This window comes from Pseudomonas sp. 31 R 17, assembly GCF_900004915.1.
GTDB classification, from domain to species: domain Bacteria; phylum Pseudomonadota; class Gammaproteobacteria; order Pseudomonadales; family Pseudomonadaceae; genus Aquipseudomonas; species Aquipseudomonas orientalis_A.
Genome location: NZ_CVTN01000075.1, coordinates 113,520 through 160,094, shown reverse-complemented (window position 1 = coordinate 160,094; position 46,575 = coordinate 113,520). Strand labels below are relative to the sequence as shown.

Here is a 46,575-nt window from a genome sequence, read left to right as displayed (position 1 = left end):
GGGGCAAGAGCGTTTTGCTTACTTTTGCGCTTTTCAAAAGTGAGCCGCTGTAAAAGCGGAACCATTAGCAGCCGTTACCGCAGAAACGGATATGCACTCGGTCTGACCCAACATCCTGGTCGGCCCTGAGGCCGCCATCGGGGGCAAGCCCCCTCCCACATTTAGATCTGTGAATACATTCAAAGTGTGGGAGGGGGCTTGTCCCCGATAGCGGCCTGAAGCAATCATAATTTTGCGATCGACACCTCAGTCGATTTCACAAAGGCAATCACCTCGCTGCCAATCACCAGCTCCAGCTCTTTCACCGAGCGCGTGGTGATTACAGACGTGACAATGCCCGAGGCCGTCTGCACGTCGATCTCCGACAACACGTCGCCGACCACGATTTCCTTGATGGTGCCTTTGAATTGGTTACGCACGTTGATGGCTTTAATAGTCATGGTGGTTTTCCTGTACAGGTTATTGAGCCCAACGCAATTGCGTCGGCAGCGGTGAAACAGGTTCGGGTTCCGGCGGTGAGCCGGGCAGCGACAGCACGCGGTTGAGCACTTCGGCCTCCAGCGCGGCCAGGCGATGTGAGCCACGGGCGCGCGGGCGTGGCAGGTCGATGCTCAGGTCGAGGCCGATTTCGCCGTCTTCGATCAGGATCACCCGGTCGGCAATCGCCACGGCTTCGCTGACGTCATGGGTGACCAGCAGCACGGTAAAGCCGTGCTTTTGCCAGAGGTTTTCGATCAGTTGCTGCATCTCGATCCGGGTCAGGGCATCCAGCGCGCCCAGCGGTTCGTCGAGCAGCAACAGGCGCGGCTGGTGAATCAAGGCGCGCGCCAGGGCGACACGCTGCTTCTGCCCACCGGACAAAGCCGCCGGCCACTCATCGGCACGCTCGGCCAGGCCCACCGCCTCCAGCGCTTGCAACGCCCTGGGGCGCCAGTTGCCCTTGAGGCCCAGGCCGACGTTGTCGATGATCTTTTTCCACGGCAGCAGGCGCGCTTCCTGGAACATCAGCCGCGTGTCTTCGATCGCCTCGTGCAGCGGCGCGGAGCCCGCCAGCAGTTCGCCGCCACTGGCGTTGTCCAGGCCCGCCAGCAGGCGCAGCAAGGTGCTCTTGCCGCAACCGCTGCGGCCGACCACGGCCACGAACTGGCCGGCAGGAATATGCAGGTCGATGTCCTTGAGCACTTCGCGAGCGCCAAAAGACTTGCGCAACTTGCGCACCGCCAGGGGGATACCCTTAAGCAGGCGCGGGGGTTGTTGAGCCGTCATGCCGCACCTCCCTTGCTCACTTGATACGCCGGGTGCCAGCGCAGCCATACCCGTTCCAGGCCACGCGCCGCCAGGTCGGCCAGCTTGCCGAGGATCGCGTACATCACGATCGCCAGCACCACCACGTCGGTTTGCAGGAATTCGCGGGCATTCATCGCCAGGTAACCGATGCCGGAACTGGCCGAGATGGTTTCCGCCACGATCAACGTCAACCACATGAAGCCCAGGGCAAAGCGCACGCCCACCAGGATCGACGGCAACGCGCCCGGCAGGATCACTTGCCAGAACAGGCTGAAGCCGGACAAACCGTAGCTGCGCGACATTTCCACCAGCGCCGGGTCGACGTTGCGGATGCCGTGGTAGGTGTTCAGGTAGATCGGAAACAACGTGCCCAGGGCCACCAGGAAAATCTTCGCGGTCTCGTCAATCCCGAACCACAGGATCACCAATGGAATCAGCGCCAGGTGCGGCACGTTGCGGATCATCTGCACCGAGCTGTCGAGCAGACGTTCGCCCCACTTCGACAGGCCGGTGATAAAGCCCAGGGCCAGGCCGATGCTGCCACCGATCACAAAGCCCAGGCCCGCGCGCCAGCCGCTGATAGCCAGGTGCGTCCAGATTTCGCCGCTGCGGACCAGGTTGACGCCTGCCTCGATAACGGCACTGGGCGCCGGCAGAATACGCGTGGACAACCAACCTGCCGTCACCGACAACTGCCACACCGCCAGCAATAGAATCGGCAGCACCCAGGGCGCCACGCGATGGCTGAGTTTCTCAAGGTTCATGGCGCCCCTCAGCTCTGTGATGCAGCTTTGGGAAGGATGTCGTTGGCCACCATCTCGCCGAACGGGCTGACATAGCCGGCGCCTTTCGGCAGTTCGGGACGTTCGATATCCAGGTGCGGGAACAGTAACTCGGCGACCCGATACGACTCTTCCAGGTGCGGATAACCGGAGAAGATAAAGGTGTCGATGCCCAAGTCCGCGTATTCCTTGACCCGCGCCGCAACCGTTGGGCCATCGCCCACCAGCGCCGTGCCCGCGCCGCCGCGCACCAGGCCGACCCCGGCCCACAGGTTGGGGCTGACTTCCAGGTTGTCGCGACTGCCGCCGTGCAAGGCCGCCATGCGCTGCTGGCCCACCGAGTCGAAGCGCGCCAGGGACGCCTGGGCGCGGGCGATGGTGTCGTCGTCCAAGTGGGAGATCAGTTTATCGGCGGCTTTCCAGGCCTCCTCGTTGGTTTCACGCACGATCACATGCAAGCGAATGCCGAAGCGCAGGGTGCGCCCGAGCTTGTCGGCCTTGGCCCGCACCTGCGCGATCTTTTCCGCCACCGCTGCCGGTGGTTCGCCCCAGGTCAGCACCATTTCCACTTGTTCGGCCGCCAGGTCCTGGGCCGCCTCGGACGATCCGCCAAAATACAGCGGCGGGCGTGGCTGCTGGACCGGCGGGTAGAGCAATTTGGCGCCCTTGACGCTGATGTGCTCGCCGTCGTAATCCACGGTTTCGCCTTCAAGCACGCGGCGCCAGATGCGGGTGAATTCCACCGAGGCCTGGTAGCGCTCTTCGTGACTGAGGAACAAGCCGTCGCCGGCCAGCTCCTCCGGGTCACCGCCGGTGACCAGGTTGAACAGTGCGCGGCCGCCGGACAGGCGATCCAGGGTCGCGGCCTGACGCGCGGCTACCGTCGGGGAAATGATCCCGGGGCGCAGCGCGACAAGAAATTTCAGACGCTGGGTCACGGGGATCAGCGAGGCCGCCACCAGCCAGGAGTCTTCGCAGGAGCGCCCGGTCGGGATCAGCACCCCGCCGAAGCCCAGGCGGTCGGCGGCCTGTGCCACTTGTTGCAGGTAACCGTGATCGACGGCGCGAGCGCCTTCGGCGGTGCCGAGGTAATGACCGTCGCCATGGGTAGGCAGGAACCAGAAAATATTGAGGCTCATGGAGTTGTCTCCTGAAGAAATCGGATTACGGCGCTTTGGCAACAGCGGCGGGTGGGGTCCAGATCACGTCCTTGATACTCAAGGGCTTGGGAATCAATTTGAGCTGGTAGAAGGTGTCGGCGATTTTCTGCTGGGCCGCGACCACTTCCGGCGTCAGGAACAGTGCGCCGTAGCCCTGGCGTTTCACCGAGGTCAGGGTGATATCAGCCGGCAGGCCGAGCAGCGGCGCGACCTGGTCAGTCACTTGCTGCGGGTTGGCCTTGGACCATTCGCCCACGGCGCGCACTTCTTCCACCAGCGCCTTGATCACCTCGGGATGCTGTTCGGCGTAAGGCTTGGTGGCCAGGTAGAACTGGTGGTTGTCGGCAATGCCGGTGCCGTCGCGCAGGGTGCGCGCTTGCAGCTGTTTCTCGGCGGCGGCCTGGTACGGGTCCCAGATCACCCAGGCGTCCACGCTGCCGCGCTCGAAGGCGGCGCGGGCATCGGCGGGCGGCAGGAATACGGTTTTCACGTCGGTGTAGTTGAGGCCGGCGTCTTGCAGGGCACGCACCAGCAGGTAATGCACGTTCGAGCCTTTGTTCAGGACAACGGTTTTGCCCTTGAGCTCAGCCACCGACTTGATCGTAGAGTCTTTCGGTACCAGGATCGCTTCACTGGTCGGCGCCGGTGGTTCATAGGCCACGTAAAGCAGATCCGCACCGGCGGCCTGGGCGAACACCGGTGGGGTTTCGCCGGTGACGCCAAAGTCGATGGAGCCGACATTCAGGCCCTCAAGCAGTTGCGGGCCACCGGGGAACTCGGTCCATTGCACCTGCACGCCCTGCGCAGCCAGGCGCTTTTCCAGCGAGCCCTTGGCCTTGAGCAGCACCAGCGTGCCGTACTTCTGATAACCGATCCGCAGGGTGTCTGCGGCGTGGGCTTGAACGATGGCGCCGAAGGACACAGCCGCAGCAAACAGTGCGACCAGACCGCGACGCAAAATGACAGTGCGCATGGCGCTCTCTCCAAATATGCGAGTGGGGTATTGGCTGCACCTGCTTGGCCGTTGGCGGCTGAGTAAGGTGAGTGTTTCCAGATGTCGGGGTAAGGCTCAAATGCTCCAGCGAGCACTCAACAAGCGTTCATTCAGTACATGCGGGTCCAGCGGTTTCGGGCGGCGGGCCATGGCGCTGTAAAACTGCTCCAGGGCTTCCTGCAGACGCTGTTCAAGCACCGGCACCAACTGCGCCTGGGCACTGCCTTCGCCGTAGGCGATCTGGCTGTCTTCGGCAAAAATCCCGTGGAGCAATTCCTGCGCCTTCAGCGCCGACAACACCGGCTTGAGGGCGTAATCCACCGCCAGCATGTGCGCGATGCTGCCGCCGGTGGCCATCGGCAACACCACCTTGTGGGCCAGGGCACGCTCGGGCAGCAAGTCGAGTACCGTCTTCAGCGCACCGGAGAACGAGGCCTTGTACACCGGCGTGGCGATCACCAGGCCATCGGCATTCGCTACCTGCTGCAACAGGTCGATGACCTTGGGGCTGTCGAACCGCGCATGCAGCAGGTCTTCGGCCGGGAAGTCACGAATCTGGTAACTCACCACTTCCACGCCCTGGTCCTGCAGCCATTGGCGGGTTTTCTCCAGCAAAACCCCGGATCGGGAACGCTGACTGGGACTGCCTCCAAGTGTTACGACCAGCATGTAGGGAATTCCTTACGCAAGTGTCGGCGGTTCGCTGTGCAGCGATGACGCCAAGGTGGAACAGACCTTAGCAGCAGATTCATATATCTTTAAATCTTATTTATTCATTTGTTTATTCCATAAAAACATATACGGAAAACAGATCGCCGCGCGAAAAAAAAGGCCATCGAAATGGCCTGAAAACCCCTGCTTGAAATGCGCTCAACATGTGGGAGGGGGCTTGCCCCCGATTACGGTGTGTCAGTTACCAAATTTTTACCTGATCCACCGCTATCGGGGGCGAGCCCCCTCCCACATGGGTCCCTGTTTCCAGGTTTGAGCTGTGTTAACGGTTGGGCTGAGGGGTGAGGCGCAGGTATGGCTTCACTGCACGGTAGCCCTTGGGAAAGCGTTGCTTGATCTCTTCCTCGTCCTTGAGCGACGGTACGATCACCACGTCATCGCCGTCCTGCCAGTTGGCCGGTGTGGCGACCTTATGGTTGTCGGTCAACTGCAGCGAGTCGATCACCCGCAGGATTTCGTGGAAGTTACGGCCGGTGCTCGCCGGGTAGGTGATGGTCAGGCGGATCTTCTTGTTCGGGTCGATCACGAACAGTGAGCGCACGGTGAGGGTGTCGCTGGCGTTGGGGTGGATCAGGTCGTAGAGGTCGGATACCTTGCGGTCGGCATCGGCCAGGATCGGGAAATTGACGACGGTGTCCTGGGTTTCGTTGATGTCTTCGATCCACTTGTGGTGCGAGTCCACCGGGTCGACCGACAGCGCGATGGCCTTGACGCCGCGCTGGGCGAATTCATCCTTGAGCTTGGCGGTGAAGCCCAATTCCGTGGTGCACACCGGCGTAAAGTCCGCCGGGTGGGAAAACAGCACACCCCAGCTATCGCCCAGCCATTCGTGGAAACGAATCTTGCCGGCGCTGGAATCCTGTTCGAAGTCGGGGGCGATATCGCCCAGTCTTAGGCTCATGGTGTGGCTCCTGATGAGTGCTTATGGAGCCCACTGTGCATGCATAGGGGAAATTTTAAAAAGAATAAATATCGATTTATCTAGATGATAAAGGAATATTAAAAATCTGTTCATTGGACGTGATCAGCGCTGAAGAGCACCATCTTCTTCAAGGTTCGAGAAGGCCTTGAGACGCTGTACAAAGAGGGTTCAGGAAGGGCTTGCGGGGGTTGAGCCCGACTTGAAAAGCAAGACACCTTGCCCGGCATTGCGCCGGGCAAGGTTTTACAGTCTTACAACAGCGGGATCGAGTAGCTGACGATCAAGCGGTTTTCGTCCTGGTTACGCGCGTTGGCGATATCGCTGCGCCACATAGCATTCTTCCATGCCACGCCGACGTTTTTCAGCGGACCTTCCGGTACGACGTAGGCAACAGTGATGTCACGTTCCCACTCGGACTGGCCGGTGAACTCGGTACGGTTGCTGGCAACGGTGTCGATATGGTCGCCTTTGAGGTAAACCACACCCGCGGTCAGGCCAGGTACGCCGACTTTGGCAAAGTCATAGGAGTAGCGTGCTTGCCAGGTACGCTCGCCGGCACGCGCGAACTTCTGGATCTGCATGTCAGTGGTGATGTAGGCCGACGAACCGTCGCCCTGGTTCAGCCAAGGGAAGTCGCTGCTGCCATTGCTGACCTGGTAACCGCCACCGAAGGTGTGACCGGCAACCGAGTACAGGAACAGGCCGCTGTACAGGTTGTTGTCGACTTTGCCGCGACCGGAGTTGACGCCACCGTAGTTGCCTGTGGAGAAGTAGGCGGACTGGTTGCCGTTGTTACCGTCGTCGGAGCTGTTGAAATAACGCAGGTCAGACTTCAACACGCCCGGACCGATGGCCCAGTTGTGGGTCAGGCCCAGGAAGTGCTGCTTGTAGAAATCTTCCAGGTTGCCGTAGTAGTACTGGGCGGTCAGATCCTTGGTGATCTTGTAGTCGCCACCGGCGTAGTAGAACTTGTTGCTCGAACGCCAGTTCACGCCACGGCTGTTGGCGCCGGAGATGGACAGGCTTTCGTTGTTGCTGGAGTTACGGCCCTTGGCTTTTTCGATCTGGCCGGCAACCAGGGTCAGGTCCTTGATGTCGCTGGAGGTGATCTGGCCACCCTGGAAGGTCTGCGGCAGCAGACGACCATCATTGGTCACGATAACCGGCAGCTTGGGCTGCAAGGTACCCAGCTTCAATTCAGTCTGGGAAATCTTGGCTTTGGCAGTCAGGCCCAGGCTCGAGTAGTTATCAACGGCTTCGCCATTGGACTTGCTCGGGAAGATGGTGCCGCCGTAGGACGTAGCGGTCGCGCCGTTGGTGCCGCCGCCGGAATCCAGGCGAACACCCAACAGGCCGATAGCGTCAAGACCGAAGCCAACGGTGCCTTGGGTATAACCGGAGATGAAACGCAGATCGAAGCCTTGGCCCCATTCTTCGTTCTTGCTCGGGTTAGCCGTGCCTTCGCGGTTATCGGTGTTGATATAGAAGTTACGCAGACCCAGTGTGGCCTTGCTGTCTTCGATGAAACCGGCAGCGCCTGCTTGCTGGGCGATTGCGCCCAACGCTACAGCCACAGCCAAGGTGGACTTCTTCATGTACCGCTCCTCTCATTTCTAATTTTTGTATTTCTTTGGTCTCGGGTCTGACGCCCTTGATCCAACAGATGCGCGATTAGCGCCGGATAGTGACCACCAAGTCAATCGTAACCTTGTGTGTCTACTACCTTCGTCTAATAGCAGTTGATTTGGTCCCTGCAGGGTAATGAGTTTTTCATACACCCAAAAAGAATTGTTTCATTCTTTTTCATACGATCCAGGAATAAGCGAATTCGTGAAACAGGCTGGTCAGGATAGACGACCCGTCCACAAGCTAATTCCTAAAGGGTATTTTTTTATGCTTTTTTAGATCGATTAGTCTTGACGTTCCATTGCATACGTCACTGATCATCAAAAAGGCGACGCCATCATGGCCAAAGGCACATCATTCCGTCAATTTGTTACAGTTTTTGTATCGGTATTAGTTTCTTTTGATGTCAACGGCTGACGGCCTCTACGAACACGCTATCGGCACACATCAACGCTTCTGAAGGGGCATCAAGCGTTGCATAAACGCGGTCCAATGTGGGAGGGGCAAGCCCCCTCCCACATTTGGATAGGTATTGGTTTACAAAGCCTTCTCGAAGATCTTCGAGTTGCGCTGATAGTTGTACAGCGATGCCCGCGCCGACGGCAGGCGGTCTACGCTGCTCGTCACAAAGCCGCGTTCACGGAACCAATGGGCGGTGCGGGTGGTGAGGACGAACAAGGTCTTCAGGCCCTGGGCCCGGGCACGGGTCTGGATGCGCTCAAGCAACACATCGCCGCGCGCGCCATGGCGGTATTCCGGATTCACCGCCAGGCACGCCAATTCACCCGCATCCGAATCCGCGATCTGATACAACGCCGCGCAAGCGATGATCATCCCTTCGCGCTCGACCACGCTGAACTGCTCGATCTCGCGCTCCAGCACTTCGCGCGAGCGACGCACCAGGATGCCCTGCTCTTCCAGCGGGCTGATCAGGTCGAGCAAACCGCCGACGTCCTCGATCGCCGCTTCGCGCACCAGTTCGAATTGCTCCTGGGCGACCAGCGTACCGCCGCCATCGCGGGTGAACAGTTCGGTGAGCAAGGCGCCGTCTTCGACATAGCTGACAATATGGCTGCGCCCTACTCCGCCACGGCAGGCCTCGGCGGCGGCATCGAGCAGCTCGGCCTGGTAGTTGCTGCCCAGGCGTTGCAGGTGGGCCGGCACTTGCTGCGGTCGCAGCTCGCGCACCAGGCGGCCGTTTTCATCGATAAGACCGAGATCGGCGCCGAACAGCAGCAATTTGTCGGCACCCAGGTCGATGGCGGCGCGGGTGGCGACGTCTTCGCAGGCCAGGTTGAAGATTTCACCGGTGGGCGAATAACCCAACGGCGACAGCAGCACGATGGAGCGCTCGTCCAGCAGGCGGCCGATGCCTTTGCGGTCGACCCGGCGCACTTCGCCGGTGTGGTGATAGTCCACGCCTTCGAGCACACCGATTGGCCGCGCAGTCACCAGGTTGCCGCTGGCCACCCGCAGGCGCGAGCCCTGCATGGGCGATGAGGCCATGTCCATGGACAGACGCGCTTCGATGGCGATACGCAGGTGCCCCACGGCGTCGATCACGCACTCCAGGGTTGCCGCATCGGTAATGCGCAAGCCTTCGTGGTAGGCAGGAACCAGGCCACGCGCTTCAAGGCGGGCTTCGATTTGCGGACGCGAGCCGTGGACCAGCACCAGTCGCACACCCAGGCTGTGCAACAGCACCAGGTCGTGGACGATATTGCCGAAATTCGGGTGTTCCACACCATCGCCGGGCAGCATGACCACAAAGGTGCAGTCGCGGTGAGCGTTGATGTAGGGCGAAGCGTGACGAAGCCAATTAACGTAGTCGGGCATAACACCTGGGCCTGTAATAAAAAGCAGCCAAAAAGGGATCAATCGTGAAAGCGCACAGCGGGCTGATGGTTATCGTCGGAACAGGCTTGGCGACACGCTCACTCTCCTTCTATGTACGAACAGGCAGGGGTTAATTTATGCAGGTTTCAGGCAGTAATGTTCGATCAGTTCCCGCAATAGACGCACTGTAGGCGTCAAGCGTGACATTTCGAGGTATTCGCCCGGCTGGTGCGCACAGGCGATATCGCCAGGGCCTAGCACCAGGGTTTCGCAACCAAGGCGCTGAAGATAAGGCGCTTCGGTGCCGAACGCCACCGCTTCGGCGCGATGACCGGTTAAACGCTCTGCGACCCTTACCAGTTCGGCGTCTTCCGGCTGTTCGAACGGCGGCACTTCGGGGAACAGCGGCGCGTAGTCGATCTTGACCTGATGACGCTCGGCCAGGGGTTGCAGCTTCTGCCGGATGGCGGCGCGCAGGACCTGCGGGTCCATGCCCGGCAACGGCCGCAGGTCGAATTCCAGGGAGCATTGGCCACAGATGCGGTTGGGGTTGTCGCCGCCATGGATACAGCCAAAGTTCATGGTCGGCTGCGGCACGCTGAACTGCGGGTTGCGGTATTCGCGTTGCCAGGCCAGGCGCAGGCCGCGCAGTTCGCCGATGGCGTCGTGCATGGCTTCCAGGGCGCTGTGGCCCAGGCTCGGGTCCGATGAATGGCCGCTTTGGCCAAGAATGTCGATGCGCTCCATCATCACGCCTTTGTGCAGGCGGACCGGCTTGAGACCGGTCGGCTCGCCGATCACCGCCGCACGGCCCAGCGGGCGTCCGGCTTCGGTCAACGCCCGAGCGCCGGACATGGAGCTTTCCTCATCGCACGTGGCGAGGATCAGCAGCGGTTGCTTGAACGGTTGATCGAGCAGCGGCAACACGGCTTCGATGACCAGGGCAAAGAAGCCCTTCATGTCGCAACTGCCCAGTCCTACCCAGCGGCCGTCGACTTCCGTCAGCTTGAGCGGATCGGTTTTCCACAATGCCGCGTCGTAGGGCACCGTGTCGCTGTGACCGGCCAGCACCAGGCCGCCGGGGCCGCTGCCAAAGCTGGCCAGCAGGTTGAATTTGCCGGGGCTGACGTGCTGGATGTCGATGGCAAAGCCCAGGTCGCCCAGCCAGGTGGCGAGCAGATCGATCACCGGGCGGTTGGTCTGGTCCAGCGACGCTTGAGTGCAACTGACCGACGGCGCGGCAATCAACGCGGCGAACTGCTCTTTCATGGACGGTAACGGCATGCGCGGTCTCCAACTTCCCGGATGAGCCCCACTATAGAGCCATCTGCACGACACAATAAACCGTTGCGGCACGTTGCCGGGCTCAGTCCTGTACACTGCACGACCTTGGCAGCCACACTTTTCCCCGGCTGCGCTCCCGATCCTGGATTTTCCGGCCATGCAGAAAGAAACCGAAATCAAGCTCCGCGTCAGCCGCGAGACACTCGCCGCGCTGCGTGAGCACCCGCTACTGAAAAAACGCAACAAAAGTGGCTGGGAACGCCGTGAGTTGATGAATCAGTACTTCGACACCCCCGAACGCGACCTGGCCCAGGCCAAGGTGGCCCTGCGCCTGCGCAAGGACGGTGACGACATCATCCAGACCCTCAAGACCCGCGGCCAGAGTGTTGCCGGCTTGTCGGAACGCAACGAATACAACTGGGACCTGCCCAAAGCCAAGCTCGACGTGAAGAAGCTCGACGGCGAGTGCTGGCCCGAGCAACTGGCCGAGCTGGACAAAAAGACCCTCAAGCCGATTTTTACCACCGACTTCGTGCGCGAACGCGCCGAAATCGCCTGGGGTCGCGGCAAGGCCAAGGTGGTGATCGAAGCCGCCCTGGACCTGGGCCATGTGGTCGTCGGCAAGCAGAAGGAAGAAATCTGCGAGCTGGAACTGGAACTGCGCGAAGGCGAGCCCGCAGCCCTGCTGGAGCTGGCCGCCGAACTGGCGGCGACCCTGGCGCTGATGCCGTGTGACATCAGCAAGGCCGAACGTGGCTATCGCCTGTACGACGCCAGCAGCTATTCACTGAGCCTGCCGGCACCGCAGATTCACGCCGAAATGCCGTTGGACGATGCCTTCGCCGCAATCATGTGGCACCTGCTGGGCAGCAGCCAGCGCCTGGCCGAGCAATATCGCTTCAATGGCCACTGGCGTCTGCTGCAGGATTGGGTCGAGAACCTGGGCGAATTGCGCGCCCTGATCGGCAGCCTCGGCCAGGCCGCGCCGCGTCAATCCACCAGTGAGCTGCGCAGTGCCCTCGATGCGTTGCTGGAAGACTGGCGCCCGCTGGTCCAGGCCGGTGACGACGACGAAGACATTCGCAAAGCCGCACCGGAGCAGTTCGTTGAAGAATTGCAGGATGTGCGCTGGGGCCTGTTCTCCCTGAACACCTCGCGCTGGCTGCTGGCCCGCACCTGGACCGAAGCGCGCAACGTGCGTGGCAACCGTCAGGGCGCCGCGCAGATCACCAACTGGCTACCGCGCCTGCTGGCCGATGACGCCGTTGCCCTGCAACTGCCGCGTTACCAGCAGCAGCCCGAAGACCTGGCCGAGCAATTGCCGCGCATCGAACGCATCCAGGCCTGGCTGCACCATGCGCGCCACGTGGTGGACATCCCGGAACTGGACCGCTTGTACGGCGAGCTGAACAAGCTGGCGCACCTGGCCAACCAGCCGATTACCGATGAGTCGCTGGATGCGCGGATGCACCAGGCGATTGCGGTGTATCAGAATCGGGCCTGGAAGACGCTTCTGCGCCTGTAATATCGCCATCGGGGGCAAGCCCCCTCCCACAGGGGAATGCAATCCAATGTGGGAGGGGGCTTGCCCCCGATGAGGCCCTCCCTGTCAGCGCAATACTGGCAGGCTGGTGGTGGACTTGATCTCCGACAAAGCCACAATCGAATTGACCTCCTGAATCCCCGGCACCATCGACAACTTGTCAAAGAAAAACCGCTCGTACGCCTCGATGTCCGACGCAACAATGCGCAATAAAAAATCCACCGCCCCCATCAGCACGTAACACTCCAGCACTTCCGGAAAGCCACGAATTGCCTCGGTAAACTCGGTGAAGTTGGAGCGACCGTGGGCATTGAGTTTGACCTCGGCGAAAATCTGCGTGTTGAGGCCGATTTTCTTGCGGTCCAGCAGCGTCACCTGGCCGCGAATCACGCCCTCTTCCTTCAGCCGCTGGATGCGCCGCCAGCAGGGCGACTGGGACAGGCCGACCTGTTCGGCGATCTGCGCGCTGGAGAGCGAGGCGTCCTCTTGCAGCAGGGCCAGGATACGGCGGTCATAGACGTCCAACTCACCGTGCATAAAAATACCTTCTATGGCGCTTATATTGAATTATCTGATTCAATTTTCAGCGATTCATGCGCATCTTAGATAAGAAATCTCCCAAGGCGAATGTAAAAATTTCTTCAGTCGAATCTGGAGAGTCAGCATGCACGCCGTCGAAACCGTCCACCCTGTCACCCGCGCCGATGCGTGGGCTGTCGATAGCCTTCAGTGCGAGGCCCATTATCGGATTGCCGCAGAGGCTGAACCGGACGTGCTGTGCCGGGTACTGAATTACTTCGCGCTGCAATTTCTCACGCCCAGACAGGTGATCGTGAACAGGCAAGACGACCTGCTGCATATCGACATCGTGATGGACGGCCTGAGCTGGCATCGCGCCAAGGTGATCGGTGAAAAGTTTCGAAACCTGATCAGCGTGTGTTCCGTCGAGCTGTGGCCGGCAGGTAGCACACGGCCTCACGCCGTGGTGGCAGCCTCTCGGCAAAAGCCTGCAACACACGCCCAGGGAGAATGTTCAGAAGCTGGCTAGCCTGGGATTACACCCCGACGCCAGGAACCTCCATGTCTCCCGTCCTGCAAGATCGCCCTCTGGAACTGCAACAGTTGCTGCCTGCATTGCTCGAGCAGCAACTGATTACGCCAGCGACGGCGCGGCAGTTGTCGTCCGCGCCCGCCAGCGCCCGGCACCCCCTGGAATTGATCGCCGCACAAGGACCGTGCCTGGAAACACTGACGCAGTGGCTGGCCCGGCACGTCGATCAGCCTTATCTGCGCATCGACCCGTTGAAGATCGACGTGGCGACGGTGGTGCCGCTGATGTCCCACGCCTTCGCCCAGCGCCACGCCATCCTGGCAGTGGCCGTGGATGCGCGCAGCGTGACGGTTGCCAGCGCCCAGCCCCATGTCAGCGGCTGGGAGGCCGGGCTTTCCCAGGTACTCAAACGCTCGATCAAGCGCGTGGTGGCCAACCCTCAAACCCTCCAGCGCTGTATCAATGAATTTTACCGTCTGGCCAAATCGGTCAGCGGCGCCGACCAGCAAATGGCGCCCCCCGGTACTGTCGAACGGCTCAGCCTGGGCGCCGGCGATAGCGAACCGCATGCCGATGACGCGCATATCGTCAATATCGTCGACTGGCTGTTGCAGTACGCCTTTGATCAACGGGCCAGCGATATCCATATCGAGCCCTGCCGCGAACAGGGGCGTGTGCGCTTTCGCATTGACGGGCTGTTGCATGACGTCTACCAATTTCCGCCCCAGGTCACCACCGCTGTCGTCAGCCGGCTGAAAAGCCTTGGGCGTATGAATGTGGCAGAGAAGCGCAAGCCCCAGGATGGGCGCATCAACATGAAAACGGCGGGCGTTGAAGTGGAACTGCGCCTGTCGACCTTGCCCATCGCCTTCGGCGAAAAGCTGGTCATGCGCATTTTTGATCCCCAGGTGCTGCTCAAGGATTTCGATCAACTGGGGCTGTCCGCCGACGATCAGCAGCGCTGGCAGATCATGACCCGACAGGCCAACGGCATCATTCTGGTCACCGGCCCTACCGGCTCGGGCAAGACCAGCACGCTCTACAGCACCCTCAGGCAACTGGCGACCCGGGAGGTCAACCTGTGCACGGTGGAGGACCCCATCGAAATGGTCGAGCCGGCGTTCAACCAGATGCAGGTGCAGCACAACATCGACCTGACCTTCGCCAGCGGTATCCGTGCGTTGCTGCGTCAGGACCCGGACATCATCATGATCGGCGAGATTCGCGACCAGGAGACCGCCGAAATGGCGATCCAGGCCGCGCTGACCGGGCACCTGGTGCTGTCGACCCTGCACACCAACGATGCGCCGAGCGCCATCAGCCGCTTGCAGGAGTTGGGCATCGCTCATTATTTGATCAAGGCGACACTGATAGGCGTCATGGCACAGCGCCTGGTGCGCGTGCTGTGCCCCCATTGCAAACGCGCCGTGGCCGACGTCTACGCAGCGGTCGGGTGTGGAGAGTGCCGCGACAGTGGCTATCGGGGCAGGGCCGGGCTTTACGAGATCATGGTCCTGGATGAAACCCTCAAGGCGCTGATCACCCCCGGCGCCGACGTTCAGGCCTTGCGCCATGCCGCACTCGGGCAAGGCATGCACAGCCTGCGGATGGCCGGCCTGCAAAAGGTGAAGGCGGGGCTGACGACGCTGGCGGAGGTCCTCAGGGTTACCCCTGGGGATTCAGAAACAAATCCTTTGAGCATTGGGCAATGAAACCGTCCTTATCCGTGACGACACCGTTACAATCGACCGAACGTCGTGTCACTGACATCATCAGATAGGGAATCGCAATGCAGATCGGAACCGTACTGCTTCTTTTCGTGGGATTGGCCATTGCCATCCTGTTCATGGGTTTCAAGGTGGTGCCCCAGGGCTACCAGTGGACCGTCGAACGTTTCGGCCGCTATACCAACACCCTCAAGCCCGGCCTGAACATCATCATCCCGGTCATGGACCGCATCGGCCGCAAGATCAACGTGATGGAAAGCGTGCTGGATATCCCGCCCCAGGAAGTGATTACCGCCGACAACGCCACCGTGCAGATTGACGCCGTGTGCTTCTTCCAGGTGGTCAACACTGCCCAGGCCGCGTATGAGGTGAACAACCTCGAACATGCCATTCGCAACCTGCTGCAAACCAATATCCGTACGGTGCTCGGCTCCATGGAGCTGGATGCCATGCTCAGCCAGCGCGACGGTATCAACGAAAAGCTGCTGCGCACCGTCGACGAAGCCACGGCGCCGTGGGGCATCAAGATCACCCGTATCGAAATCAAGGACATCAGCCCGCCCGCCGACCTCATGGCGGCCATGTCCGGGCAAATGAAAGCCGAGCGGATCAAGCGTGCGCAGATCCTCGAAGCCGAAGGCCTGCGAGCCTCGGCGATCCTTACCGCCGAGGGCAAGAAACAGGCGCAGATCCTCGAGGCAGAGGGTAGCCGCCAGGCCGCCTTCCTCGAATCCGAAGCCCGTGAACGTCAGGCCGAGGCTGAAGCCCGCGCGACCCAGGTGGTCTCGGAAGCGATCGCCTCCGGCAACGTGCAGGCGGTGAACTACTTCGTCGCGCAGAAATACATCGATGCCCTGGGCAAGCTGGCATCGGCCAACAACAGCAAAGTCATCCTGATGCCGCTGGAAGCCAGCCAGGTGATTGGTGCCGTGGGCGGTATCGGCGAGATCGTCAAAGCCACTTTCGACAACAAGAAAGGCTGAGGTCGCCACCATGTGGGATTTCCTGCAGCATCTTTCGTTCTGGGACTGGTTGGCGCTGGGCACCGTGTTGTTGATTCTCGAGGTGTTCGGTGCCGGAGGCTACCTGTTGTGGATGGGTATCGCCGCAGCGGCCGTGGGCGTGATCAAGTTTATCGTCCCGCCCCTTGGACTTGAGTGGCAACTGCTGCTGTTCGCCCTGTTGTCGATATTGACGGCCGTGTACTGGTGGCGACGCCAACGCAGCAGTGCCAAGGCCAGCGACCAGCCCGGCTTGAACGAGCGCGGCTCAGAGCTGGTCGGGCGCACGTTCGTGGTGCATCAGGCGATAGTGGACGGCAGGGGCAAGGTCAAGGTCGGCGATGGCGTATGGATGGTCACCGGTACCGATGCCCCTGTAGGCGCTCAAGTCCGCGTGATTGGGCAGGATGGCGTGGTTTTAAAGGTTGAAACTGTTTAGTCAGTGATGGAACTGGATAAGGTTAACTACAATCAAAACGTACAGATAACCCACCGGAGTCACCCATCATGCGTCTTAAATATGCTGTAGCAACCCTCGCTGTGCTCTCCCTCCCTGTCGGCTCAGCCATGGCCGACAGCTTCTGGCGTAATGTCATCTCGTCGGGCGCCACCACCGGCTCGACCTACCTGACCTTCAAGGACCACAAAATGGTCGTCGCCGCCCAGGACGACGCCGGCAGCTTCGTCGCCAGCGACGGCGGCATCCGCGGCCCGTACCTGGAAGCGGCCATGCAGAAAGTGCGCGCCGACAACCCTGGCCTGCAGGCCACGGACATGGAACTGGCCAACGCCATCCTCGCGAAGAACGCTGTTACCGAGTAATGCATACAGCGTAAAAAATGCCGCTTTTTCAAGCGGCATTTTTTTGCCTGCAACATGACGAATCGTTCACGGGCGACAGGCTATATTCAGTCGAGCCGTGCAACCATGCAGGACTCACACGTCCATCACTCATCGCCTACCGGATGCCTTCTTCGTCATGAGCCAACAGCCCTTCCTGCCGTTCTCCAAACCTACCATTGACGAAGCCACGATCTCGGCGGTCGGCGATGTCCTGCGTTCCGGCTGGATCACCAGTGGGCCGAAGGTGCAGGCATTCGAAGCGCAGTTGTCGGAGTACTTTGGCGGTCGCCCGGTGCGCACCTTCAACTCCGGCACCTGCACCATGGAGATTGCCTTGCGCATCGCCGGCATCGGGCCTGGGGATGAAGTCATCACGACGCCAATCTCCTGGGTCGCCACGGCCAACGTCATCCTCGAGGTGGGCGCCACCCCGGTCTTTGCCGATATCGACCCGGTAACCCGCAACATCGATCTGGCTCAGGTTGAAGCGGCGATCACTCCACGCACCAAGGCAATCATCCCGGTCTACCTGGCCGGTTTGCCCCTGGATATGCCGATGCTCTATGCGCTGGCCAACAAGTACAAGCTGCGCATTGTCGAGGATGCCGCCCAGGCGCTGGGGTCCAGCTGGGACGGGGAACGCATCGGCGCTACCGGCGACTTCGTGTCGTTCAGCTTCCAGGCGAACAAGAACATCACCTCATCCGAAGGCGGCTGCCTGGTGCTGAACAACGCCGAAGAAGCCCGCCTGGCCGAGAAATACCGCCTGCAAGGTGTGACCCGCAGCGGTTTCGATGGCCTGGATGTGGACGTGCTGGGCGGCAAGTTCAACATGACCGATATCGCCGCTGCCATCGGCCTCGGGCAATTTGCCCACATCGAGAAGATCACCGCCCATCGCCAGAACCTGGCACGCCACTACTTCGAATGCTTCGGCAGTGATTTCGAACAGCAGTACGGCGCGCAACTGCCGCCGGCGGACTTCGAAAACAGCAACTGGCACCTGTTCCAACTGGTATTGCCGGAGCGTCAGGATGGTCTGCCCGCCCGCGCTACGTTTATGGAGCAGATGCAGGCCCTTGGCGTCGGCATTGGCTATCACTACCCGCCCATCCACCTGCTGAGCCTGTATCGGGCACAGGGTTTCAAGGAAGGGATGTTCCCGGTGGCGGAGCGTGTTGGGCGATTGATCGTGTCGTTGCCGATGTTCACGGCGATGACGGAGGCGGATGTGGAGCGGGCTGTGGCGGCGGTCAAAACGGTATTGAAAGCAGGCTGATCACTTAATGTGGGAGGGGGCTTGCCCCCGATTGAGGTGGGTCAGCCACTGATGAGGAGACTGACACTCCGCCATCGGGGGCAAGCCCCCTCCCACATTGGGTTCTGTGTTTACTCGCCGATAGCGGCTTTGTAGCCGGCAGCGTCCAGCAGTTTCTCCAGATCAGCTGCGTTGCTTGGCTTGAGCTTGAAGATCCAGGCGCCGTAAGGGTCGGAGTTCAACAGCTCAGGACTGCCGCTCAACTCTTCGTTGACCGCAATCACCTCGCCTGCAACCGGGGCATAGATGTCCGAAGCCGCCTTCACCGACTCAACCACACCCGCCTGGCCTTGGGCTTCAAATGTGGCACCCACCTCGGCCAGCTCAACAAACACCACATCGCCCAACGCTTCCTGGGCATGGTCGGAAATCCCGACGGTCACGCTGCCGTCGGCTTCCAGACGGGCCCACTCATGACTTTCGGCAAAACGCAGGTCGGCAGGGATATTGCTCATAGTCTGTGTCCTCAAGAAGAAATGTCAGCGGCCAGTGGCCCGCCGGAAGATAGTTAGATCAAGGTTTTGCCATGGCGGACGAAGGTCGGCTTGACCACTCGAACCGGGTACCACTTGCCGCGGATTTCCACTTCGGCCCGGTCGGCGGTCGCCGTCGGTACACGCGCCAGGGCAATGGATTTGCTAAGCGTAGGAGAGAAACTACCACTGGTGATCTCCCCTTCGCCAACATTGGCGATACGAACCACCTGGTGAGCACGCAGAACCCCACGTTCTTCCAGGACCAGCCCGACCAATTTGAACTGCACACCGGCCGCTTTTTCCGCTTCCAGCGCGGCGCGGCCGATAAAATTGCGCCCTGCCGGTTCCCAGGAGATGCTCCAGGCCATATTGGCAGCCAGGGGCGACACCTGCTGGTGGATATCCTGGCCATACAGGTTCATGCCGGCCTCCAGGCGCAAGGTATCGCGCGCGCCGAGGCCGATGGGGGAAATGCCGGCGCCCACCAGGTCGTTGAAAAACCCCGGCGCCTGGTCCGCAGGCAGGACAATTTCCAGGCCGTCTTCGCCGGTGTAACCGGTGCGGGCGATAAACCAGTCGCCGTCGGCCTGGCCTTCGAAAGGTTTGAGCTGATGGATCAGGGTGCCACGGGACTGGGTCACCAGTTCGGCGATCTTCTGCCGCGCATGGGGACCTTGAATGGCGAGCATGGCCAGCTCGGAACGCTCCTGCAACTGCACCTGATAGCTGCCCAGTTGCGCCTGCATCCAGGCCATGTCCTGGTCACGGGTGGCGGCGTTGACCACCAGTCGGTAACCGGTTTCGGTACGGTAGACGATCATGTCGTCCACCACCCCGCCCTGCTCGTTGAGCATGGCGCTGTACAACGCACGGCCGCAGCCGTGCAATCGATCGACATCATTGGCCAGCAGGTGCTGGAGCCATTCCTTGGCCTGGGGGCCGGTGACATCGATCACGGTCATATGAGATACATCGAACACCCCGCAGTCGCGCCGCACCTGATGGTGCTCCTCGACTTGCGAGCCGTAATGCAAAGGCATATCCCAACCGCCAAAATCGACCATTTTCGCGCCGAGGGCGAGATGCAGGTCATACAGAGGCGTACGCTGTCCCATGGGTTTCTCCTTCCGGGCTTGGCGAAGGTGCGCAGAGCTGCCACTTGCGCCGAACACCTTGAACGACAAGGCCCGCAGCCACATACAGCAGGTCGATCCGAAAGACGGAGCACACCGAATGCCGCGCATTGTAGCCGCAAGCTGTAGGACTGGCACCTAGCCGATTTGTCGTGCGGAGCGTCGGATCAACCCGATGACCGGCAGCAACCCGACCAGCACCAGGGTCAGCGCCGGCAGCGAGGCCCGCGCCCATTCCCCTTCACTGGTCATTTCAAAGATGCGCACCGCCAGGGTGTCCCAGCCAAACGGGCGCATCAGCAAGGTGGCGGGCATTTCCTTGAGCACATCGACAAACACCAGCAGCGCCGCGCTCAGGGTGCCGGGCAGCAGCAGCGGCAGATACACCTTGCAAAACAGTTGTGGCCCACTCACGCCCAGGCTGCGTGCGGCCTCGGGCAACGATGGGCGAATACGCCCCAGGCTGTTTTCCAGAGGCCCGTAGGCGACCGCCAGGAATCGCACCAGATACGCCAGCACCAGCGCCGACAGGCTGCCCAGCAGCAACGGCTTGCCCGCGCCGCCCAGCCAGCCCGACAGCGGCACCACCAGTTCGCGGTCCAGATAGCTGAAGGCCAACATGATCGACACCGCCAACACCGACCCGGGCAAGGCATAACCGACATTCGCCAGGCTGATGCCGGAGCGGATCGCCCGCGTCGGCGCCAGGCGGTTGGCGAACGCCAGTATCAGCGCCACGCTGACAGTCACCAGCGCCGCGATCCCACCCAGGTACAGCGTATGCACGATCAGGCCGGTGTAGCGCTCATCCAGATCGAAGCGGCCGCGCTGCCAGAACCAGGCCACCAGTTGCAGCATCGGGATCACAAACGCGCAGGCGAACACCAGGCCACACCAACCGCTGGCCGCGGCCGCCTTGACCCCGCGCAGGTGATACAGCGCCTTGCTGCGCGGGCGCTCGTTGCCGGGCCGGCTCGCTCCCCGCGCGCGCCGCTCGCCATACAGCACCAGCATCACCACCAGCAACAACAGGCTGGCCAGTTGGGCGGCGCTGGACAGGCTGAAAAAGCCGTACCAGGTTTTATAGATGGCGGTGGTGAATGTGTCGAAATTGAATACCGAGACCGCACCAAAATCCGCCAGGGTTTCCATCAGGGCCAAGGCGACACCGGCACCAATCGCCGGCCGCGCCATGGGCAGCGCCACGCGCCAGAACGCCTGCCACGGCGACTGGCCCAGCACCCGTGCCGCTTCCATCAAGCCCTTGCCCTGGGCCAGGAATGCCGAACGCGCCAGCAGATAGACATAGGGGTAGAACACCAGCACCAGGACGATGATCACGCCGCTGGTGGAGCGCACGCGGGGCAAGCGCAACCCTGTACCGAACCAGTCGCGCAGCAGGGTCTGCACCGGGCCTGCAAAGTCCAGCAGTCCTACAAACACGAAGGCCAGCACATAGGCCGGAATCGCAAAGGGCAGCATCAACGCCCAATCCAGCCAGCGCCGCCCCGGGAACTCGCAAAGGCTGGTCAGCCAGGCCAGGCTCACCCCCAGCAAGGTCACGCCAACGCCGACGCCGAGTACCAGGGTCAAGGTGTTGCCCAGTAAGCGAGGCATCTGGGTGTCCCACAGGTGGGACCAGATTTGTTGATCGATGCTTTGCCAGGACAGCAACAGCACGCTCAGCGGCAGCAGCACCAGGGCGGCGACGGTGAAGACCGGCAGGTACCAGCGGCGTTGGGCGGGGTGGGCCAAGAGCAAATTCCCTGGGAATGGACTGTCTGACAGCAGACACAAAACAGTGTGGGAGGAGGCCGTCTGTAGGAGCGAGCTTGCTCGCGAAAAACGTCAACGATAACGCGCGCTTCCTGAATGAACGCGGTGCCTGTGAGTTTTTCGCGAGCAAGCTCGCTCCTACAAAAAGCTTTAACGGTTTAAAAACTCAGTTCCAACCGGCGCGGTCCATCAAGCGGATCGCCTCGGCCTGACGCTTGCCCGCCACTTCCACCGGCAAGGTATCGGCCACGAATTTGCCCCAGGTCGCCACTTCGGCCGACGGCGGTACCGCCGGGTTGGCCGGGAACTCCTGGTTCACGTCGGCGAAGATCTTCTGCGCCTCGGGCGTGGTCATCCATTCCACCAGGGCCTTGGCCGCTGCCGGGTGTGGCGCGTGTTTGGTCAAGCCAATGCCCGACAGGTTCACATGCACGCCACGGTCGCCCTGGTTCGGCCAGAACAGCTTCACCGCCAGGTCCGGCTTCTGCTTGTGCAGGCGACCGTAGTAGTAAGTGTTGACGATACCCACGTCGCACTGCCCGGCGTTGATCGCCTCCAGCACGGCGATATCGTCGGAGAACACGTCGGTGGACAGGTTATTCACCCAGCCTTTGACGATTTCTTCGGTCTTGGCCGCGCCGTGGGTCTCGATCAGCGTGGCGGTCAGGGACTGGTTATAGACCTTTTTCGCCGTGCGCAGGCACAGGCGGCCTTCCCACTGTTTATCGGCCAGGGCTTCGTAGGTAGTCAGGTCGCCCGGTTTTACCCGGTCGGTGGAGTAGGCGATGGTGCGCGCGCGCAGGCTCAAACCGGTCCACGCATGGGCCGAGGAGCGGTATTGCAGCGGGATATTCTTGTCGATCACCTCGGAGGTGAACGGCTGCAGGATGCCCATCTGCTCGGCCTGCCAGAGGTTGCCGGCGTCGACTGTGAGCAGCAGGTCAGCGGTGGCATTTTCGCCCTCGGCCTTGATGCGCTGCATCAGCGGGGCTTCCTTGTCGGTGATGAACTTCACCTGTACGCCGGTCTTGCGGGTATAGGCGTCGAACACCGGCTTGATCAGTTCGTCGATGCGCGAGGAGTAGACCACCACTTCGTCGGCAGCCTGCGCGGTGGCGCTGCCGATCAGGGTGAGTGCCAGGGCAGTCAGGAGGCGCTTGGATGCCAACATGGGGGCGGTCTCTCATTTGCAAAAAGTGCGCAAATGATAAGGACTCACATTTGGTAACGCTTGGTGGAGGCGTTACCAGATGTTGCACGGTCGGAGACATGCGTGAAGGCTGGCGTCCTCATCGGGGCATAGGTATCTACACAACCCAGCACAACCCAGCAGCGCCCAACCGTAACCACGATGCGAAGCGAGTCGCTCTTGATCTGGCTTTTGATCTTGATCTGCTTTTGATCCTAGGCGCCCCGTTAAACCACGCTGGCCGAACGCAGGCTTGAATCCGTGGGCAACCCGGCAGGACGCCGGGTTAGCCGCACTGGGCCAGGGATGGCCCATTGCGGCGGCCCACGGATTCAAGCCGGAGAGAGGGCACACCGAGCCTAAGCGAGGTGCCGAGTGGTGGGGCAAGAGCGTTTTGCTTACTTTTGCGCTTTTCAAAAGTGAGCCGCTGTAAAAGCGGAACCATTAGCAGCCGTTATCGCAGAAACGGATATGTACTCGGTCCGATCCAACATCCTGGTCGGCCCTGAGGCCGCCATCGGGGGCAAGCCCCCTCCCACATTTGAACCTCGGAGCGTCAGGTAGATACGCGTTAGCTCCCTCGCCACAGGTGCGGTGTCGCACCAAAATTGTGTAGATACCTATGCTCATCGGGGGCAAGCCCCCTCCCACAGGGGGCCGCACTTCGGTTTACAGTTTGGCGAGGTCCGGGAGGTCGCCGGTCAGGCCCAAGGCCTGGCGTACAAAGAGTGCCTTGGCTTCGGGCATCTGGTCGACGATCTTCAACCCGGCATTGCGCAACCAGCGCAGCGGCAGTTGATCGGCCTGAAACAGGCGCTCGAAGCCCTCCATTGCCGCCATCAGCGCCAGGTTATGCGGCATGCGCCGACGCTCGTAGCGGCTCAGCACCTTCACATCCGCCAGACGCTCGCCACGCCCGGTCGCCGCCAGCAACACTTCGGCCAGCACTGCGGCATCGAGGAACCCCAGGTTCACGCCCTGCCCCGCCAAGGGATGGATGACGTGGGCCGCATCGCCAATCAACGCCAGGCCCTCGGCCACGTAGCGTTTGGCGTGGCGCTGACGCAACGGCACGCAGACGCGCGGGTCGGCGCTGATCACGTTGCCGAGGCGCCCTTCGAAGGCCCGCTCCAGTTCACGGCAGAAGCGCTCATCGTCCAGGGCCATCAAACGCTCGGACTCCGCCGGCGTGGTCGACCATACGATCGAGCACCAGTCCTCTTGCCCATCACGCACCAGCGGCAGGAATGCCAGCGGGCCCGTGTCGGTGAAGCGTTGCCACGCCGTGCGCTGGTGCGGCTGGCTGCTGCGCACGCTGGTCACGATGGCGTTGTGCAGGTAGTCCCATTCACGGGTGGGGGTGCCGGTCAGGCGGCGCACTGCGGAGTTGGCGCCGTCGGCGGCGACCACCAGCGGCGCGCGCAGCTTGCGCCCATCGGCCAGGGTCAGCAGCCACTCATCGCCGGAACGGCGCATCTGCTCCAGGCGCGCATGGGCCAGCAGCCCCAGGTCACAATCATGCAGGCGGTCCAGCAAGGCATCCTGGATCACACGGTTCTCGACGATATGCCCCAGCACCTCGGCATGCACGCTGGCCGCCGAGAAGTGGATCTGCCCGGTGCCGCTGCCGTCCCACACTTGCATCTGGCCATAGGGGCTGGCGCGGCGCTCGACGATGCCGTCCCACACGCCAAGGCGTTCGAGAATGCGCTGGCTGGCGGCGGACAGCGCACTCACCCGCGGTTCAAACGCCGCCGCCGATTCGAACGGCTTGACGCTCAACGGGCTGCCGTCAAGCAGCAATACCTGCAGGCCACTGCCCTGCAACGCCAGCGCCAGGGCGCTTCCGACCATTCCGGCCCCGACAATCAGCACATCTGCGCGCATGTCCATAGTCAAGCCTGTCTCGCTGGCGGCTTGCGCCGCACGTAAAGGGTTTTGTCGACCCGCGCCACCAGGGTGCCGGAGCCGTCATGAATCTGGACCTTGAGCCGAGGCAAATATTTCTCGCCATCGGCGGTCTGTCGACGAACCTCATCGAGCAGGGCGTCGTCGATGGAAAACTCGGCATACACCGGGCCTTTGCCCGGCGAGATGAAGTCGATGCTGGCGGCCTTGTCCCACACTATGTAATCACGGCCCAGGTTCTCCATCAGCATCAGCATGTAGAACGGGTCGACCATCGAATACAGGCTGCCGCCGAACTGGGTGCCCACATAGTTGCGGTTATACCAGCCCAGGCCCATGCGCACCTTGACGTGACGAAAGTCGGCGCTCATCTGCTGCACGCTGACCCCGGCGCCCAGGTAGGGCGGATAGAGCGTCATCACCCAGCGCAGCAGCCGCGCCTTGCCCAGGCGCTGGATCAGCCACTTACGCATCGGGGCGCGTACCCAGGCCCATGGCCTGGCGGGCGAACCAGCGCTTGGCTGGCGGCAGCAGGTCCAGGCCGAGCAGACCCATGTTGCGCCCCAGCGCCACCAACGGTTGGCCGCTGCCGAACAGGCGCGTGACCTGGTCGGAGAAACCCACCGTCAGTTGCTGGTCCAGGCGCTGGCGCTCGCGGTAGCGCTGCAGCGTCGCCAGGTCGCCCGGCACGGCAGGGCCGGCCAGCAAGGCTTCGGCCAGGGCGTTGGCGTCGCGCAGGGACAGGTTGAAACCCTGCCCGGCGATCGGATGCAGGCTGTGCGCCGCATTGCCGAGGACCACCAGGTGCGAGCGGACCTGTTCTTCCGCTTCCACCAGCGTCAGCGGATACAGATGCCGCGCGCCTACCTGCTTCAGGGTGCCCAGGCGATAGCCGAACACGCCCTGCAATTCGCTGAGGAAACTGCGCTCGTCAAGGCCCGCCAGGCGCTCGGCGTCCATGCCCATGCGGGTCCAGACCAGTGCGCAGCGGTTGTCGGGCAGCGGCAGCAAGGCCATCGGTCCTTCATCGGTGAAGCGCTCGAACGCTTCGCCATTATGGGCTTCGCTCGGGGTAATGTTGGCGATCAGCGCGCTCTGGTTGTACGGGCGCGTCTTGACGCCGATGCCCAGTTGTTCGCGCAGGCCCGAGCGGCCGCCGTCGGCCAGTACCGCGAGGTCGCATTCGAGCACGGTTTCATCGTTGAGGGTCAGGCGGTAGCCATCAGGCAGCGGCTCCATGCGCGTGACTTCCGCCGGGCAGCGCCAGCTGACCACCTCTTTATCCAGGCCTTGCCACAGGCATTGGCCCAGCCAGGCGTTTTCCACCACGTAACCGAGGGCCGGCACACCCTCTTCCAGGGCTGACAGACGTGCGGTGGAGAAACGTCCACGGTCGGACACATGAATCTGCTTGATCGGCTCGGCGCGACGGGAAATGTCCTGCCACACGCCCAGGCGCTGATAGATCTGCCGGGCACCAAAGGACAGCGCCGAGGAGCGCGCATCGTAGCTCGGCTGATAACTGTCGCCGGGCGCGAAGGGCTCGATCAGTGCGATTTTCCACCCTCGCGCCTTGGCCCCGGCCTGCAACGCCAGCGCCAGGCTGGCGCCCACCAGGCCACCGCCGATGATCGCCAGGTTGACCCGGCTCATCGGGCAGCCGCCATCAGCGCTTCGATCTCGGCCACCGTCTTGGGCACCGCACCGGTCAGAATCTCACAGCCTTGCTTGGTCACTATCACGTCGTCCTCGATGCGTACGCCAATGCCACGCCACTTCTTCGCTACGTTCTGGTTATCCGGTGAAATATAGATCCCCGGCTCCACGGTCAAGGCCATGCCGACTTCCAGCACGCGCCATTCACCGCCGACTTTGTACTCGCCCACATCATGCACATCCATGCCCAGCCAATGGCCGGCGCGATGCATATAAAAGGCGCGGTAGGCCTCGCTGGCGATCAGTTCGTCAACCTCGCCCTGCAGCAACCCCAGCCTGACCAGCCCGGCCGTGATGACCTGCACGGTCGCCTCATGCGCCTGGTTCCAATGCTTGTTCGGCGCAATCTGCGCGAAGGCGGCTTCCTGGGAGGCCAGCACGATCTCGTAGATCGCCTTTTGCTCGGGCGAAAACCTGCCGTTGACCGGCCAGGTGCGAGTGATGTCACTGGCGTAGCAGTCGATCTCGCAACCGGCGTCGATCAATACCAGGTCACCGTCCTTGAGCAGCGCGTCATTCTGCTGGTAATGCAGGATGCAGCTGTTGCGCCCGGCCGCCACAATGGAGCCATACGCCGGCATTTTCGCGCCGCCCTTGCGGAACTCGTAATCCAGTTCGGCTTCCAGGCTGAACTCATGCAGGCCGGCACGGCTGGCCTGCATCGCGCGCACATGGGCGGCGCAGGAAATTCGCGCCGCCTCGCGCATCACCTTCACTTCCGCCGCCGATTTATACAGGCGCATGTCGTGCAGCAAATGATCCAGGGCAACGAATTCGTTCGGCGGCTGGGCCCCAAGGTGCGCCTTGGAGCGGATCACGTTGATCCACTCCATCACATGCCGGTCGAATTCGGCATTGCTGCCCATGGCCGAATACACCCGGTCGCGGCCTTCAATCAGGCCGGGCAGGATGTCGTCGATATCGGTAATGGGAAACGCGTCGTCAGCGCCAAAATCGCGGATCGCGCCTTCGGTACCGGCGCGCAGGCCGTCCCACAATTCGCGTTCGGCATTGCGTTCGCGGCAGAACATTATGTACTCGCCATGCTGGCGACCGGGCATCAGCACGATCACCGCCTGCGGTTCGGGGAAGCCGCTCAGGTACTGGAAGTCGCTGTCCTGGCGGTAGACATGCTCTACATCACGGTTGCGAATCGCCACGGCGGCGGCCGGCAGGATCGCGATGCTGTTGGGTTCCATCTGCGCCATGAGCGCCTTGCGGCGACGGGTGTATTCCGCTTTGGGGATATGGATCATGGGCAGATGGGCTTCCTTTTTCAGTGCAGCGACGGCTTGGGCGCCGCAGGTTCAGCGGACTTCCTGGTCTCGGTGAACAGCAGCAACGGCGCAACGCGCAGGTATTCCATGACTTCCATGTAGTCACCCTCGCCGTCTTCGGATTCTTCCAGGGCGTCTTGCACCTGAGAGATGGCTGCCAGGTCCTGCAACACTTCCTTGGCGTCGGTGCTCAGTTCCAGGCCGCCGGCATTCACGCCGAAACCGTGGAGGAAGCCCTGGCACCATTGGCCCAGTGCAGCGGCGCGCTCGGCGAGCGGTGCGTCGTCGGTCGGCAGCAGCAGGACCACGGTGACGTCATCACCGGTCAGCTCGCCCTTGACCATCTCTTGCAGGCCGATCAGCGCGTTACGCACGTTCTCGGTCGGTTCGGTTTCCAGCAGCTCGGCCACATCGGCCAGCCAGTTGTCGGCATCGAAGCCCACGCCGGTGCAACTGCGGCCCAACAGCACGCCGTGCAGTTCGGCAGGCGAGCAAGGATGACCGCTGGTGCTCAGCAGTTTGGAAAAAGCGTCGTACGGGGAGTTCTGAATGGGCATGGTGAGCTAGGCGCCAGACGGCGCAATGTCTAGAATGGAGCGCTGTATCCTAGCACCGGCAGACGCACCAAGACTATCGAGGGCGTCAGATCGTTTATCCTGAAGTTGCCATTCATCAGACAAAATCCAGTGGAACCCAATGGAAGACACCGACCTGCAAGCGCTGATGGCCAGACTCGAACTGCTAATTGATCGGGTCGAGCAACTTAAGAGTCAAAACGGACTCCTATTAGCTCAGGAAAAGACCTGGCGCGAGGAACGCGCTCACCTCATTGAAAAAAACGAAATCGCCCGGCGTAAGGTCGAATCGATGATTTCGCGCCTGAAGGCCCTGGAGCAAGACTCATGAGTTCAAGCAATAGCGTTACCGTGCAGATCCTCGACAAAGAGTATTCGATCATCTGCCCCCAGGAGGAGCGCAGCAACCTGGTGAGCGCTGCCCGCTACCTGGATGGCAAGATGCGTGAAATCCGCAGCAGCGGCAAAGTGATCGGCGCCGACCGCATCGCCGTGATGGCTGCGCTGAACATTACCCACGACCTGCTGCACAAGCAGGAACGCCCTGACGCGCAGGCCAGCGGCTCGACCCGCGAGCAGGTGCGTGACCTGCTCGAACGCGTCGACCTGGCGCTTTCCACCGATTCCGACGCACCCAAGGGCTGATTGCCGAGTCTGTTTAAGGTATACTCGCCTCACTCCCTGGCGTGTTTGCCAGTCGGCGATGTCCCGGAGCCGATTCGCACTACCCTGGAAGTTGCACGTTGGGCTGGTGTGCATGTCCGCTAGACGGAAAGCCTTAAAGCCTACTGCTTCTTCCACCTTGAACTTTCGGGTTCAAGGGCTTAGTCGACAGCGGCTCTGCCGGGGAGCCTGAATTCCCAAACTCAATGCCAGTCTTCGGACTGGCATTGTTTTATGAGCCGAACAGCCATGACCGAACCTGCGCCGCTTTCCCGTCCGCAACTTCGACGCCTGTTGCGCAAAGCACGCCGCGCTCTGACACCGAGCGAGCAGCGTCAGGCCGCGCAAGGTCTTTACCGGCAACTGGCACAGCACCCGCTGTTTCGCCGGGCCAGACATATTTCCCTGTATCTACCGACGGACGGTGAAATCGATCCGCGTCTGCTGCTGCGCGCTGCCCAGCGCCGGGGCAAGGCCACCTACCTGCCCGTACTGAGTGCGTGGCCGCGTACCAAAATGGTGTTCCAGCGCGTGCGGCCTGGGGATAAGTTGCTGCCCAACCGCTTTCGCATTCTCGAACCTCGGGCCGATGCCCAGCGCCAACGCAAAGTGTGGGCGCTGGATCTGGTGCTGCTGCCGCTGGTGGGGTTCGATAATGAGGGTGGGCGATTGGGCATGGGTGGCGGCTTCTATGACCGCAGCCTGGCTTACCTCGCCAGGCGCAACACGTGGCGCAAGCCGACGCTGCTGGGGTTGGCCCATGAATGTCAGCAAGTCGATCGCTTGGCGCAGGCGAGTTGGGACGTGCCGCTGGAGGGCACTGTCACCGAAAAGCAATGGTATGTAGCAGAAACGCCGCCGGAACCAGCGACGCTTTAAATCGCGTTAACGCTTGAATTGCTGCTGCACAGGCGAAAGCTCAACCGGTGCATCGGTCTTGTTCGACCACAAGCTCTGGGCATACCCGGTGGTCACGACACCCAGACCAAACAAAATAACCAATATCCATAGTAAATCCGGTTTACGTTGCATCGATTGCCCCCCTTCAGGCATCTCGTACACGATGACAACAACGTTCCAAAGTAGTCCGTTGCAGCTGCGCCAAGCTTGAAGCCCGGCATTCTGCGGTAACGTGAACCAACACGCAAACCTTGACGCCAACCGACTGTCGGTTTGTCACGGGATTGCCCGACAACTTGCCCAATGCCTTTTTCAGGAGCGCAAAAATGGCCTACTGGTTGATGAAATCCGAGCCCGACGAACTCTCGATCAAAGGCCTGGAAACGCTCGGTGAAGCCCGCTGGGACGGGGTGCGCAATTACCAGGCGCGCAACTTTTTGCGGGCCATGGCGGTGGGCGACGAATTCTTCTTCTACCACTCCAGCTGCCCCGAGCCAGGCATTGCCGGCATCGGCAAAATCGTCAAGGCCGCCTATCCCGACCCGACCGCGCTGGAGCCAGAAAGCCACTACTTCGATGCCAAGGCCACCCCGGAAAAAAACCCGTGGAGCGCAATTGACGTCGCGCACATGCAGACCTTTGCCAAGGTGCTGGGCCTGGGCTACCTGAAACAGCAGGCCGCGCTGGCCGAACTGCCTCTGGTGCAAAAAGGCAGCCGGCTCTCGGTGATGCCGGTCACCGCCGAACAGTGGGCGGCAGTCCTGGCGTTGCGTTGAAGGGTTACTGAATGATCAGGTTGTTGAACAACAGGTCTTCCACCATCGGCTTGCCGGTCTCATCGTTCATCACCTGCTGCGTCTGTTTCAACGCTTCCTGGCGCAGCTTTTCCTTGCCTTCAACCGTGCTCATGGCTTCGTTGGTCTGCTGGGTAAACAGTGCCACCAGTTGGTTGCGAATCAACGCATCATTGGCTTTGACCGCTGCGGCGGCTTCGGTGCCGGTGACGCGCAGAGCGATGTCGGCCTTGAATACCTTGAGTTTTGCCGTGCCATCCAGGCCGTAGTTGCCCACGAACGGCGGCGTCAGGCTGATATAGCTGACCTTCGGCGCCTCGCCCTCTTTGGCCTCTTTGGCTTCTTCGGCCTGGGCGGCCATCGGCAAGGTCAGGGCCAGCATCAACAGGATCCACGCTTTCACAGTTCATTCCTCGAATTCGATTGCCGGGTAGCATAACGCTAGCAAGGCTGAGCACAAGCTTATGGGGGCTTATCAGGCGCGGGCATGCTTGTTGACCCACGGGCGTACCCTCCTACACTTATCGGCCACGACGCCAAAAGGAATAGTCAGATGAAAGCTGTGCTGTGCAAAGCCTTCGGCCCCGCCGAAACCCTGGTGCTGGACGAGATCGCCAGCCCCGCGATCAAGAAGAACGAAGTCCTGCTGGACGTGCACGCGGCCGGGGTGAATTTTCCGGACACCCTGATCATCGAGGGTAAATACCAGTTCAAGCCGCCCTTCCCGTTTTCCCCGGGTGGCGAAGCGGCGGGCGTGGTGAGCGATGTCGGGGAGAAGGTCAGCCACTTGAAAGTCGGTGATCGCGTGATGGCCCTGACCGGCTGGGGCAGTTTTGCCGAGCAGGTGGCGGTGCCGGGCTATAACGTGCTGCCGATCCCGCCGAGCATGGACTTCAACACCGCCGCCGCCTTCAGCATGACCTACGGCACCTCGATGCACGCGCTGAAACAGCGGGCCAACCTGCAACCCGGCGAAACCCTGCTGGTGCTCGGCGCTTCCGGTGGCGTGGGCCTGGCCGCCGTGGAAATCGGCAAGGCCATGGGCGCCCGGGTGATCGCCGCCGCCAGCAGCGCCGACAAACTCGCGGTGGCCAAGGCGGCCGGCGCCGATGAGTTGATCAATTACAGCGAAGCCAACCTCAAGGACGAGGTCAAACGCCTCACCGACGGCAACGGCGCCGATGTGATCTACGATCCGGTGGGCGGTGACCTGTTTGACCAGGCGATCCGTTCGATCGCCTGGAATGGCCGTCTGTTGGTAGTGGGCTTTGCCAGCGGGCGCATCCCCGAATTGCCGGTGAACCTGGCACTGCTCAAGGGCGCGGCGGTGGTGGGCGTATTCTGGGGCTCGTTTGCCCAGCGTCAGCCGCAGGACAATGCGGCCAATTTTCAGCAACTGTTCACCTGGTATGCCGAGGGCAAGTTGAAGCCGTTGGTGTCGCAGGTGTACCCGCTGGAACAGGCGGCCCAGGCAATCAATGACCTGGGGCAGCGCAAGGCGGTGGGTAAGGTTGTGGTGCTAATCCGCTGACCGAAGTGGAATGCAGCCCTAATGTGGGAGGGGGCTTGCCCCCTCCCACATTTGATCCTCAACGACCCACACTTACCTATTCGCGACATGTTCATAAGAGAACATGCAATTGCTCCCATTTCCTGTGTTTGCGGATAAGAGGCGATGCTATTTTCGGTAACGAAACTGTAACATTCGCATCCGCAGTCAAAACAAGAAATTTGGAGCCCTTGAATGTTTGCTTTCTTCCGACCTGCCGCACACCAGGCGCCCCTGCCTGAAGAAAAAATAGACAGCACCTACCGACGCCTGCGCTGGCAGATCTTCGCCGGTATTTTCTTCGGTTACGCCGGCTATTACCTGCTGCGCAAAAACTTCTCCCTGGCCATGCCGTACCTGATCGACGAGGGCTACACCCGCGGTGAGCTGGGCCTGGCGATGTCGGCCATCGCGATTGCCTACGGCCTGTCCAAGTTCCTCATGGGCCTGGTGTCCGACCGCTCCAACCCGCGTTACTTCCTGCCCTTCGGCCTGCTGGTGTCAGCGGGGGTGATGTTCATTTTCGGTTTCGCGCCTTGGGCGACGTCCAGCGTGACCATGATGTTCATTTTGCTGTTCATCAACGGTTGGGCCCAAGGCATGGGCTGGCCGCCAAGTGGGCGGACCATGGTGCACTGGTGGTCGCAGAAAGAACGCGGCGGCGTGGTCTCGGTGTGGAACGTGGCGCACAACGTCGGCGGCGGCCTGATCGGTCCGCTGTTCCTGCTGGGCATGGCCTGGTTCAATGACTGGCATGCGGCGTTCTACGTCCCGGCCACGGTGGCGCTGGCAGTGGCGGCGTTTGCCTTCATCACCATGCGCGACACGCCGCAATCGGTTGGCCTGCCGCCGATCGAGCAGTACAAGAACGACTACCCGGAAGGCTACGACGCCAGCCACGAAGACGAATTCAGCGCCAAGGAAATCTTCGTCAAGTACGTGCTGCGCAACAAAATGCTGTGGTACATCGCCCTCGCCAACGTGTTCGTCTACCTGCTGCGCTACGGCGTACTGGACTGGGCGCCGACCTACCTGAAAGAAGCCAAGCATTTCACGGTCGACAAGTCGTCCTGGGCGTATTTCTTTTACGAGTGGGCAGGTATCCCGGGCACGCTGCTGTGTGGCTGGATGTCGGACAAGATCTTCCGTGGCAATCGCGGCCTGACCGGCATCGTGTTCATGGCGCTGGTGACCGTGGCGACTCTGGTTTACTGGCTCAACCCGCCGGGCAACCCGATGGTCGACATGATCGCGCTGGTCTCCATCGGCTTTTTGATCTACGGCCCGGTGATGCTGATCGGCCTGCAGGCGCTGGAACTGGCACCGAAGAAAGCCGCAGGCACCGCGGCTGGCTTCACCGGCCTGTTCGGCTACCTGGGCGGCTCGGTGGCGGCGAGCGCGGCGATGGGCTACACCGTGGACCACTTCGGTTGGGACGGTGGTTTCGTGCTGCTGATCGGCGCGTGCGTGTTGGCGATCGCCTTCCTGATCCCGACGCTGTGGCACACCAACAGCGTCAGCTCGGCGCGCTAACTGCCCGGGCAATCCTTCGCACAACGCTTGAGCCGCGCCTCCAGGTTTTTATCTGGCATGGCGTGGCTACGCAGGGCGTTCACGGTCTGCTCGACATAATCGCGAGTGGTGCCGTAGCGCCCGCAAGCGCTTTGCAGTACATGGTTCAGTACGATATCGGGCAAGTTGCCGGCATAGCTGGGCAAGTGCCGCTCCAGCACAAATCCCAACGCCTGCACCTGACTGCCATCTTCGAGGCGGCAACTGAGCCAGTGCGGCTTGTAGGAGGGGTAAGGCATTTCGCGTTGCCATAATGCATACAGCGAAGCCTCCAACTGATCTTCCGGCAAGCGGTAGGCAAACCCGCTGCACGAACCGCCCCGATCCAGCCCGAAGACCAGGCCCGGCAACTCCGGCGTACCCCGGTGCTCGTGGGACCACAGGTACAGGCCACGGTGATAACCGTGAACCCGCGCGCGCACCCGTTCGCTCGACGAACATTCAGGACGCCAGATCAACGAACCATAGGCAAACAGCCAGACCGGCCCACCCTTATGCCTGGCCATGGTGGCCTGCATGGAGCTCATTAATTGTTCGTGAGTGAGTTGCGGCCCAAGATCGAGCCGCGGAGGGTAAGCCAACTGCAAAAGATCGGTTTCAATGGCGGTCATGGCGAAAAGCGTTGCGCCTCCTGTGTGCTACCAGTTGTAAGCGACTTTACCGTAATAAAACGCGCCGCTGTAACCGTACGGCGAAAAAGTGCTGTAGGACAGGTTGCCGCCGCTGCTGGCGTAGGCATTGACCTTCTCGGGGTATTTGTCGGTGACGTTGTCGCCGCCGAGGGTGAAGGTCCAGTTCTTCAACTTGTAGTCCGCCGACAGGTCCAGCACCCAGGCTGCCTTGAAGGTCTGGTCGTTGACCTTGTCCGCCTGGTAGCTGGTGAACTCACCATAGCGCACCAGGTTGCTGTGCAGCGCCCAATTGCCGAAGGTGAAGTCGTTGCCCAGGCTCAGCTTGTGCTGGGGCGTGGTATCGCCGAGCAAGCCGATGCGCTCGCGACGGTCCACCCGCACCAGGTTGGCGCCCAGGCTGTCGAGGACGGCCGGGTTGGCCTTCACATCGGTGACCTTGGTGTGGTTGTAGTTGTAGCCCACGGTGCTGTTCCAGCGGATACCGTTATCGAACTGATAGCGATAGTTGGCCACCAGGTCGATACCGTCGGTGCTGGTGTCGGTGGCGTTGGTGAAATAACGCGCCGTGGTGTAATTGATATTGCCGACACCGTTGGCTTGCAGGTAGGCCACCGTCGCCGGATTGAGATTCAGGTTGGACGACAGGCTGATGCGGTCGCGTATGTCGATGCGGTACACATCCAGTGTCACCGTCAGGTCGTCGGCAGGCTCCAGCACCAGGCCAAGGCTGTAGTTACGCGACTTTTCAGCCTTGAGGTCTTCGGCACCGAGCAGGCGCGCCACCTGGCTGTTGGCCGGGAACGTGCCGGCCTCCTGGATCGTATTACCGATCAATTGTGATGAGGTATAGGCGAAGTTCTGCTGGGCCAGGGACGGCGCGCGAAAGCCATTGGAAATGCTGCCGCGCAACGCCACTTGCGGGGTGAAGTCGTAACGCGCCGACAGCGAACCGCTGAGGTTGGAGCCAAAATCGCTGTAGTCCTCATGGCGCACGGCGGCCGAGGCGCTGAGTTGTTCGGTGAAGTGGGTTTCCAAATCCAGGTATTGCGCCCAATTATGCCGCGTACTGGTGCCGGCATCGGCATCGCGGAACCCGCCAAGGCCAGAACTGCCGGTCTGGTAGTAGGACGCGGGCTCACCTGCCTGGATGTCATAGCCCTGATGCAAGTATTCACCGCCGAACGCCACGGAGACCGGGTACGGCAGCCAGCCCAGGTCAAACTCGCGGGACAGGTCCAGGCTGACTTGCTTCTGCTCGTTGCTCAGGGTGCCGTTGTTGAATTTGCGCGGCGTCGCCAGGCCCAGGGAGGTGTTGATGGTTTCGGTGCCGAGCTCGTACTGATTCTTGCCGTAGTTGGCCGACAGGTCGTAATGCCAGTCGTAGGCGAGCAGCCCGCGCAGGCCCACCACCAGCGAGGTGTCTTCCAGGTTGCCCTTGATCAGCGGCAGGTAGCCGTTGGGGTTGAGTGCCGCAATATTGTTGGAAGCGTTGCTGGCGCGGTAGAACGCTGCCGTCTCGCCGCGGCGCTTGCTGTAGCCACCGAAACTGTAGAACTCGGCGGCATCGTTGAAGGAATATTCCGAGTTGAACTGGAATTTGCCCTCATTGGTGGCCGGCTCGCCTTGACGGAATACACGCTGGCCGTAGGTGGTGGAACCGACGCTGCCTGGACGGTAATCATTGCCGGCACGGTTGGTGTAATCGTTGTCGGCACCTTCGGCCGACAGATTGATAAAGCCGTTTTCGCCCAATGCCAGGCCCGTATTGCCGCTGACATTACGCTGGATGCCGTCACCTTTTTTGTACCCGCCGAACCGAGTGGAGATCGAACCGCCCTGGTCGTCGTGCTTGAGGATCACGTTGATCACGCCGGCGATCGCGTCGGAGCCGTAACGTGCCGACGCGCCATCGCGCAGCACTTCGATGTGGTCCACCGCCGACAGTGGGATTGCATTCAGGTCCGCCGGTGCCGAACCGCGACCGACCGCACCGCCGAGGTTGACGAAAGCACTGGTATGACGGCGCTTGCCGTTGACCAGTACCAACACCTGGTCCGGTGACAAACCGCGCAACTGCGCCGGGCGTACCAATTCGGCGCCATCCACCAGGCTCGGCCGTGGAAAGTTGATCGATGGGATCAGGCGCGCCAGCACCGCGCCCAGCTCGTCGGAGCCGGTACTGCGTAGGGTTTCGCCGGAGATCACATCGATTGGCGAGAGCGAAGCACTGGCGGTGCGCTCCTGGGCGCGGGTGCCGGTCACGATGACCGTATCCAGTTGGGGCGCATCGACGGCGGACGTTTCATCCGCAAGAACGGGATTGAATCCCACGGTGGTCAGCAAATTGGCCGACAAAATCGCCGTGTATAACGCGTGTTTTCTGTAGCTCCCCATACCGCTCCCTATGAATCAATTAATAGAACTTCAACGCTCTGAGTTCGTACGATCGATCCGGCTGGCGGGCGGTAGCGGTCAGTGATTGGTGGCTGTGGATGAAGTCGGTAGTCCGTTGACATATAGCCTAAAGATATTCATCGAATAAAATAAATACCTTAAAAGAATAAGCGAAGGCATAAGCACCCTCCCCCGCTCATCAGCCACCGCGACGGCAATCCGAGCGCTTTCAGCCCAGGTTCAGCCTGAGCAGCGGGCAATCCGCCAAAATGCCGCACACATCACGACCCACTTAGCCGCTCACCCAATCGACTATCGAGGCCGCCCATGCACAAAATCCGCTTGCCTGGCCTGTTGTTCCTGGCCCAGGCCACCACTGCACTGGCAGCTGAAACCCCACCGGCAAACGACGACAAAGGCTTCTGGTACGCGCAGACCAGCGTCTACACCCGGCATTTCGCGCCCGACCCCGAGCACAACAACCAGCAAAACCTGCTGGGACTGGAGCGCAACGAAGCGTCGGGCCTGGTCTATGGCGCGGCGACCTTTCGCAACTCGTTCAGGCAACGCGCCTACTACGCGTACGCCGGCAAGCGCTATGACATGGCCGAGTACCCGGTGTACCTGAAGGTCACGGGTGGGGCGATCCAGGGTTATCGCGGCAAGTACCGTGACAAGATCCCCCTGAACCGTTATGGCGTGGCGCCCGTCATCATTGCGTCCGTGGGCACGCATTACGGGCCGATGGCGGCAGAACTGGTGTTGCTGGGGTTCAATGCAGCGATGGTGACGACTGGACTAAGATTCTGAACGGGCGCAAATCAATGTGGGAGGGTGCAAGCCCTGTCTGTAGGAGCGAGCTTGCTCGCGAAAACCGTCAACGATAACGCGCGCTTCCTGAATGAACGCGGTGCCTGTGAGTTTTTCGCGAGCAAGCTCGCTCCTACAGAGGGCGGCATCAGGGCAAGCCACCTCCCATACGTTGATTACGTCAGGGACGTGGGGCGTAGGCGAATACGTCGGCGCGCATCTGGTGCGCATCCATCCCGGCGTCGACCAACGCATCCAGCGTGCCGTAGATCATCGCCGGTGATCCGCTGGCGTACACGTGCACGGCCTTGAGGTCGGTAATGTCTTCGCACACGGCTTCATGCAGCAAGCCGCAGCGCCCTTCCCAACCGCACAGGTCACTGACGACTTTGTGCAGGAACAGGTTGGGCAGTTGCCGCCATTGATCCCAGTGCTCGATCTCGTAGAAATCTTCCGGGCGACGCACGCCCCAATACAGGTGCACCGGGTGCTTGAAGCCGGAAGCCCGGCAATGCTCGATCAGGCTGTGCATCTGGGCCATGCCGGTGCCAGCGGCGATCAGCACCAGCGGTCCGTCCGGCAACTGGGCCAGGTGGGTGTCACCGAACGGCAGTTCAACCCGCGCCATCCGGTTGCGCTGTAGCTGGTCCAACAGGTTGCGTGCGCTGTCCTCGCGGGCCAGCACATGCAGTTCCAGCTCGCGGCCGCAGTGAGGTGCCGATGCCAGGGAAAACGCCGACTTCTCGCCGTTCTCACGCTCGATCATCAGGTACTGGCCGGCGTGGTAACGCACCGCCTTGCCAGCCGGCGCGCGCAGGCGCACGCGCCACACATCGCCGCCGACTTCCACGCATTCGCTCAACTGGCACGACAATTTGCGCACCGGCAATTCCCCCGGCGCCAGCACGCCATCCCACAACACAATGCAATCTTCCAACGGCTCGGCGATGCAGGTGTAGAACTCACCATGATCGCGCACTTCACCGCCCTGCTGCACACGGCCCTCCACCAACAACGCCGCACACACGTGGCATACGCCGTTGCGACACGCCTGCGGGCATTCGTAGCCCAGGCGGCGCGCGCCGTCGAGGATGCGTTCGCCGGGGTTCAGTTCCAGTACCGCGCCGGAAGGTTGCAGGGTTACACGCATCAATCTATTCCCAATTCTTTCCAGATTGCATCGACGCGAGCAGTCACGGCGTCATCCTTGACGATGACCCGGCCCCACTCGCGGGTAGTTTCACCCGGCCATTTGTGAGTGGCATCCAGGCCCATTTTCGATCCGAGCCCCGACACCGGCGAAGCGAAGTCGAGGTAATCGATCGGCGTGTTGTCGATCATCACCGTGTCGCGCTTGGGGTCCATGCGCGTGGTAATGGCCCAGATCACGTCGTTCCAGTCGCGGGCATTGATGTCGTCGTCGGTGACGATAACGAACTTGGTGTACATGAACTGTCGTAAAAACGACCACACACCCAGCATTACCCGCTTGGCATGGCCTGGGTACGACTTCTTCATGGTGACGATGGCCATGCGGTACGAGCAACCTTCCGGCGGCAGGTAGAAGTCGGTGATTTCCGGAAACTGCTTTTGCAGGATCGGCACGAACACCTCGTTCAACGCCACGCCAAGGATCGCCGGCTCATCCGGTGGCCGACCGGTGTAGGTGCTGTGGTAGATCGGCTTGATCCGATGGGTGATGCGCTCAACGGTGAACACCGGAAAGCTGTCGACTTCGTTGTAATAACCGGTGTGGTCGCCGTAAGGCCCTTCATCGGCCATTTCGCCGGGATGAATCACACCTTCCAGGATGATTTCGGCGGTGGCCGGCACTTGCAGATCGTTACCGCGGCACTTCACCAGCTCGGTGCGGTTACCACGCAGCAGGCCGGCGAAGGCGTATTCGGACAAACTGTCCGGCACCGGCGTCACTGCGCCCAGAATGGTGGCAGGGTCGGCGCCCAGCGCCACAGAGACCGGAAATGGCTGGCCCGGGTGTTTTTCGCACCATTCGCGAAAATCCAGGGCGCCGCCACGGTGGCTCAGCCAACGCATGATCACCTTGTTGCGGCCGATCACTTGCTGGCGGTAGATGCCGAGGTTCTGGCGGTCCTTGTTCGGACCTTTGGTGACGGTCAGGCCCCAGGTGATCAGCGGGCCGACGTCGCCGGGCCAGCAGGTCTGCACGGGGAGCATGGCCAGGTCGACGTCATCGCCTTCGATGACCACTTCCTGGCACACCGCGTCCTTGACCACCTTGGGCGCCATGGCAATGATCTTGCGGAAGATCGGCAGCTTCGACCAGGCGTCCTTCAAGCCTTTGGGCGGCTCGGGCTCCTTGAGGAAGGCCAGCAGCTTGCCGATCTCGCGCAGTTCGCTGACCGCCTCGGCGCCCATGCCGAAGGCGACGCGCTCGGGAGTGCCGAACAGGTTGCCGAGCACCGGAATGTCGTAGCCGGTCGGGTTCTCGAACAACAGCGCCGGGCCCTTGTTACGCAAGGTACGGTCGCAAATCTCAGTCATTTCCAGTACCGGTGAAATCGGCATCTGGATACGTTTCAACTCTCCGCGCTGCTCAAGTTGCTGCACGAAATCCCGAAGATCCTTGAATTTCATTAACCATGCCACCCGTAAAATAGGCGTACATCCTACCTGCTCTCGAGGCGGCTGGCAGCTTAATTGGCCGTCAGCCCCCGTGACTGCAGCGAACTGAACAGCGGTTCCATAAAGGCCTCGATATGCCGCGCGCCCACTTCAGACAGGTGGTTATCGTCGGTGTACAGCGCGCGCCCGTTGAGCTCGACCCGGCACAAGCCATCGGTGCCGCACAGCGAGGGCGCCGGGTCCAGCACCGCGACGCCGCTGTCGGCGGCCGCCAGTTCGTCGAACAACTGACTGATAAACGCCTGGCGCTTGAGATGCTTGGCTACGTCGAGACCTTCGCCGTCAAACGGTCGGTGCATCATTGCCAGGCGACTGAGGCGGTAAGGCACGATGATTTCCTGCAGCGGCACCTCCTTGACCAGCCAGACCTTGTGCCCCGCAGCGCGCAGCGCCTGAATGCGCTCGCGCATCCCCTGGGCAAAGCGTTGCTCAGCCACAGCCTGCACGTACTCGCCGGTGCTGGGGTCTTTGAGCGCATGCTCTTTGTCACCCGACATTTGCCCGTAGACATACAGGCTCCAGCGCGCCGCCAACACCACATCGCTGATTTTCTTTTCGGTCATCGCCTTCTCGACGCGATGGTTGAAATGCGCACACCGGGCAATGTTCTCAAGGCCATCCAAGGGGATGCAGCCGGCAAAGCTGGCTTCAATCACGCTGATATCATGGCGATCAGCGCCCTCTTTGAGCGCCGGAATCAGCGCGGTGGCGTGACTGTCGCCCCACACCAGCGCCGAGACCGACTGACTTTTGGGACCGAAATGGCAGAACAACCGCTCATCGGGCGTGTCCTTGTCAGCCATGCACGCCATCAACTCCGGGCTCCACTTCTTTGCCTTCGCGAAAATCAACGCCTGCTCAGACAAGCGCGACGGCACACCGTCGAATTCACGGATCGCCAAGCCAGTAAAGCCCAGCCCCAGGATGCCGACCACGGCTGAAGCAAGAATTGCCTTACGCGAGGCCAGCAAGCGTTTTTCCCGGAACGGCGTTTCCACGAAGCGCCAGGACAGGTAGCCCAGCACCAACGAGAGCAGCATCAAGCCGGCCAGTTCCAGGACGCTCAAGCCATCCACCGCAGCATAGCTGGCGTACACGAACACCGGCCAGTGCCACAGGTACCAGGAATAGGAAATCAGCCCGATACCAACCATCAGCCGCGTACTCAACAGGCGCCCGACCCAGGTGTATTGCTGCCCGTTGGCCCAGATCAACCCGACCACGCCCAGCACCGGCAACAGCGCGGCCGGACCTGGAAACGGGGTTTTCGCGTCGTAACCGAATACCGCGATCAGGATCAGTGCCATGGAGGCCAGGCTGACCCCCTGGGCCAGGGCAGGCGAAGCGCGCCATTGATATTTGGGCATCACCGCCAGCATCGCACCGGCCAGTAATTCCCAGGCACGCAGGTGCAGCAGGAAGAAGGCTTTTTGCGGCTCGTGCTCAACCGCCCAGACGCTCATGCCAAACGAGCCCAGCAGCACCGCGAACAGCGCCAGGCGCCAGTGCTTCAGGCGAGCTGAAAGCAGCGTGAGCAACAGCGGGAAGAAAATGTAGAACTGCTCTTCTACCGCCAGCGACCAGGTGTGCAGCAGGGGCTTTATGTCAGAAGCTGCATCGAAGTAGCCATGCTGGCGCGAGAACAACAGGTTGGAGGTAAAGGTCACCTGATAGTGCGCAGACCGCCCCAACTCTTCGTAGTCCTTGGGCGCCAACAGAAACCAGCCCACCGCGAGTGTGGCCGCAATCATTACGAACAGCGCCGGCAGGATGCGCCGTGCGCGCCGAGCCCAGAAGTCGATGAAACTGAAGCGCCCGGCCTGACGCTCACGCCAAATGATGGACGTGATCAAAAAGCCGGAAATGACGAAGAAGACATCGACGCCAACGAAACCGCCGGTGAGGCCAGGAACGCCGAAGTGAAACAGCACGACTGCGAGGACAGCGATGGCACGCAGGCCGTCAATGTCCCTGCGGTAAGCAAGAGTGGTCATAAGAATTGTGGTCAGTCTGTGACGAAAGGAGTGAGCGTAGTCGCGGATACAATTTTTGTTACTTAACGGACACTTATGCCATAAAAAACGATGAATCTCGACGCAAAAAAAATGGCGCCCCGGGCGGGACGCCATTTTTCGGACCTGAAACGCCGTATTACTTGCGTTTCATCGACAGAAAGAACTCGTCGTTGGTCTTGGTGGTTTTCAGCTTGTCGATCAGGAACTCGATAGCGGCCACTTCGTCCATCGGGTGCAGCAGCTTGCGCAGGATCCACATGCGCTGCAGTTCGTCGTCGGCGGTCAGCAACTCTTCGCGGCGCGTGCCGGAGCGGTTGATGTTGATGGCCGGGAACACACGCTTTTCAGCGATACGACGGTCCAGGGGCAGTTCCATGTTGCCGGTACCCTTGAACTCTTCGTAGATCACTTCGTCCATCTTCGAGCCGGTTTCAACCAGCGCGGTGGCGATAATGGTCAGCGAACCGCCTTCTTCGATGTTCCGCGCGGCGCCGAAGAAACGCTTTGGCTTCTCCAGGGCGTGGGCATCGACACCACCGGTCAGCACCTTGCCGGAGCTCGGGATCACGGTGTTGTAGGCACGGGCCAGACGGGTGATGGAGTCGAGCAGGATCACCACGTCTTTCTTGTGCTCGACCAGACGCTTGGCCTTCTCGATCACCATTTCGGCAACCTGTACGTGACGGGTTGGCGGCTCATCGAACGTCGAGGCAACCACTTCGCCACGCACAGTGCGCTGCATTTCGGTCACTTCTTCCGGACGCTCATCGATCAACAGTACGATCAGGTGAACTTCAGGATTGTTGCGCGCGATGTTCGCTGCAATGTTCTGCAGCATGATCGTTTTACCGGCTTTCGGCGGCGCGACGATCAGGCCACGCTGGCCCTTGCCGATCGGCGCGCACAGGTCGATCACACGACCGGTCAAGTCTTCGGTGGAACCGTTGCCGGCTTCCATCTTCATGCGCACAGTCGGGAACAGCGGGGTCAGGTTCTCGAAGAGAATCTTGTTTTTCGCGTTCTCGGGACGATCGAAGTTGATCGTGTCGACCTTGAGCAGGGCGAAATAACGCTCGCCTTCCTTCGGCGGTCGGATCTTGCCAACGATGGTGTCGCCGGTGCGCAAGTTGAAGCGACGGATCTGGCTCGGCGAGACATAGATATCGTCTGGGCCGGCGAGATAGGAAGCGTCTGCAGAGCGGAGGAAGCCGAAGCCGTCCTGGAGAATCTCCAGCACGCCATCACCGGAGATTTCCTCGCCGCTTTTCGCGTGCTTCTTGAGCAGGGAGAAAATCACGTCCTGCTTGCGCGAACGGGCCATATTTTCTATGCCCATTTCTTCGGCCAGTTGGAGCAGGTCGGTAATCGGCTTTTGCTTGAGTTCAGTCAGATTCATATAGGAATGACGTAATCATTTATGGAGGGGGGAAATTAAGCTTTTGGCTTAATGAGGCCGCGCCGCAGAGAAGGCGACAGGATCGCGTACTAATCGAAAAGGAATGCGTCGGCGACGGCTTGCAGGGGGCAGTGGAGAAACCAGTGCGGGGCCGAATGTACCACCTGAATTTCGGAGCGTCTAGCCCTGTTTTACGAAAAAGCCCCGAGATTTTCGGGGCTTTTTTGGCGACGCTTAGATGTTGGCGTCGAGGAAAGCTTGCAGCTGGGACTTCGACAGCGCGCCCACTTTAGTGGCTTCGACGTTGCCGTTCTTGAACAGCATCAACGTTGGGATACCACGCACGCCGTGCTTGGCCGGGGTTTCCTGGTTGTCGTCGATGTTCAGCTTGGCAATGGTCAGCTTGCCTTCGTAAGTGGTTGCAATGTCGTCCAGGACCGGAGCGATCATTTTGCAAGGGCCGCACCATTCAGCCCAGTAGTCAACCAGCACCGGGCCGGCAGCCTTGAGTACTTCGGCCTCAAAGGTCGCGTCGGTGACGTGCTTGATAAGATCGTTGCTCATGGATGTCTCCGGATTGTAAGCAAAAAAAACGTTGCCCATCATAGCCGCCCTTCCCCCGTTCAGGAAGCCGCCTCTGATTGAGTGTTGCTATGGCCGCGCATGACTTTGAATATCGCCCGCTCACGGCGAGACAGGTGTGACGAAGGCAATGCCCGTGCGCATCGCCGCATTACGTACATGTTCCTGCATGGTTTTCTGCGCTGCCGCACTGGTGCGCCGGGCGAGGGCGCGCAGGATCTTGCGATGTTCCTGCCAGGTTTCCATGGCGCGTTCCGGCCGGATGAACGGTAGTTTCTGGCTTTCCAGGAAGACCTCGGCGCTGGCGCTCAGGATACTCACCATCGCCTGGTTGCCGCTGGCCAGCAGGATGCGCCGATGAAACTCGAAGTCCAGCCGGGCGGCGCTTTCAAAGTCACCGGCCTTGAGCACCTTGCGCATTGCTTCGACATTGTCCTGGAGGCTGTCGAGTTCATCGGTGGTCAAGGTGACCGCCGCCAAACCGGCTGCGAACCCTTCAAGGGCGTAACGCAGCTGGAAGATATCCAGCGGCGTGGCCTGCGCTGCAAACGGCCAGGCGAGTTCGGACGGCGGCTGCGGTACCTGCACGAACACGCCCTTGCCCGGCTGCACACTGACCACACCCAGGGCGCTCAAGGACGATAACGCTTCGCGCAACGACGCCCGACTGACGCCCAGGCGCAGCGCCAGATCACGTTGAGAAGGTAATGCATCGCCCGGCCCGAAGCCCTGCTCCTTGATCAGTTTACGGATGGCCTGCAGGGCCGCCTCCGGTACGGCTTGGGCGATGGAATTCATGGAAAACTCAAGGTTGCAGTCGATTGAGTGACTAGTTGTAAAGCTATTCATGTCTGCCGGCAAGCCACGCCCCAAAGGGGCTCGCGCGCTTTTCACGGCGCTCGAAAAGGGTGCGAAAAGCTCAACGACTGTTCAGACCAGTAAGACCATCTCATCTCAACGACTGCGTGCCTTTCAGATGATTCCAGGAGGGCTGGCATGGGCTGTGCACTGAGCAAACTCAGAAAATTCCTTCGCCCTTCTCGGAGAGTTGCCATGACCAAGCGCTACAGCGCCCTGCTCACTGCCCTGTTTGCCAGCCTGATGCTGAGCCAGGCACCCGCCCAGGCCAACGGTCTGGACGATATCGTCGCCCGTGGCACCCTCAAGGTTGCTGTGCCGCAGGACTTCCCGCCATTCGGTTCGGTAGGCCCCGACATGAAACCCCGCGGCCTGGACATCGACACCGCCAAGCTGTTGGCCGACCAACTCAAGGTCAAGCTGGAATTGACCCCGGTCAACAGCACCAACCGCATCCCGTTCCTCACCACCGGCAAGGTGGACCTGGTGATCTCCAGCCTGGGCAAGAACCCCGAGCGCGAAAAAGTCATCGACTTCTCCAGGGCCTACGCACCTTTCTACCTCGCCGTATTCGGCCCGCCTGACGCCGCCGTCAGCAGCACCGACGACCTCAAGGGCAAGACTATCAGCGTGACCCGTGGCGCCATCGAGGACATCGAGCTGACGGCTGTCGCCCCCAAGGAGGCGACCATCAAGCGCTTTGAAGACAACAACTCGACCATCGCCGCCTATCTGGCCGGCCAGGTCGACCTGATCGCCAGCGGCAACGTGGTGATGGTGGCGATCAGTGAACGCAATCCCAAGCGCGTACCGGCGCTGAAAGTGAAGCTCAAGGACTCGCCGGTGTACGTCGGCGTGAACAAGAACGAGCCGGCGTTGCTGGAGAAGGTCAACCAGATCCTGGTCGCGGCCAAGGCCGACGGCAGCCTTGAAAAGAACGCGCTGCAATGGCTCAAAGAGCCCTTGCCTGCCGACCTCTAAGCCGGAGTTGATCCATGGCGTATCAATTTGACTTTATGCCGGTGCTGGCCAACACCGACCTGCTGTTGCGCGGCGCGCTGTTCACCCTTGAGCTGACGGCAATCGGCGCCATCCTCGGCGTGGCCCTGGGCACGCTCGGCGCCGTCGTGCGGGCATGGAAAATCCAGCCGTTCGCCTGGTTTTTCGGGGTGTATGTCGAGTTGATCCGCAACACGCCGTTTCTGGTACAGCTGTTCTTCATTTTTTTCGGCCTGCCCTCCCTGGGGTTGAAGATCACGGAGTGGCAAGCCGCAGTGCTGGCGATGGTAATCAACCTGGGCGCCTATTCCACCGAGATCATCCGTGCCGGCATCCAGGCCGTCCCGAAAGGGCAGCTGGAAGCCGCCGCCGCACTGGCGATGACGCGTTTCGAAGCGTTCCGTCATGTGGTGCTGCTGCCGGCACTGGGCAAGGTGTGGCCGGCCCTGAGCAGCCAGATCATCATCGTGATGCTCGGCTCGGCGGTGTGTTCGCAGATTGCCACCGAAGAGCTGAGCTTTGCCGCCAACTTCATTCAATCGCGCAATTTCCGCGCCTTTGAAACCTATGCCCTGACCACCCTGGTTTACC

46 protein-coding genes and 1 other RNA gene (1 of these 47 cut by a window edge) are annotated in these 46,575 nt (G+C 61.1%); 17 read left to right on the top strand and 30 right to left on the bottom strand.

What is annotated here, in order from left to right; translation table 11 throughout:
- Positions 1–224: 224 nt before the first annotated feature.
- From BFP89_RS19630 to argE, 10 genes are all read right to left on the bottom strand, one after another.
- On the bottom strand, positions 225–440 hold the full coding sequence (locus BFP89_RS19630; RefSeq protein WP_003176783.1) for a TOBE domain-containing protein: 216 nt from the start codon (positions 438–440) through the stop codon (positions 225–227).
- 19 nt (positions 441–459) lie between these two features.
- Complete coding sequence (gene ssuB, locus BFP89_RS19625; RefSeq protein WP_065887044.1) at positions 460–1,266, bottom strand: aliphatic sulfonates ABC transporter ATP-binding protein; 807 nt, start codon at positions 1,264–1,266, stop codon at positions 460–462.
- On the bottom strand, positions 1,263–2,051 hold the full coding sequence (ssuC, locus tag BFP89_RS19620) for an aliphatic sulfonate ABC transporter permease SsuC (protein ID WP_065887043.1): 789 nt from the start codon (positions 2,049–2,051) through the stop codon (positions 1,263–1,265). Before ssuC ends, ssuB begins: the two co-directional genes overlap by 4 nt.
- Before the next feature lie 8 nt (positions 2,052–2,059).
- Entirely contained in the window at positions 2,060–3,208 is a 1,149-nt protein-coding gene (gene ssuD / locus BFP89_RS19615; protein ID WP_065887042.1) for an FMNH2-dependent alkanesulfonate monooxygenase, read from the bottom strand.
- A gap of 25 nt (positions 3,209–3,233) precedes the next feature.
- The gene (locus tag BFP89_RS19610) at positions 3,234–4,202 is read right to left on the bottom strand and encodes a sulfonate ABC transporter substrate-binding protein (protein ID WP_065887041.1); all 969 of its coding nucleotides are present in this window, start codon (positions 4,200–4,202) and stop codon (positions 3,234–3,236) included.
- Between the two features lie 96 nt (positions 4,203–4,298).
- Positions 4,299–4,892: an NADPH-dependent FMN reductase gene (gene ssuE, locus BFP89_RS19605; protein ID WP_057723407.1), complete on the bottom strand. Its 594-nt coding sequence runs from the start codon at positions 4,890–4,892 to the stop codon at positions 4,299–4,301.
- Positions 4,893–5,217: 325 nt separating this feature from the next.
- Positions 5,218–5,856, bottom strand: coding sequence for a peroxiredoxin (locus BFP89_RS19600; protein WP_065887040.1), 639 nt, complete (start codon positions 5,854–5,856; stop codon positions 5,218–5,220).
- A gap of 272 nt (positions 5,857–6,128) precedes the next feature.
- Complete coding sequence (locus tag BFP89_RS19595; protein WP_065887039.1) at positions 6,129–7,472, bottom strand: OprD family porin; 1,344 nt, start codon at positions 7,470–7,472, stop codon at positions 6,129–6,131.
- 568 nt (positions 7,473–8,040) lie between these two features.
- Entirely contained in the window at positions 8,041–9,339 is a 1,299-nt protein-coding gene (gene argA, locus BFP89_RS19590; protein WP_065887038.1) for an amino-acid N-acetyltransferase, read from the bottom strand.
- A 135-nt stretch (positions 9,340–9,474) separates the two neighbouring features.
- Entirely contained in the window at positions 9,475–10,623 is a 1,149-nt protein-coding gene (gene argE / locus BFP89_RS19585) for an acetylornithine deacetylase (protein WP_065887037.1), read from the bottom strand.
- Between the two features lie 157 nt (positions 10,624–10,780).
- On the opposite strand from argE, the gene BFP89_RS19580 reads away from it, so the two are divergent.
- Positions 10,781–12,148 (top strand): CYTH domain-containing protein, encoded by a 1,368-nt coding sequence (locus BFP89_RS19580; protein WP_065887036.1) that lies wholly within the window; start codon positions 10,781–10,783, stop codon positions 12,146–12,148.
- 84 nt (positions 12,149–12,232) lie between these two features.
- Here BFP89_RS19580 and BFP89_RS19575 read toward each other — a convergent pair whose 3' ends face one another.
- A complete protein-coding gene (locus tag BFP89_RS19575) occupies positions 12,233–12,703 on the bottom strand; it encodes an Lrp/AsnC family transcriptional regulator (RefSeq protein ID WP_065887035.1) in 471 nt (156 codons plus the stop codon).
- Positions 12,704–12,830: 127 nt separating this feature from the next.
- Between BFP89_RS19575 and BFP89_RS19570 the strand changes: the two genes are divergently transcribed.
- From BFP89_RS19570 to BFP89_RS19545, 6 genes are all read left to right on the top strand, one after another.
- Complete coding sequence (locus BFP89_RS19570; protein WP_065887034.1) at positions 12,831–13,214, top strand: hypothetical protein; 384 nt, start codon at positions 12,831–12,833, stop codon at positions 13,212–13,214.
- Positions 13,215–13,246: 32 nt separating this feature from the next.
- Positions 13,247–14,929, top strand: coding sequence for a GspE/PulE family protein (locus BFP89_RS19565; RefSeq protein WP_065887033.1), 1,683 nt, complete (start codon positions 13,247–13,249; stop codon positions 14,927–14,929).
- A 77-nt stretch (positions 14,930–15,006) separates the two neighbouring features.
- Positions 15,007–15,927 carry an SPFH domain-containing protein gene (locus BFP89_RS19560; protein ID WP_003176797.1) on the top strand — a complete coding sequence of 307 codons (921 nt, stop codon included), beginning with the start codon at positions 15,007–15,009 and terminating at the stop codon, positions 15,925–15,927.
- 10 nt (positions 15,928–15,937) lie between these two features.
- Complete coding sequence (locus BFP89_RS19555) at positions 15,938–16,384, top strand: NfeD family protein (RefSeq protein WP_065887032.1); 447 nt, start codon at positions 15,938–15,940, stop codon at positions 16,382–16,384.
- A gap of 68 nt (positions 16,385–16,452) precedes the next feature.
- Positions 16,453–16,767 (top strand): DUF2388 domain-containing protein, encoded by a 315-nt coding sequence (locus tag BFP89_RS19550; RefSeq protein WP_057723397.1) that lies wholly within the window; start codon positions 16,453–16,455, stop codon positions 16,765–16,767.
- A gap of 157 nt (positions 16,768–16,924) precedes the next feature.
- On the top strand, positions 16,925–18,067 hold the full coding sequence (locus BFP89_RS19545) for a DegT/DnrJ/EryC1/StrS family aminotransferase (protein ID WP_065887031.1): 1,143 nt from the start codon (positions 16,925–16,927) through the stop codon (positions 18,065–18,067).
- Between the two features lie 110 nt (positions 18,068–18,177).
- Here BFP89_RS19545 and gcvH read toward each other — a convergent pair whose 3' ends face one another.
- The 9 genes from gcvH to BFP89_RS19500 form a co-directional block, all read right to left on the bottom strand.
- Positions 18,178–18,561, bottom strand: a complete 384-nt coding sequence (gcvH, locus tag BFP89_RS19540; protein ID WP_065887030.1) for a glycine cleavage system protein GcvH — start codon at positions 18,559–18,561, stop codon at positions 18,178–18,180.
- 53 nt (positions 18,562–18,614) lie between these two features.
- Entirely contained in the window at positions 18,615–19,697 is a 1,083-nt protein-coding gene (gene gcvT, locus BFP89_RS19535; protein ID WP_065887029.1) for a glycine cleavage system aminomethyltransferase GcvT, read from the bottom strand.
- Between the two features lie 156 nt (positions 19,698–19,853).
- On the bottom strand, positions 19,854–21,470 hold the full coding sequence (locus tag BFP89_RS19530; RefSeq protein WP_065887028.1) for an ABC transporter permease: 1,617 nt from the start codon (positions 21,468–21,470) through the stop codon (positions 19,854–19,856).
- A gap of 187 nt (positions 21,471–21,657) precedes the next feature.
- Positions 21,658–22,662 carry an extracellular solute-binding protein gene (locus BFP89_RS19525; RefSeq protein ID WP_065887027.1) on the bottom strand — a complete coding sequence of 335 codons (1,005 nt, stop codon included), beginning with the start codon at positions 22,660–22,662 and terminating at the stop codon, positions 21,658–21,660.
- 687 nt (positions 22,663–23,349) lie between these two features.
- Positions 23,350–24,567, bottom strand: a complete 1,218-nt coding sequence (locus BFP89_RS19520; protein WP_176718432.1) for a 2-octaprenyl-3-methyl-6-methoxy-1,4-benzoquinol hydroxylase — start codon at positions 24,565–24,567, stop codon at positions 23,350–23,352.
- An 8-nt stretch (positions 24,568–24,575) separates the two neighbouring features.
- On the bottom strand, positions 24,576–25,061 hold the full coding sequence (locus BFP89_RS19515) for a DUF4442 domain-containing protein (protein WP_065887025.1): 486 nt from the start codon (positions 25,059–25,061) through the stop codon (positions 24,576–24,578).
- Positions 25,054–26,241 carry a 2-octaprenyl-6-methoxyphenyl hydroxylase gene (gene ubiH / locus BFP89_RS19510; RefSeq protein ID WP_065887024.1) on the bottom strand — a complete coding sequence of 396 codons (1,188 nt, stop codon included), beginning with the start codon at positions 26,239–26,241 and terminating at the stop codon, positions 25,054–25,056. Before ubiH ends, BFP89_RS19515 begins: the two co-directional genes overlap by 8 nt.
- Positions 26,238–27,560 (bottom strand): Xaa-Pro aminopeptidase, encoded by a 1,323-nt coding sequence (gene pepP / locus BFP89_RS19505; protein WP_065887023.1) that lies wholly within the window; start codon positions 27,558–27,560, stop codon positions 26,238–26,240. The genes ubiH and pepP overlap by 4 nt, the downstream gene beginning before the upstream one ends.
- Positions 27,561–27,580: 20 nt before the next feature.
- On the bottom strand, positions 27,581–28,138 hold the full coding sequence (locus BFP89_RS19500; RefSeq protein WP_057723388.1) for a YecA/YgfB family protein: 558 nt from the start codon (positions 28,136–28,138) through the stop codon (positions 27,581–27,583).
- A gap of 139 nt (positions 28,139–28,277) precedes the next feature.
- Between BFP89_RS19500 and BFP89_RS19495 the strand changes: the two genes are divergently transcribed.
- The 4 genes from BFP89_RS19495 to BFP89_RS19480 all read left to right on the top strand — a co-directional run bounded on the left by BFP89_RS19495 (position 28,278) and on the right by BFP89_RS19480 (position 29,698).
- Positions 28,278–28,487 (top strand): TIGR02449 family protein, encoded by a 210-nt coding sequence (locus BFP89_RS19495; protein ID WP_003177365.1) that lies wholly within the window; start codon positions 28,278–28,280, stop codon positions 28,485–28,487.
- Complete coding sequence (locus BFP89_RS19490; RefSeq protein ID WP_065887022.1) at positions 28,484–28,801, top strand: cell division protein ZapA; 318 nt, start codon at positions 28,484–28,486, stop codon at positions 28,799–28,801. The genes BFP89_RS19495 and BFP89_RS19490 overlap by 4 nt, the downstream gene beginning before the upstream one ends.
- 30 nt (positions 28,802–28,831) lie before the next feature.
- Positions 28,832–29,010: non-coding RNA, 6S RNA (gene ssrS / locus BFP89_RS19485), on the top strand.
- A gap of 58 nt (positions 29,011–29,068) precedes the next feature.
- Positions 29,069–29,698, top strand: coding sequence for a 5-formyltetrahydrofolate cyclo-ligase (locus BFP89_RS19480; RefSeq protein ID WP_065887021.1), 630 nt, complete (start codon positions 29,069–29,071; stop codon positions 29,696–29,698).
- Between the two features lie 6 nt (positions 29,699–29,704).
- Here the strand turns inward: BFP89_RS19480 and BFP89_RS28995 are convergent, their stop codons facing one another.
- Positions 29,705–29,851, bottom strand: a complete 147-nt coding sequence (locus BFP89_RS28995) for a hypothetical protein (protein WP_015886446.1) — start codon at positions 29,849–29,851, stop codon at positions 29,705–29,707.
- A gap of 194 nt (positions 29,852–30,045) precedes the next feature.
- Between BFP89_RS28995 and BFP89_RS19475 the strand changes: the two genes are divergently transcribed.
- Positions 30,046–30,495: an EVE domain-containing protein gene (locus BFP89_RS19475; protein WP_065887020.1), complete on the top strand. Its 450-nt coding sequence runs from the start codon at positions 30,046–30,048 to the stop codon at positions 30,493–30,495.
- A gap of 4 nt (positions 30,496–30,499) precedes the next feature.
- Here BFP89_RS19475 and BFP89_RS19470 read toward each other — a convergent pair whose 3' ends face one another.
- Positions 30,500–30,916 (bottom strand): flagellar basal body-associated FliL family protein, encoded by a 417-nt coding sequence (locus BFP89_RS19470; RefSeq protein ID WP_065887019.1) that lies wholly within the window; start codon positions 30,914–30,916, stop codon positions 30,500–30,502.
- A 150-nt stretch (positions 30,917–31,066) separates the two neighbouring features.
- Between BFP89_RS19470 and BFP89_RS19465 the strand changes: the two genes are divergently transcribed.
- Positions 31,067–32,044, top strand: coding sequence for an NADPH:quinone oxidoreductase family protein (locus tag BFP89_RS19465; RefSeq protein ID WP_065887018.1), 978 nt, complete (start codon positions 31,067–31,069; stop codon positions 32,042–32,044).
- Positions 32,045–32,257: 213 nt separating this feature from the next.
- Positions 32,258–33,595 (top strand): glycerol-3-phosphate transporter, encoded by a 1,338-nt coding sequence (gene glpT / locus BFP89_RS19460; RefSeq protein WP_065887017.1) that lies wholly within the window; start codon positions 32,258–32,260, stop codon positions 33,593–33,595.
- On the opposite strand, the gene BFP89_RS19455 is transcribed toward glpT, so the two are convergent.
- Together BFP89_RS19455 and BFP89_RS19450 are read right to left on the bottom strand one after the other, a co-directional pair.
- Positions 33,592–34,245, bottom strand: coding sequence for a gamma-glutamylcyclotransferase (locus tag BFP89_RS19455; RefSeq protein WP_065887016.1), 654 nt, complete (start codon positions 34,243–34,245; stop codon positions 33,592–33,594). The two genes, glpT and BFP89_RS19455, sit on opposite strands and share 4 nt — an antisense overlap.
- Positions 34,246–34,272: 27 nt before the next feature.
- The gene (locus BFP89_RS19450) at positions 34,273–36,660 is read right to left on the bottom strand and encodes a TonB-dependent receptor plug domain-containing protein (protein WP_065887015.1); all 2,388 of its coding nucleotides are present in this window, start codon (positions 36,658–36,660) and stop codon (positions 34,273–34,275) included.
- Positions 36,661–36,987: 327 nt separating this feature from the next.
- On the opposite strand from BFP89_RS19450, the gene BFP89_RS19445 reads away from it, so the two are divergent.
- Positions 36,988–37,470, top strand: a complete 483-nt coding sequence (locus BFP89_RS19445; RefSeq protein ID WP_065887014.1) for a sn-glycerol-3-phosphate transporter — start codon at positions 36,988–36,990, stop codon at positions 37,468–37,470.
- 181 nt (positions 37,471–37,651) lie between these two features.
- Here BFP89_RS19445 and BFP89_RS19440 read toward each other — a convergent pair whose 3' ends face one another.
- The 6 genes from BFP89_RS19440 to BFP89_RS19415 all read right to left on the bottom strand — a co-directional run bounded on the left by BFP89_RS19440 (position 37,652) and on the right by BFP89_RS19415 (position 44,925).
- Positions 37,652–38,620 (bottom strand): CDP-6-deoxy-delta-3,4-glucoseen reductase, encoded by a 969-nt coding sequence (locus BFP89_RS19440; RefSeq protein ID WP_065887013.1) that lies wholly within the window; start codon positions 38,618–38,620, stop codon positions 37,652–37,654.
- Positions 38,620–40,086, bottom strand: a complete 1,467-nt coding sequence (ubiD, locus tag BFP89_RS19435) for a 4-hydroxy-3-polyprenylbenzoate decarboxylase (RefSeq protein ID WP_065887012.1) — start codon at positions 40,084–40,086, stop codon at positions 38,620–38,622. The genes BFP89_RS19440 and ubiD overlap by 1 nt, the downstream gene beginning before the upstream one ends.
- Positions 40,087–40,145: 59 nt before the next feature.
- The gene (locus BFP89_RS19430) at positions 40,146–42,128 is read right to left on the bottom strand and encodes an acyltransferase family protein (protein WP_065887011.1); all 1,983 of its coding nucleotides are present in this window, start codon (positions 42,126–42,128) and stop codon (positions 40,146–40,148) included.
- A gap of 157 nt (positions 42,129–42,285) precedes the next feature.
- Positions 42,286–43,545, bottom strand: coding sequence for a transcription termination factor Rho (gene rho / locus BFP89_RS19425; protein ID WP_003176825.1), 1,260 nt, complete (start codon positions 43,543–43,545; stop codon positions 42,286–42,288).
- 234 nt (positions 43,546–43,779) lie between these two features.
- A complete protein-coding gene (gene trxA, locus BFP89_RS19420) occupies positions 43,780–44,109 on the bottom strand; it encodes a thioredoxin TrxA (RefSeq protein WP_015886460.1) in 330 nt (109 codons plus the stop codon).
- A 120-nt stretch (positions 44,110–44,229) separates the two neighbouring features.
- The gene (locus BFP89_RS19415; RefSeq protein WP_065887010.1) at positions 44,230–44,925 is read right to left on the bottom strand and encodes a FadR/GntR family transcriptional regulator; all 696 of its coding nucleotides are present in this window, start codon (positions 44,923–44,925) and stop codon (positions 44,230–44,232) included.
- Positions 44,926–45,180: 255 nt separating this feature from the next.
- Here BFP89_RS19415 and BFP89_RS19410 point away from each other — a divergent pair, with 255 nt between their 5' ends.
- Positions 45,181–45,966, top strand: a complete 786-nt coding sequence (locus BFP89_RS19410) for a transporter substrate-binding domain-containing protein (protein WP_065887009.1) — start codon at positions 45,181–45,183, stop codon at positions 45,964–45,966.
- A gap of 14 nt (positions 45,967–45,980) precedes the next feature.
- Positions 45,981–46,575 carry the 5' portion of an amino acid ABC transporter permease gene (locus BFP89_RS19405; RefSeq protein WP_065887008.1) on the top strand. The gene runs 74 nt beyond the window's last position, so 595 of the gene's 669 nt are visible here — the first part of the coding sequence; it begins with the start codon at positions 45,981–45,983; the stop codon falls past the right edge of the window.

Coding starts and splice junctions, on each gene's coding strand:
- BFP89_RS19440 (WP_065887013.1), bottom strand. CDS start 38,620: ATGCGTGTAACCCTGCAACCTTCCGGCGCGGTACTGGAACTGAACCCC.
- ubiH (WP_065887024.1), bottom strand. CDS start 26,241: ATGAGCCGGGTCAACCTGGCGATCATCGGCGGTGGCCTGGTGGGCGCC.
- argE (WP_065887037.1), bottom strand. CDS start 10,623: ATGCCGTTACCGTCCATGAAAGAGCAGTTCGCCGCGTTGATTGCCGCG.
- BFP89_RS19525 (WP_065887027.1), bottom strand. CDS start 22,662: ATGTTGGCATCCAAGCGCCTCCTGACTGCCCTGGCACTCACCCTGATC.
- BFP89_RS19495 (WP_003177365.1), top strand. CDS start 28,278: ATGGAAGACACCGACCTGCAAGCGCTGATGGCCAGACTCGAACTGCTA.
- BFP89_RS19500 (WP_057723388.1), bottom strand. CDS start 28,138: ATGCCCATTCAGAACTCCCCGTACGACGCTTTTTCCAAACTGCTGAGC.
- BFP89_RS28995 (WP_015886446.1), bottom strand. CDS start 29,851: ATGCAACGTAAACCGGATTTACTATGGATATTGGTTATTTTGTTTGGT.
- BFP89_RS19555 (WP_065887032.1), top strand. CDS start 15,938: ATGTGGGATTTCCTGCAGCATCTTTCGTTCTGGGACTGGTTGGCGCTG.
- BFP89_RS19630 (WP_003176783.1), bottom strand. CDS start 440: ATGACTATTAAAGCCATCAACGTGCGTAACCAATTCAAAGGCACCATC.
- BFP89_RS19415 (WP_065887010.1), bottom strand. CDS start 44,925: ATGAATTCCATCGCCCAAGCCGTACCGGAGGCGGCCCTGCAGGCCATC.
- BFP89_RS19575 (WP_065887035.1), bottom strand. CDS start 12,703: ATGCACGGTGAGTTGGACGTCTATGACCGCCGTATCCTGGCCCTGCTG.
- argA (WP_065887038.1), bottom strand. CDS start 9,339: ATGCCCGACTACGTTAATTGGCTTCGTCACGCTTCGCCCTACATCAAC.
- gcvT (WP_065887029.1), bottom strand. CDS start 19,697: ATGGGACAGCGTACGCCTCTGTATGACCTGCATCTCGCCCTCGGCGCG.
- BFP89_RS19560 (WP_003176797.1), top strand. CDS start 15,007: ATGCAGATCGGAACCGTACTGCTTCTTTTCGTGGGATTGGCCATTGCC.
- BFP89_RS19600 (WP_065887040.1), bottom strand. CDS start 5,856: ATGAGCCTAAGACTGGGCGATATCGCCCCCGACTTCGAACAGGATTCC.
- BFP89_RS19565 (WP_065887033.1), top strand. CDS start 13,247: ATGTCTCCCGTCCTGCAAGATCGCCCTCTGGAACTGCAACAGTTGCTG.
- BFP89_RS19520 (WP_176718432.1), bottom strand. CDS start 24,567: ATGCGCGCAGATGTGCTGATTGTCGGGGCCGGAATGGTCGGAAGCGCC.
- ubiD (WP_065887012.1), bottom strand. CDS start 40,086: ATGAAATTCAAGGATCTTCGGGATTTCGTGCAGCAACTTGAGCAGCGC.
- BFP89_RS19465 (WP_065887018.1), top strand. CDS start 31,067: ATGAAAGCTGTGCTGTGCAAAGCCTTCGGCCCCGCCGAAACCCTGGTG.
- BFP89_RS19595 (WP_065887039.1), bottom strand. CDS start 7,472: ATGAAGAAGTCCACCTTGGCTGTGGCTGTAGCGTTGGGCGCAATCGCC.
- pepP (WP_065887023.1), bottom strand. CDS start 27,560: ATGATCCATATCCCCAAAGCGGAATACACCCGTCGCCGCAAGGCGCTC.
- BFP89_RS19610 (WP_065887041.1), bottom strand. CDS start 4,202: ATGCGCACTGTCATTTTGCGTCGCGGTCTGGTCGCACTGTTTGCTGCG.
- BFP89_RS19430 (WP_065887011.1), bottom strand. CDS start 42,128: ATGACCACTCTTGCTTACCGCAGGGACATTGACGGCCTGCGTGCCATC.
- BFP89_RS19445 (WP_065887014.1), top strand. CDS start 36,988: ATGCACAAAATCCGCTTGCCTGGCCTGTTGTTCCTGGCCCAGGCCACC.
- BFP89_RS19570 (WP_065887034.1), top strand. CDS start 12,831: ATGCACGCCGTCGAAACCGTCCACCCTGTCACCCGCGCCGATGCGTGG.
- ssuE (WP_057723407.1), bottom strand. CDS start 4,892: ATGCTGGTCGTAACACTTGGAGGCAGTCCCAGTCAGCGTTCCCGATCC.
- BFP89_RS19480 (WP_065887021.1), top strand. CDS start 29,069: ATGACCGAACCTGCGCCGCTTTCCCGTCCGCAACTTCGACGCCTGTTG.
- rho (WP_003176825.1), bottom strand. CDS start 43,545: ATGAATCTGACTGAACTCAAGCAAAAGCCGATTACCGACCTGCTCCAA.
- gcvH (WP_065887030.1), bottom strand. CDS start 18,561: ATGAGCAATATCCCTGCCGACCTGCGTTTTGCCGAAAGTCATGAGTGG.
- BFP89_RS19545 (WP_065887031.1), top strand. CDS start 16,925: ATGAGCCAACAGCCCTTCCTGCCGTTCTCCAAACCTACCATTGACGAA.
- ssuC (WP_065887043.1), bottom strand. CDS start 2,051: ATGAACCTTGAGAAACTCAGCCATCGCGTGGCGCCCTGGGTGCTGCCG.
- glpT (WP_065887017.1), top strand. CDS start 32,258: ATGTTTGCTTTCTTCCGACCTGCCGCACACCAGGCGCCCCTGCCTGAA.
- BFP89_RS19490 (WP_065887022.1), top strand. CDS start 28,484: ATGAGTTCAAGCAATAGCGTTACCGTGCAGATCCTCGACAAAGAGTAT.
- BFP89_RS19475 (WP_065887020.1), top strand. CDS start 30,046: ATGGCCTACTGGTTGATGAAATCCGAGCCCGACGAACTCTCGATCAAA.
- BFP89_RS19550 (WP_057723397.1), top strand. CDS start 16,453: ATGCGTCTTAAATATGCTGTAGCAACCCTCGCTGTGCTCTCCCTCCCT.
- BFP89_RS19515 (WP_065887025.1), bottom strand. CDS start 25,061: ATGCGTAAGTGGCTGATCCAGCGCCTGGGCAAGGCGCGGCTGCTGCGC.
- trxA (WP_015886460.1), bottom strand. CDS start 44,109: ATGAGCAACGATCTTATCAAGCACGTCACCGACGCGACCTTTGAGGCC.
- BFP89_RS19455 (WP_065887016.1), bottom strand. CDS start 34,245: ATGACCGCCATTGAAACCGATCTTTTGCAGTTGGCTTACCCTCCGCGG.
- ssuD (WP_065887042.1), bottom strand. CDS start 3,208: ATGAGCCTCAATATTTTCTGGTTCCTGCCTACCCATGGCGACGGTCAT.
- BFP89_RS19450 (WP_065887015.1), bottom strand. CDS start 36,660: ATGGGGAGCTACAGAAAACACGCGTTATACACGGCGATTTTGTCGGCC.
- ssuB (WP_065887044.1), bottom strand. CDS start 1,266: ATGACGGCTCAACAACCCCCGCGCCTGCTTAAGGGTATCCCCCTGGCG.
- BFP89_RS19580 (WP_065887036.1), top strand. CDS start 10,781: ATGCAGAAAGAAACCGAAATCAAGCTCCGCGTCAGCCGCGAGACACTC.
- BFP89_RS19410 (WP_065887009.1), top strand. CDS start 45,181: ATGACCAAGCGCTACAGCGCCCTGCTCACTGCCCTGTTTGCCAGCCTG.